Below are 56,195 nucleotides of genomic sequence, written 5' to 3' on the forward strand. Positions count from 1 at the left end.
CAGAGTTACCTGGAATACCAGGGCGGCAAGCTCGCGGCCCGGTTCGACCCGGGAACCTATGTCACCCTGTCGGATGCGCTGTCCACCCACGACGTGGGCCGGGACCGGGGCGGGGTGGCCGCTGCGCTGCGCAGTTGTCCGGTGCCCGTGATCGTCGGCGGGATCACCTCCGACCGGCTGTACCCGATCCGTCTGCAGCAGGAGCTCGCCGAATTGCTGCCCGGCTGTAGCGGTCTGGACGTCGTCGACTCGGCCTACGGCCACGACGGCTTCCTGGTCGAGACGGAGGTGGTCGGCAAGTTGATCCGCCGCACACTGGAGCTGGCACAGCGGTGAACTCGCCCAAGCAGCGTTCCCTGTCCTTCGGCTCAGAAGCCGCGGCATACGAACGCGGCCGGCCGTCGTATCCGCCGGAGGCCATCGACTGGCTGCTTCCCGAGAACGCCCACCGCGTGCTGGACCTGGGCGCCGGTACCGGCAAGCTCACCACCCGGCTGGTCGAGCGCGGCCTCGACGTGATCGCCGTCGACCCCATCCCGGAAATGCTCGAGCTGCTGTCCAATTCACTGCCGGACACCCCGGCGCTGCTGGGCACGGCCGAGGAGATCCCGTTGGCCGACAACAGTGTCGACGCGGTGCTGGTGGCGCAGGCCTGGCACTGGTTCGACCCCGAGCGGGCGGTCAAGGAAGTCAGCCGGGTGCTGCGCCCCGGCGGCCGGCTGGGCCTGGTGTGGAACACCCGTGACGAACGCCTGGGCTGGGTCAAGGATCTGGGCCGCATCATCGGCCCCGAGCACGACCCGTTCAACAACGAGGTGACCCTGGCCGCGCCGTTCGGCGAGGTCGAACGTCACCAGGTGGAGTGGACGAGTTACCTGACGCCCCAGGCGCTCATCGACCTGGTGGCCTCCCGCAGCTACTGCATCACCTCACCCGAGCAGGTGCGGACCCGCACGCTGGACCAGGTCCGCGAACTGCTGACCACCCATCCCGCGCTGGCCAATTCCTCTGGGCTGGCGCTGCCCTACGTCACGGTGTGCGTCGGGGCCACGCTCGCCTGAGCGTCCTCGATGAACTCCCCGATCACCGCGGTGCCGGGCCCGGGCCTGGCGCCCGGTCCGGCGGTGGCGGTCGCCGTATCGGCACGGAGTTCGCCGCCGCACTCGGCACAGACCGTTCGTGCCGTTGTGACACAACCGCATTCGGTGTGGACGAGTAACGCGGGCGGCCCGTCGGCGTCGGCCTGCCACTTGTCACCCCAGGCGAGCAGTGTCGCGATCACCGGGTAGAGATCACGCCCTTTTTCGGTCAGCACGTACTCGTGGCGCGGCGGCGCGCTCTGGTACTGCCGCCGTTCCACGATCCCGTGGCCTTCGAGGTCGTCGAGACGGCCGGCCAGGATGTTCGATGCGATGCCCAGGTCACGACGAAGGTCCTCGAACCGCGTCAACCCGGCGAACAGGTCCCGCAGGATCAACGGGGTCCAGCGTGGTCCGACCACGTCGACGGCCCTCGCGATGGAGCAGGCGATGTCGCCGAACGACTGCTTGGGCATGCCGCCAGGCTAGTCCATTGCAATTAGCAATGGACTAGGGTTAGGTGGATTGCGAATTGCAATCCACTCGGAGGGGTACGGCGATGACAGCGACCACCGACTCGGTCACCGCGTTCTGTGAGGCCACCCGCGCCAACGACATCGACCGGCTGATGACCACGCTGGCGCCGGATGCCGAGCTCATCTCCCCGCTGTCCGGCCGAATGGTCTTCCGCGGACACGACGACCTGCGGGCGCTGTTCACCACGGTGTACGGCGGCCTGAAGGAGCTCGTGTGGCAGCCGGTCATCGGCGAGGGCGCGACCCGCGTCGCCGTCAGCGACGGCCGGGTCGCCGGCACCACCATCACCGACGCGCTCGTCTTCGAACTCGACGCGAACGGTCAGATCCGCCGGCTGCGTCCGCACCTGCGGCCGTGGGCCGCGACCACGATGTTCGCGCTCGCGCTGGGCCCCAAGCTCGCCCGCCACCCCGGCGTCCTGCGCCGCGCGCTCAGGCGCTGAGTTCCGCCAGGTCCGCCTCGGGCCCGAACCAGCGCTCCAAGGCGGCGCGCAGGCGCGCCGGATCAACCTCGGCGAATTCATCTGCGGCCCAGGCGACATAGCCGTCGGGACGGATCAGCAGGGCCGCGGCCGGACCGCCCGCGGACGACAGCGTGACGTCGACTCGGTCACGCCAACCCTGCGCCGCGTCGGCGTGTTTTCCGCCCGACAGGTCGAGCAACACCGGCCGGCCCGAGCGCAGCAACTCGGCGACCCGGCGACCGTCGTCGAGCGTGAAATCGGGAACGAAATATCCGGACAGCCGGTGCGGGTCGCCGACGTCATAGCGGACATCGGCACCGGAGAGCAGCCCGGCGATGTGTGCCGAGCCATCCGGTGTAGCCAGCAGTTCACCGAAAAGCGTACGTAGCGCGGACACTTCAGGGCCGGAGGCCATCAGGGCGGCCTGAGCCATGGAGTGCATCATCACCCGCTGACCCGCCGGCCACCGCTCACCGTGATAGCTGTCGAGCAGGCCGGCCGGTGCCCAACCCTGCACGGCGGCGGCCAGTTTCCAGCCCAGGTTCGCCGCATCCTGCATACCCAGGTTCAGCCCGGGCCCGCCCATGGCCGAGTGCACATGCGCGGCATCGCCCACCAAGAACACATTGCCGGCGCGGTACTGTGCCGCCTGACGGGTGTTCTGGCCGTTGATCCGCCGCAACGCATGGGGACCCGGCCCGTCCGGCGGCTCGATCGGCAGATCGGCGCCCATCACCCGCCTGGCACTGGCCCGCAACTCGTCGATGGTCAGTTCCGGCGCGTCATCGGGCAGCGTGGAACCGTATTCGATGGTCCCGACCATCGACCGCCCCGGCTGGAACTCCGCGTAGATGAGCACACCGCCATCGAAGCGGTTGTGTCCGAACGGAATCCGCCCGATGTCCGGCACGTCGATGCCGCCGAGCCCGGTGCGTAGCTCGTCGGGCAGCCGGACGTGAGCCACCCGGGCCACCACGTCGGTGGTCAGCCCGGGAAACTCGATACCGGCCTTCTTCCTGACCGGGCTGCGGCCACCGTCGGCACCGACGAGGTAGGTGGCCGGAAGCCGGTAGTCGCCCGATGCCGAGGCCACATCCAGGATGACACCGCCGGAAGCTGCTTCGAAGTCGACGAGCTCATGGCCCCAACGGATCTCCACACCCAGGCCCAGCACCCAGTCCACGAGCTGGCGCACGACCCGGGGCTGCTGGATCAGCATGCCGTACATCGGGTTGTCGGCCACGTCGGTGAACGGGACCTGCATCCCCGCGAAGATGTAGCCGTCCATCGGCTCGGGTGGCGCATCCGAGCCACTGAGCGTCTGATACAGGCCACGCAGGTCGAGTACCCGGTTGGCCTGTCCGACAATGCCGTTGGCCTTGAGCTCGGCACTGGGCTCGGACAGTCGCTCAAGCACCAGGGGCCGCACCCCGGCCAGCGCCAACTCGCCGGCCACCAGTAGCCCGTTGGGGCCCGCACCGGAGATGACGACGTCGACCTGATCTTTCACTGGTTACCTCCTGGTTCGGGCAGGCCCGCGGCCACTGCCGCGAACCCCTTGCGCAGCAGCGACGCGAAAGCCACCGGCGGATCGGAATTTCCGTATTCGTCCATCGCGACGTCGCCGACCGCGCGCACGACGGCGGCCACCAGCCGCGGATACATGTCGCGCTGCGGGTCGGTACCGGTGCGCTCGGCGATCGCCGCCACCCACTCGTCGGCCAGTCCGCGGAACGTCGCGTCGCGGATCTCGGGGATCATCAGGAGCTTTCGGACCTCGGCCAGCTGCTGGCGGGTCGGCACCGCGTTCTCATCACCGTAGACATCGGACATGTCGGCGTCCACCGGATTTATCACCGATTCGGCGATGGCGGTCCACAGCGGCTCGTCGGCCGGGCGTGAGCGCAGCATGTCGATGCTGCGCCGCAGGCGCTCCTGCTGCCGGTAGGCCAGCGCATCGTACTTACCGGCGAAGTAGTTGGTGAACGTGCGCAGCGAGACGCCGGCGAGCTTGGCAATGTCCTCGCGGGTGATGTTCTCCAATCCACGCTCGAACGCCAGCGTCAGCGCGGCATCGCTGAGCGCCCTTCGCGTGTCGAGCTTCTTACGTTCGCGCAGCCCCGAAGCCATGTCCCCCACGGTAGCCATAAAATTGCCCATTGAGCAATCTTGCCTCCTGGGCATTTGCTGTGAATCTCGATCGCCGCCGCCGCGAATTGAGTTGAGCCCCCGCGCCGGTTCACCTAACGTGGCGTCCATGTCAGTGACCTACATCCGCTTGCGCATCACCTAGCGGCGGATCTTCACGTTCTCGGAAACATCCGCCGCAGCAGCTTTGTCCCTGCGTCTGCGGAGTATCCGTGCCTTCACTTCATCATGGCCGGCATGAAACCGGCCAGAACTTCCTGTGCGATCGGCGCGTGGTCGCCGATATCGTCGACATCGTCGCGCGCACAACAGGTCCCATCGTCGAGGTCGGCGCCGGAGACGGCGCGCTCACCCTGCCGCTGCAGCGGCTGAACCGGCCGCTGACCGCCATCGAGATCGACCGGCGGCGCGCCACGCGGCTGGCGGAGCGAACCTCGGCCGAGGTGGTCAGCGCCGACTTCCTGCGCTACCGGCTGCCGCGAACACCGCACGTGGTGGTGGGCAACCTGCCCTTCCACCTGACCACCGCGATCCTGCGCCGTCTGCTGCACGCGCCGGGATGGACCGACGCCGTCCTGGTGGTGCAGTGGGAGGTGGCCCGGCGGCGGGCCGCTGTCGGCGGGGCCACCATGATGACCGCGCAGTGGTGGCCGTGGTTCGAATTCGGTTTGGCCAGAAAGATTTCCGCGGAATCGTTTCGGCCACGACCCAGTGTGGACGCCGGGCTGCTCACCATCACGCGCCGCACCGAACCCTTGGTCGACTGGGCCGACCGTCAGCGGTACCAGTCGCTGGTGCACCGGGTGTTCACCGGGCGCGGACGTGGCCTGGGCCAGATCCTGCGTCCGCACGTCGACCGACGATGGTTGGGCGCCAACCGGGTTCACCCGCACGCGCTGCCGCGCGAGCTGACCGCCGGGCAGTGGGCGGCGTTGTTCGATGCCGCAGGCTAGCTGGTGCCGAGCGGGTCGATGGTCCAGGCGATGTAGAGCACCGCCGCGCTCACGGTCGCGGTGGTGGTGAAGTCGATCGTGCGCGAGCGCACGACGAGAAGACCGGCCCGGTCATCGGTCAGCGCCAGCCGCAGCGCCGCCGCCGCACCGACGCCGATCCCGATCACCAGGGCGCCACGGCGCCAGTAGCCCGCCACCACCAAGGCGAACGCCGCGACGAAGATCAGCCCGACCAGAAGGATCGGCCACTGCCCGGCAACCACCTTGCGGACGAACTCCTTTGCCGTCACGCCAGTTTCGACTCTTCGAGCTCGACGACGTTGGTGAGCAGGAACGCCCGGGTCAACGGGCCCACCCCGCCCGGGTTGGGTGACACGTGGCCGGCCACGTCCCAGACGTCGGGGGCGACGTCACCGGTGAGCTTGCCGTCCACCCGACTCACCCCGACGTCGACGATCGCCGCGCCCGGCTTGACCATGTCCGCGGTCACCATGTGCGGCACGCCGACCGCGGCGATGATGATGTCGGCCTGACGGGTCAGCGCGGGCAGGTCCCGGGTGCCGGTGTGGCACAGCGTCACCGTGGCGTTCTCCGAACGCCGGGTGAGCAGCAGGCCCATCGGGCGGCCGACGGTGACACCGCGGCCGATCACCACGACGTGCGCTCCGGCGATCGGCACGTCGAACCGGCGCAGCAGGTGCACGATGCCGCGGGGGGTACAGGGAAGAGGCGCGTCCTTACCGAGCACCAGCCGGCCCAGGTTGGTCGGGTGCAGACCGTCGGCGTCCTTGGCCGGATCGATGCGTTCCAGCGCGGCGTTCTCGTCGAGATGCTTGGGCAGCGGCAGCTGCACGATGTAGCCCGTGCAGTCCGGGTTGGCATTGAGCTCGTCGATCGTCTCGTCGAGCTGGGCCTGGGTGATGTCGGCAGGCAGGTCGCGCCGGATCGAGTTGATCCCGACCTTGGCGCAGTCGGCGTGCTTGCCGCGCACGTAGGCCTGCGACCCGGGGTCGTCGCCGACCAGCACGGTGCCGAGGCCGGGCGTTCGCCCCGCTTCGGCCAGCTTCGCTACACGCTGCTTGAGGTCGACGAAGATCTCGTCGCGCGTGGCCTTACCGTCCAACACAATCGCACCCACAGCTGCCATTGTGTCAGGTGGCGTGGCAAGCTCCATCTATGAACACTCAGCCCAATGTGTTCACTGATGTTTTCAGTGAGGCCAAGCTCGGCCCGGTGACGCTGCGCAACCGCATCATCAAGGCCGCCACCTTCGAAGCGTCCACCCCTGATGCGCTGGTCACCGAGGATTTGATCAACTATCACCGGCTGCCCGCGGCCGGCGGTGTCGGCATGACCACCGTCGCCTATTGCGCGGTCTCCCCCGGCGGCCGCACCGACGGCTGGCAGATCTGGATGCGACCCGAAGCCGTTCCCGGGCTGATCAAGCTGACCGATGCCATCCACGCCGAGGGCGCGGCCATCAGCGCCCAGATCGGCCACGCCGGCCCGGTCGCCAACTCGCGGACCAACAAGGCCACGGCCCTGGCCCCGGTGCGGTTCTTCAACCCGCTGTCGATGCGGTTCGCCAAGAAGGCCTCGATCGACGACATCCGCGGTGTGACCGAAGCGCATGCCAATGCCGCGCGGCTGGCCATCGACGCCGGTTTCGACGCCGTCGAGGTCCACCTCGGCCACAACTACCTGGCCAGTTCGTTCCTGTCCCCGCTGATCAACCGCCGCACCGACGAGTTCGGCGGCTCGCTGGAGAACCGGGCGAAGGTGGCCCGCGGGGTGGTGCGCGCGGTGCGCGACGCCGTCGACAAGCACGGCGACCGGAAGATCGCGGTCATCGCCAAACTCAACATGACTGACGGCATCCGTGGCGGCATCCCGATCGAAGAGTCGCTGCAGACGGCGAAGTGGCTCGAGGAGGACGGTGGCCTGGACGCCATCGAACTCACCGCGGGCAGCTCACTGGTCAATCCCATGTACCTGTTCCGCGGCGGCGCGCCGGTCAAGGAGTTCGCCGCGAACTTCAAACCGCCGATCAGCTGGGGCATCCGGATGAGCGGCAACAAGTTCTTCCGCGAATACCCGTACCACGAGGCGTATCTCATGCGCGACGCGGAGAAGTTCCGCGCCGAGCTGAGCATGCCGATCATCCTCCTCGGCGGTATCACCAACCGCGAGACGATGGACCGGGCGATGGCGGCGGGCTTCGAGTTCGTCGCGATGGGCCGGGCGCTGCTGGCCGAGCCGGACCTGCTCAACCGGATCAAGGCCGAAAGCGTAAAGGGTTCTGTGAAGTCGCTGTGCACGCACTGCAATGAGTGCATGCCCACGATCTACAGCCACACCCACTGCGTGGTGACGGGAGCCCCGGACTCACTCGTGAGCTAATAGCTCCATGGTCGGCAGCCACCCCAGCGACACCATGGTCACCTACCGCTACGTGCGGGTCGGGCTGGTCGCGCTGGTGGTGTTCCTGTTGACGTCACTGGCGTTGACGTGGGCGCACAGCTGCCCGCAGGGATCGATCAGTGCGTTCTTCTACACCCACACCCACGCGGTGTTGCTGGCCTCGCTGTGCGCGATCGGCATCTGCCTGATCGCCTACAAAGGCAGCCGCGTGGGTGAGGACGCCCTGTTGAACTTCTCCGGGTTCATGGCCTTCATCGTGGCCCTGGTGCCCACCGGTCCCGCCGACCTGTGCCGGCCGTGGCTGCCCAGCGTCACCGATCCGTTCGGCGCCGTCCCCAACAACGTCGCCGCGCTGTTCGTCGCCATCGCCGCGGGCACCGGCATGTACCTGGCGCTTCAGCGGTGGCGGCGTCCCCAACCGGCGCCCGTGGCGTCCGAACCCGCCTGCGCCGAGGCCGCCACGCCGTGGAAGACCATCGCCACCGCGCTGCTTCGGGTCGAGAAGTGGCTTCCGGCAGCACTGTTGGGCATCGCCATCGCCGGGGCGCCACTGATGTTGTGGGACTGGTTCGCCGAGCACGCACACGTGATCGCCGCGGTGGCGATGTTCCTGGCGATCACCCTCGTGGCCGTCTACCACGCGTGCTACGCCAGGGCCGCCGTGCGCCGGCACCTGGCCAGGTTCTACGCGACCATCGCCGCGCTCATGCTCGTCACCGTCGTGGCCGGCGTGGTGCTGCTGATCGTCGGATGGCACTTCGGCGTGATCGCCGTCGAGCTCACGCTGACCGTGTTGTTCGCGGTGTTCTGGGCGGTGCAGACCTGGGATGTCTGGGACGCCCAGGATCGCTATCCGTCAGCAGCCGTACCCGCGCTGGCCAACACCCCCACCTAGGACGTGTAGCCGTCGATCTGCAGCGTCTGCCCGTCGCGCCGTAACACCAGCACCGCCCCCGGCACCGGTACGAAACCCTCGACGGAGTCGGCGGGTACCGCCGCGGTCTGGGCGCACGTGCGGGCATCGAACGCGCGCAGTGCGCCGCCGTCCGCTCCGTTGTCGGCGATGACGAAGCCGTCGCCGAACGATACGTAGGCCAGGCCGCTGCCCTGCCCCGGCACTCGCGTCTGATCACCGCGAATCCCCTGGGGGCCTGCACATTTCTGCTTCCCGTCCGGACCGAACAGCACGAGTTGCCTGCCACCGTCGCGACTTGAGAACAGGAAGTTGCCGGACGGCCCGGGCGACGGCTCGCCGGTACCCCGCTGTGGCATCGGGGTCACGGTCTTGTCCGCCACGTTGACGTAGACGATCCCCGGCGGCGCTCCGACCCCTCCGAACTGCACGAAGATGCCGACGGTGTTCGCCGGGGTGGCAACCGCGCCCGCATCGGCCTGGCCTTTGAATGCCTCGTGATCCCATACGGTTTCACCGTTGGCCGGGTTCACCGCGAGCACGCGGATGTCGGTGCCCCGGTCCGTCGAACACTGCAGCACCGACACCAACCATGACGGGGTGTCCACCGTGCGTTGCGGATACAGGCACTCGGCACGGGGTGCAGGCACCGTCCACATCGGGAGACCGGTCCTGGTGTCGAAGCGCACCCACACCCGGTCGTCGCGGTACACCACGAACGGTGCGTTCAGGTTGTAACCGGACTCCTGCGACAGCGCGTACATCATCCGGTTGTCGGCATTCGCCCACAACTGTTCGCCGGTCGTGGCATCGAGCCCGATCAGTTGCTGGTCGAGGAACGCCACCACCGTGGCCCCGTCGTCGAACACCCGCATGCCGCTGACCACCACACCGCCGGGCCCGGTGCGCGCGAAATGCCAGCGTTCTTTTCCGTCGGTGCCGTACGCGGTGATGCGACCGGCCCCGTACACCACGAAACCGGCTCCCGCCGCGGAGATTTCGCGATTGGGCTGATGCCTGTCGCCCTCGAAGGCCTCCGGTACCGACACGGTGAACGTGCGCTGCCCCAATTCGCCGGGCATCGGGGGAACATCGGTAGCCGGCGCCGTCGTCGCATCGACGTAACGCCCGTCGTCACCGGCACGCAAAGCCACCACCGTCACCACCGTGGCAACCACCACCGCGATCGCCGCGCCGATCGCCAGCAACTTCGCCGCGCCGCGCTCCAACCGTGGAAACGCCCTCGCCGCCAACAGGGTCGCCGCCGCCCCGNGACCAGCCGCGCCCAGGCGCCCAGCGCCGCGGCCCACACCAGAAACACCACTGCCGCGCCGGCCAGCACCGTGCCCAGCGTCCGCAGCACACCGAGCACCCGGTCGGCCGTCGTCCGCGACCCTTCAGAACCCATGCCAGCCATGGTCACACGGCGCGACACCGCCGCAACGGCCCGGCCCCGGCCAGAACTACGGATAGAGTTGACCGCGATGAGCCCCGCGCTGACCATTCGTTACGACGGATCGACCCGTACCTTTGCCCCGGGCAACGATGTCGTCATCGGCCGAGACCTCCGCGCCGACGTCCGGATCGCCCACCCGTTGATCTCGCGTGCCCACCTGGTGGTGCGCTTCGACCAAGGCCGGTGGGTCGCGATCGACAACGGCAGCCTCAACGGCATGTACGCCAACGGGCGCCGCGTGCCCTCGGTCGACATCCATGACGGCCAGACGGTCAACATCGGCAACCCCGATGGCCCGCAGCTGACCTTCGAGGTCGGACGCCACCAGGGTTCCGTCGGCCGGACGCCGACCGCGGCAGTACCGATCGGGAACCGGCCGAGCGGCGCCTGGCCCACCCAGGCCGCCCCCGGTCGTCAGCAATACGGTCAGCCACCCGCCGCCCAGCAGGCGGGGTACTCGTCCGGCCCGCAGCCGCGCTACCCGACCGCGCCGACCGGCTACCCGAGCGGACCCCAGGGCGGTTACCCGAGCGGGCCGCAAACCGGATATCCCAGCGGCCCGCAGAGCGGCTACCCCAGCGGCCCGCAGGCCTATCAGTCGCAGCCCGTCCAGTCCCAGCCCGTGCGTAGCGCTCCGAACGCGGCGCAGGCTCAGACCACCATGCGGCCCGCGGCCACCCCGGACCGTGGCACCAGCGAAGCCGGCGGCAACCTCGCGACCAGCATGATGAAAATCCTGCGGCCCGGGCGCACCACCCCGGCGCCCGCAGGTGCGGTGAAGATCGGCCGCAACACCGACAACGACATCGTCATCCCCGACGTGCTGGCCTCGCGTCATCACGCCACGTTGATCCCGCTGCCCGGCGGCACCGAGATCCGCGACGAGCGCAGCATCAACGGCACCTTCGTCAACGGCGCGCGGGTCGACAGCGCCATCCTGCACGACGGTGACGTGGTCACCATCGGCAACGTCGACCTGGTGTTCAGCGGCGGCACCCTGGTGCGCCGCAGCGAGACCCAGGCCGACACCCGCACCGGCGGGCTCGAGGTCCGCGGGCTGACGTGGACCATCGAGGGCAACAAGACACTGCTCGACAACATCTCCGTCGACGCCCGGCCGGGAACCCTGACCGCGGTGATCGGGCCGTCGGGCGCGGGCAAGTCCACGTTCGCCAAACAGGTCGCCGGCTACACCCATCCGACCAGTGGCACCATCACCTTCGAGGGCCACGATGTGCACGCCGAGTACGCGTCGCTGCGCTCCCGGATCGGCATGGTCCCGCAGGACGACGTGGTGCACGGGCAGCTGACCGTCCGCCAGGCGTTGATGTTCGCCGCCGAGCTGCGGCTGCCGCCGGACACCACCAAGGAAGACCGCGAACAGGTCGTCATGCAGGTGCTCGAGGAACTCGAGATGACCAAGCACCTCGACACCCGCGTCGACAAGCTGTCGGGCGGGCAGCGCAAGCGCGCCTCGGTGGCCCTGGAGCTGCTGACCGGCCCGTCGCTGCTGATCCTCGACGAGCCCACCTCGGGTCTGGACCCGGCACTGGACCGCCAGGTGATGACCATGCTGCGTCAGCTGGCCGACGCCGGCCGCGTGGTGCTGGTCGTCACGCACTCGCTGACCTACCTCGACGTGTGCGACCAGGTGCTGCTGCTGGCTCCCGGCGGCAAGACCGCGTTCTGCGGGCCGCCCGACCAGATCGGCCCCGAGCTCGGCACCACCAACTGGGCCGACATCTTCAGCACCGTGGCCAGCGATCCGGCCGAGGCCAACCGCCGCTACCTGGCCCGCACCGGCCCGGCCCCGGCCGCCACGGCGTCGTCGGAACAACCGGGCGACCTCGGTGCGCCGGCCAAGACCAGCCTGCTGCGCCAGTTCTCGACCATCGCGCGAAGACAGATCCGGCTGATCATCTCCGACCGGGGCTACTTCATCTTCCTGGCGCTGTTGCCGTTCATCATGGGTGTGCTGTCGCTGTCGGTGCCCGGCACCGTCGGCTTCGGCGTACCGAACCCGATGGGCGACGCGCCCAACGAACCGGGCCAGATCCTGGTGCTGCTCAACGTCGGCGCGATCTTCATGGGTACCGCGCTGACCATCCGTGACCTGATCGGCGAGCGGGCGATCTTCCGCCGCGAACAGGCCGTCGGCTTGTCCACCACCGCCTACCTGCTGGCCAAGGTGTGCGTGTACTCGGTGTTCGCCATCGTGCAGTCGGCAATCGTCACCGGCATCACCATCGCGGGCAAGGGCTGGGGCGAGGGCGCGGTCGAAAAGGGTGTGTTCCTGCCGAACCGGTCGCTGGAACTGTTCGTGAGCATGGCCGCCACCACCGTCACCGCCGCCATGGTGGGCCTGGCGCTGTCGGCCCTGGCCAAGTCCAACGAGCAGATCATGCCGCTGCTGGTGGTCGCGATCATGAGCCAGCTGGTGTTCTCCGGCGGCATGATCCCGGTGACCGGCCGCGTCGGGCTGGACCAGCTGTCCTGGATCACCCCGGCGCGGTGGGGTTTTGCCGCGTCGGCCTCGACCGTCGACCTGATCCGGCTGGTGCCAGGGCCGCTGACGCCCAAGGACTCGCACTGGGAGCACACCTCGGCAACCTGGCTGTTCGACATGGCCATGCTGGCCGCGCTGTCGGTGTTCTACGTCGGGTTCGTGCGCTGGAAGATCCGCCTCAAGGCCGGCTGAAACTCTGGCGTGACAAAGCAGGTGCGGGACAGCGACGCCGGGGCACCGGAAGCTGGCCGGCGCCGGGAATGCTAGGCGCCGTGGATGTCGAGGCCGTGGGCGGCCGCGTAGGCCAACGCCTGGGTGATGTCGATCTTGGCGGCCCGCAGTTTGGCTGTGGTCCAGAAGGTCGCGTCGACGCGGGCACCACGCAGGTCGGCCTCGTCGAGCTTGGCGTCCTGTACCCGGGCGCCGGTCAGATCGGCCTGCCGCAGGACGGCCTTACGCAGGTCCGCCCCGACCAGGCTGGCCTCGCGTAGCCGGCAATCCGACAGGTCGACGCTGCGCAGATCGCAGCCGCCCAGCACGGCCAGCGTCAGATCGGATTCGACCAGCTTGATGGGTCGCAGCCGGCATTCGGTGAACACCGAACCCAGCAGGCTGCAGTTGGTGAACGAGCTGTGCCACAGCGTGGCCCGGCGGAAGGTGCAGTTGCGGAAGGCCGAGCCGAAATGCTCGGACTCGGACATGTCCACCCCGCTGAAATCGCATTCGGTGAACACCACCCGCTCGGTGCGCAACCGGCTCAGAGCTCCGTCATATTCGTCGGCACGGAAGTCCACGCCGGTGAATTCTCGGTCCGTCCAGACGGTTTCGTGGGCTACCACGCGTCAGCCGGGCAGCGCGGAAAGCGTGCTCAACGAGTACTCGGTGACCGCGATCAGTGCCGCCTTGGCCGAGTTGCGGTCACGGGCGTCCACGGCCACCACCGGGATGTGGTCGGGCAGCGCCAGCGCCTTGCGCACGGCCTGCGTGGGATGTTTTGGCGCGTCGTCGAATTCGTTGACCGCGACGATGAACGGCAGCTTGCGCGCCTCGAAGAAGTCGACCGCGGCGAAGCTGTCCTGCAGGCGGCGCACGTCGACCAGGATGATCGCGCCGATCGCGCCACGCACCAGGTCGTCCCACATGAACCAGAACCGGCGCTGCCCGGGCGTACCGAACAGATACAGCACCAGGTCCTCGTCGAGCGTGATGCGGCCGAAGTCCATCGCGACGGTGGTGGTGCGCTTGTCGGGGGTGCCGTCCAGCGCGTCGACGCCCTCGGAAACGTTGGTCACCAACGCTTCTGTGCGCAGCGGCATGATCTCGGAGACCGCGCCGACGAAGGTGGTCTTCCCTGCGCCGAACCCGCCGGAAATGACGATCTTCGTGGAGGCTGCCCCACGCCGGGGGGCGCCGCCGGCGGAGGCCGAGCGGGGTTCAGAGTGCTCGTAGGCCACGCAGGGTCCTTCCAATCAATTCGCGGCGTTCGTCGAAGCTAGCCGAATCATCAAGGGTGGCTTCCACCCGTAGATAACCCTGCGTCACCAGGTCCCCGATCAGCACGCGCGCCACGCCGAGCGGGAGGGATAAATGTGCGGCAATTTCGGCGACCGAAGGGCTGCCGGTGCACAACTCTACGATCTGTGCGCGCACATCGTGGCCAGTCCAGCGTGGCTCGCGCGTCGTGTCGAGTTTCTGCACCGGCGCCTCCAGCGGAAGGTGCACCCGCGAGTCGGTGCGGCCGGCCGTCAGCGTGTACGGCCGCACCAAACTCGGGCGGTCGGTGGGTTCCGGTTCGTCCACAGTCACCTCGCGAAGGGCAGAAGGGGGCAGGGACTCAGGACGGCTGCGGTGCGCGGCGCGAAGACTGCACCACGGCGCCGACCCGCTCGACCAGGATGGCCATCTCGTAACCGACCTGGCCGATGTCACACGACGGGGCGGTCAGCGTGGCGAGGTTGGAGCCGTCGCCGACCCGCATCAGCAGCAGGTAGCCGTTCTCCATCTCGACCACCGACTGCATGACGTGGCCGCCGTTGAACAGCTGGGAGGCCCCGGTGGCCAGGCTGGCGAGGCCGGAGGCGACCGCGGCGAGCTGGTCGGCCCGCTCGATCGGCATGTGTTCGCTGGCGGCCATCAGCAGTCCGTCCGCCGAGACCAGCACGGCGTGCGACACCCCGGATACCTCGCGGGCGAACTTGGACACCAGCCAGTCCAGGGAATCACGCTGGGTCGGACGGGTCATTCGCTATCGCTTCCTCTGGTCTCTCGGGCATGCGATCGCCCGGCGTGCACGCCGCCGAAAAGATTGCTGGTGCTCGCACGGACAGCCTCAGGATCACGCGGCTTGAACGCCGCGAACATGCCGCTGTCAGGTTCGTCTGCCGATGCTACCGCCTCGAAGCTGTCGTCGTTACGGTGTACTCCACCGTTGCGGTGACGGCCGTTGTTCTCGGCGGGCGCTCCGACGGCGGCGGCCACACCGCCGGGCACCAGGCGGGCGCCCGGCGTGCGCATGGGCAGGCCTTCCTCGGTGTGCTGTTCGACGGGCGCATCCTGTGCCGCGGCGGCGACCGACCAGCCCTTTTCCCACACCGTCTTCCAGTCCAGGTCGGCGCTGCGCACGTGGGTGGTCGGATCCATGTCGAACTCCGACACCATCGACTGGTAGATCGAGTCGCCGTCGGCCTCGTTCGCCGACTGCGCCGCGGCCTCGGCCGGTTCGTCGTGGTCACCGGTGTCGTGGGCCGACCCGTTGAGACCGTTGACACCGCTGTGGCCGTTGAGCCCACTGTGCCCGTTGAGCTCCTCGCCGTGGCCGTTCACGCCGTTCAAACCGTTGAGACCGGCCGCGCCGTTGATCCCGTAGCCGGCGGCCTGCCCGCGGGAGGCGAAGAACGACGACGTGTTGGTGGGCGCCGAACGTCCGGATTCCGCGTCGTCGCCGGCCGCGGCGTCGGCGATCTCTTCCTTGGCGGCGGCGGCACTCTCCTCGGTGTGGACCGGCCACTGCTGCGGCCACTCCCCGACCGGCTCGTCGCTCGGCTGCTCCGCCGGCTGTGCGGCGGCCGGCTCGGGTTGCGGGGCGAGCGTGCCCGGCAGCTCCGAGATGCCACTGGCCCCCGGGTTGCGCTGGGGCAGCAGATCGAACGGCACCTCGGCTCCGTTGAGGTGTGGTTCGTCGAGGCCGGACCCGAAGCCCGACGCATCGGCCGGGTCGGAATCCAGTGACAGCGCCGTGGCGATGCCGGCATGGGCGTCGACGGGTGTGCCGTACGCGGTCTGGTCGACCGGATCGGCGCCGTCGCGGGCCAGCAGCTCGGCCGGAACGTAGACCCCGGCGGTGGTACCCGAGCTCGGTTCCTCTGCGACCGTGCTACGCAGCCGCACCACCAGCCCGTGCTGGGTGGCCAGCCGCCCGACCACGAACAGACCCATGTGCCGGGCGGTGTAGGGATTGACCTCACCGCCCGACTGCAGACGGGTGTTGGCCACCCGCAGATCCGCCTCGGTCATGCCCAGGCCGACGTCGCTCACCTCGATCACCAGTGCGCCGTTGGCCGCATGCACGGCCGACACCCGCACCTGCGAGATCGGGGGCGAGTAACGCAGCGCGTTGTCGAGCAGCTCGGCCAGCAGGTGGATCAGGTCGCCCGCGACGGATCCGGTGATCTCGACGTCGGCCACCGACGCGGTGACCACGCGGGTGTAGTCCTCGACCTCGGAGGCCGCGGCGTTGACCACGGTCGCCAGCGGCACCGGGCGGTTGTGCTCGCGCGCCAGCTTGGAACCGGACAGCACCAGCAGGTTCGCGCCGTTCCGCCGCATCCGGGCGGCCAGGTGATCGAGCCGGAACAGGCTCTCCAACCGCTCCGGGTCGTCCTCGTTGCGCTCCAGCTGATCGATGAGCGTCAACTGCTGGTCGACGAGCGATCGGCTGCGCCGCGACAGCGTCTCGAACATGTCGGAGATCTGAAGCTGCAGCTGGGCCTGTTCCCCGGCGAGGAACACCGCCTGCTCGTGCAGCTCGTCGACGGCATGCGCCACCTGGCCGACCTCTTCGGTGGTCTGCACCGGCACCGGGGTCACCGGGACCAGCTCGCCGCCGGCCCGGACCCGCTCGATCTCCTTGGCCAGATCCTGATGGGCCACCTTGAGCGCGCTGTCGCGCAGGGTCCGCAGTGGGCGCACCAGCGAGCGGGCCACCAACAACACGATGACGAGGGCGCTGATGATCGCGGTCGCCACCAGGATGGCGTCCCGGATCGCGTCGTTGCGCGCGTCGTTGGCCTGGGCCTCGACCGCGGCGGGAATGGCCGAAGTGGCCTTGTCGATGATCTGCCCGGCGATGTTGTTCGTGGCGTCCAGCGATGCCAGCAGCTCCGGGTTGCCGACGAGCGGAACCCCGGGATTGGACATCATCGCCATGCGCTTGACCATCTCGGCGCGCAGCGTCGCGGCCTCCTCGGAGCCGCCGCCGAGCACCTTGGTCAGCGCGGCCACGGTCGAGGGTTCGGTACCGGCCATCGTGATCATCGAGGTCCGCAACACCGGCTCCGGCTGGTCGCCGCCCCGCATCACCAGCATCCGCTGGATGGCCATCTGCCCACGGGCACCGACCGCGCGGGCCAGCGCCTCGACCTGAGCCTGAACCGAGGGCTGGTTGCTGTGCACCGAGCCCGTGATGGCGGCTTCGCCGGTGAGCAGCAGTGGACCGTAATCCAGGATGCGCTGACGCAGATCGATCGACCCGGACATCACCGCATCGACGAGTTCCTGTCCCTTGCCGAGCAGGTTGTCAACCGCCTGACCGACATCTTCGAGCACCTCGGTGGCTTCGACCCGTTGCTGCAGTTCGGTTTTGCGCTCGTTGAACGTGGCCACCGCCGACTGACCGTCACCGCCTTCGGTAGCTGCGATGAGCACGCCCTCCATGGCGGCCAGGTAATCGTCGATCGCCGGGATCACCTCGGCGCGGTCAGCGGCCAGCCGGAGATCCCCGGCGGCGCCGGCACTGGCATAGATCCGCAGGCCACCGAACGTCGCGGCCAGGATCAACGGGATGACGACGATGGCTAGCACCTTGCGGGTGACCGGCCAGTTGGCCGGTGACCAGCGCGACGGACGCTTGGCCGGAGCCGATGGAGTTGGCGAGAATTCGACGAGGGTGCCGTCAGCCTGTTTCAGCTGCGTGAAGGCAGTCATCGGCGCCCAACCGCACTACCGGCGGCGTGGCCGCATTTCACTCGTGGGGCGTGATTCATAGGACTTCCTGCTGTTTCCGCCCACAGCTGGGCGGGCGTCAAACGCCTTGGCAATTGCACGAGTATGACAGCCGCGCGCGAGCGTTTCCACAATTCTTACTGAACAGACAGAGTTCGTGACCGAGCCGTAGCGCAGTTGTGTGGTAATCGAGCAAACAGCGACGTCCTTGCCGAAACGCGTGCCGATTTCGCATGCCGTTTCGGCCGCCGATTCGCGTGCCGCAATTGCATCCCGATTCGCCCGCGGCCTTGCCGCCATACGATCATCGACGAATGTTTCGGGTGATGTTCTTCTCTCCCCGTATCGCACCCAATACCGGTAATGCGATCAGGATGGTGGCCGGCACCGGGTGCGAACTGCACCTGGTCGAACCGCTGGGCTTCGACCTGTCCGAACCCAAGCTGCGCCGGGCCGGGCTGGACTACCACGACCTGGCATCGGTGACGGTGCACGCCGATCTCGCGGCGGCCTGGCGCGTGTTGTTGCCGGCCCGCGTCTACGCGTTCACCGCCCACGCGTCGACCTCGTTCACCGACGTCTCATACCAGCCCGGCGACGTGCTGATGTTCGGCCCGGAACCCACCGGGCTGGACGCGCAGACCCTGGCCGATCCGAATATCACCGCCCAGGTACGCATTCCGATGCTCGCCGGGAGGCGGTCGCTGAATCTGTCGAATGCGGCCGCCGTCGCCGCGTACGAGGCATGGCGGCAACACGGGTTCGCCGGGGGCGTCTAGTTACGCCGCGGGCGTGGGCCGCCATGCGACCCACGCCCGAATCTCACAGAGAGTTCATACCGCGGCTTCACAATTTCATCGGGGGCAACAGGCTCCCCAGAGCTCACCAACTGTCCCAGTGTGAGAACTGTTCGGCCGGAAGCCGCTTGGCCTTCTTGAAGTCGGTGCCCAGGGTGTAGGCGATCGGGAACAGGCCACCCTGGGTGTACTGCTCGAACGGAATGCCCAGCAGCTCGGCGGCCTCCTTCTCGCCGTCACCGAGCAGGTGCAGCGTGGTCCACGCCGACCCGAGCCCACGGGACCGCAGCGCGAGCATGAAGCTCCACACCGCGGGCAGCAGTGAACCCCAGAAGGACGCGCCGATGCCGGCGGGGGCACCGTCCGGACGCCCCTCCAGGCACGGGATCATCAGCACCGGGGCCTTCTCGAAGTTGTCGGTGAGGTACCTGGCCGAGCTCATCACCGCATCGGCCTGCTCATCGCGGATGTCGCCGCGCTCGGGCTTGGGCAGGTCGAGGTACGGGTTGGCGTTGGCCCGGTAGATGTCGGCCAGCGCCTTCTTCTTTGCCGGGTCTTCGACGAAAACCCATTGCCAGCCTTGCGCATTCGACCCGGTGGGCGCCTGTAGCGCCAGGTCGAGGCACTCCGTGATCACCTCACGCGACACCGGCTTTGAGAAGTCGAGACGTTTGCGCACCGAGCGGGTGGTGGTGAGAAGTTCGTCGACGGTCAGGTTCAGAGTCGGTTCGGCTGTCATGCCGCGAGACTCTACAACCGCGGGCCGGAAAACGAGGGAAGCTCCCCAGCAGTTTGCTGGGGAGCTTCCAATCATCGTGAGCCGCAATACAACTCAGCTAACCGATGAACGTTGCTTGCCGCCGCCTGATCGGCGGCGCGAACGGGGTGGATCAGCCGACGTTGTCGGTGACCAGGACCGGATCCCAGCCGTTACCCTGCGATTCTTCGGACGACGCGAAGTCGGCCGGCGCCGGGACGGCGTGGATGCCGTGATCGTCGCCCGGCAACCCACCCAGGGCGGCGATGGTGTCGCGGATCTTCGCGGCCTCGGCGTCGGTGGGCGTTGCGCCCGCCTCGAGTTCGTCGAGCAGACCGTCGCGCAGGCCGGCACCGTTGGCGACTTCCTGAGCCGACAGCTTGGCGTGGATCCGGGTGACGTAGATCTGCTGTCCCAGAGAGGAACCCGGCGCCGCGGCGGCGTGGGCCATCAGCGAGTCATACCGCTGACGAACCCCGCTGAGCGCGACGATGACGGCGGGTGACGGCCGGTTGCTGTTGGCTGCCTCGGTCAGCGCGGCACGCAGCTTGCGCAGGCCGGACAGGACGACGTCGGCGCGCTTGTGGAACTTCTTGTCCTCGGGGAACGGCAGTGCGTCGATGGCGGCGGAGTACATGTGCATCGCCGCTTCCGACAGACTGACGATGACCGCCGAATCACCTTCCAGTGTCGCGTTTTGTCCCATGGGCCCTCAATTCTCCAGCGAGCAGATCGATAACGATGAGCGGCCGGCCGCCCGGGTCCACATCGCCCGGATCACCGCCGCTCGCGGTGAGCACGGGATGACACTAGCGGTTCGTGAGCGGCACGTCATCGCTAGGGGCACTTGAAGAATGACGAAAAACAAGGTATGCGAATGCGGGCGCGACGTACCGGTAGCGCGCCGCGTCACCCATAGCCCTACTCTGAACGCCGGCACGGTGGCAGGCTTGGGCGACAGGAGGTCGACATGGCCGGACTAACTGAATCGACAAGGGCCGCTGAGCCTTCAGGGGCGCCGAGAGCTGCCCAGCCGGACGACGGCAAGGTAGGTGACCCGACCGAGCCGATTCCGGTGGTCGCGCTGAACCGCGCCCCGGCCCCCACCCCGCCCGCGGCCCGCGCCAAGGCCAATCTCGGCTGGATGATCGGCGGCGGCCTCGGAATCCTGGTCGTCGCCTGGTATCTGCTGTTCAGCCCGGGCGAGCCCGGAAGCAAGTCCGAGTGGTTCTTCGGCGCCGTCGTCTTCGTCGTCCTGCTGGCGACGATGTGGCTGGCCCTCACCGTCCAGCGCCAGGCCCGCTACGACGTCGCCCAGGCCGACGAGCGGTTGCGCCGGGAACTGGCCGCCGCCGACGAACGCTCGGCGCTGGAGCTGGCCCTGACCCAGAAGTGGCACCGGGCGGCCATGGAGTCGCAGCAGAAGCTGCACCAGGCCGAGCTGACCGCGCAGCGCGAACTGGCCCGGATCGAACGCAACAATCTGCTCGAGCAACTGCAGAAGCAGGCGATGATCGAGGTATCGCGCGCGGTGGGCGCGCACACCCGGATGCTCGCGACGCTGTGGAGCGAAGGCGCGGCGCAATTGCGCAACCCCGACCGCGACCAGCGGGAGTCCGCGATGAACGTCATCTTCGAGCAGATCGGTCAGGTGGTGAGCGACGTTTCGGTAGAGCTGGACAACGCTCATCTGGTGAGCCAGGACGACCGGCTGCAGGATGCGCTGAACCGGGTCAACGAAGCGGTGCTGATGGCGATTCAGGTCGCCGAGGGGTTCCATGCCGACGTGGTCGAAGGGCGCACCCCGGAAACCAACCCGATACCGGCCGTCCAACGCCTACTGCACGAGCGCGCCACCACCGCACGACGGCTGGCCTGGTCGCTGCTGCGGACCGGGCTCGAGGACAGCACGGCCGGCGGCGACGGCCACCGNGGCTAGCGGGCTTCGCCCGGTCCGGCCGAGCCGTGCTTCGCCCGCAGCGACCGCCTGGCGTGGTCGATCAACCGGGCGGCACTGGCGGTTGACTGCCTGGCGCTGTTCCACACCAATGCCAGCGACCCGCGCAGGTTCAGGCCGGCGATCGGCATGACGTGCAGCCGCGGACCGCGAGCCCGCGCGTAGGGTTCGGGTACCAGCGCGACGCCCAGGCCGCCACTGGCCAGTTCGGCGAGAACGTTCGGATCACTGGCCTCGATACCGACCTGCGGCTCGAGCCCTACGGCGCTGAACGCGGCATCGATGGCACTGCGGGTGCCGATCGTCGACGAGAACGTGATGAGCCGATATCCGCCCAGATCCTCGAGCGACACCGCCTCACGCTCGGACAGCGGATGGTCCGGACTCACCGCGGCGACGATCTGCTCGTCCGCCACCAGCTGCAGCCGAAGGTCGGGGGGCACCGTGGCGGGTGGCGAAATGATCGCCATGTCATGGCGCCCGTCGAGCAAACCGGTGACGAGATCGTCGGTGTTGGCCTCCAGCAAGGAGATCTCGACCATGGGATGTTCGCGGTGAAACTCCGCCAGCATGTCGACCAGATCGAAGGCGAGCGACGACGATGCCGCCAGGCCGACACTGACGTGCCCGCGCAACGCGGCGCTGTACTCATCGGCGACCTGCTTGGCATCGGTCACCGCGGCCAGCGCGGCACGCGCGTGGGTCAGCAAGGCGGTACCGACCTTGGTGAGCCGCACCGGAGAACGTGACCGGTCGAAGAGCCGCTGACCGAGTTCCCGCTCGAGCAACAGGATTTGAGCACTCACACCCGATTGCGCGATGTGCATGCGCGCGGCCGCCTTGGTGAAACTGCCCTCTTCCGCGACGGCCACGAAGTACTCCAGCTGCCGCAACTCCATAACTAAAAATGATAACAGTCAGCATGTTTCGATGTTGGACGCCGCCAAGTGCCCTGAAGCATTGTTAATCGAGTGCACGAGAGCACATCTGACAATTTCGCTTTTTCTGGGAGGCACATATGACGGGACGGACGAAAGCAACCATTATCGGAAGTGTCGCCGTCATAGGTGTAGCGGCGGCAGCCATCGGCACCTGGCTGGTCATCGACGCGCCCGACAGCCAGGCCAAACCAGAGCCGATCACCCTCACCCTTGAGGTGAAGAACGACCATGTGGCCAAGCATGACTTCGGTAAGCCCGGCATGGACGTCGGCGACATGGACATCTTTTCCGACATTCTCTCGGTGAACGGCAAGCAGGTCGGATACGACGGCGGCGCGTGCTTTTTCACCAATGTGACACCGGAAAAGCCGATGACCTATTGCGAGCTGACCATTCAGCTCGATGAAGGCCAGATTTTCGCGCGCAGCCTGACCCCGCACACCCTTGCGCCGTTCACCATGGCGATTACCGGCGGAACCGGCGAGTACGCCGACGCGAGGGGCGAGCTGACCGTATCCGGTGTCGCGACCCCCGATGAAAAGTACGAATTGAAACTGACGAAATGACAACGGCGCGCGCGACGTTCGGTCGGCGGAACTTCTTGATCGGCGGCGGGCTGGCGATCGCCGCCGTGTCGGTGGGATGCTCCGGAAAACAGCCGGAGGGCCTGGACGGGCTCCGCTCGGCGGTGCGTGGCCGTGTCCTGTTGAGCGGCGACCCGGGCTTCGACGCCGCCCGGGCGCCGTGGAACCTGGCGGTCGACCAGTCGGTACGCGCCGTGGTGGACGTTGCCGACACCGACGACGCGGCGGCCCTGATCCGCTTCGCGCGCAATGCCGGTGTGCCGATTGCCGTGCAGCCCAACGGACACGGCGCCTCGAACGAGATGGACGGCACGATCCTGGTCCGGACCGCGGCGCTGAACGAGACCCGAGTGGACACGTCAACCGGCACCGCACGGGTCGGAGCAGGCGTCTCATGGGCTGACGTCCAGGCCCTCGCCAGCCCGGCGGGGCTGACCGGGGTCGCGGGCAGCGCGCCGATCGTAGGCGTCACCGGGTACCTGCTCGGCGGCGGCCTGAGCTGGTTCAGCCGCAAGTATGGCTGGGCAGCGGACAGCGTCACCGCATTCGAGGCCATCACCGCCGACGGCGACCGCGTGACCGCGACGGCCACCAGCGAGACCGACCTGTTCTGGGCCCTGCGCGGCGGTGGCGGTGACTACGCATTCGTCACCTCGGTCGAATTCGCCCTGAAACCGGCGCCGACCCTGTACGGCGGCACCATGACCTGGTCGGCCGACCGGGCAGCGGCAGTGATCTCCGCTTTCCGCGAGGTCACCGCGACAGCTCCCGAAGAACTGACGACCTGGTGCAGTTTCACCCGGTTCCCCGGCGCGCCCGCACTGGTTCGCATCGACACCGCCTACCTCGGAAAGGCCGAGGCGGCCGCCGGACTGCTGCGACCCTTCGACCGCATCGGTGGGATGCTCTCTGACACGCGGCGCGTCCTTCCGGTCGCCGAGCTCGGAAAAATCACCGACGAACCCACGAAACCCGCACCATCGCGCCAAGAAGCCACCCTCGTCAACGGCTTGACCGACCAGTTCATCGAGGCCCTGCTCACTCAGTCGATCGAACCGCTGATCACCGTCCAGATCCGCCACCTCGGCGGCGCGCTGCAACGTTCGTCGGGCACTCCCTCCGGGCCGGTCACCGCTCCCTATCTCGTAAGTTTCCTTGGCATGCAACCGGATCCGGGAAGCGAAGCCGCCTTGATGGCTCGCACCAACGCGTTCCTCGACACATTGGCAGCGGTGAACACCGCCAAAGTCCCGTTCAACTTCCTTACCCCAGAACAGAATGTCGCCGACGTATTCGACGCAGGCACACTCGCAAGGCTGCGCGCGGTCAAACGCGACCGCGATCCCGATGGGGTGTTTCGGAGCAACCACCCGGTCGCCCAGGAGTGAAACCTTTTGTTTCTGAGCACTATCCGCTCGGCCGGACCGCCTGCCGGAACGCCGAGCTGGCGATCAGGATCGACTGCCGGAGATTCTGAACCGTTGTCCGGCCGGCGGTTCGACGCCGGCATCGAGGTTTCCGGGAGGTTCGCATGAATGATCTGGCATTCCGCTCAGCGGGTGAACTCGCGACTGCCATCGCGGCAAAGGAGGTGTCCAGCGTCGAGCTTCTCGATTGCTACCTCACGCGCCTGGAGCAGTTCGATCCGCGGGTCAACGCGATCGTCGCGCGCGACGAGGAGAACGCGAGGGCAGCGGCGCGAGAGGCGGACCGCGCGGTCTCCCGGGGCGAAGCGCTCGGGCCGCTGCACGGCGTCCNCGCGAGAGGCGGACCGCGCGGTCTCCCGGGGCGAAGCGCTCGGGCCGCTGCACGGCGTCCCCGTGACGATCAAGGACAGTCTCGAAGTCGCCGGCATGCGAACCACCGGTGGTTCGCACCGCTGGGGACATCACATTTCGACAACCGACGCCGAGGCCGTCACCAGGCTCAAGCAGGCCGGCGCGATCGTGTTCGGCAAGTCCAATCTGCCTGCGGACGCCCGGGACTGGCAGACCTACAACGAGGTATACGGGACGACGAACAACCCGTGGGACGCGACTCGCGGTCCGGGTGGTTCATCGGGCGGTTCGGCGGCCGCGCTTGCCGCCGGCCTGACCGGGCTCGAACTCGGCGGCGACACCGCGGGCTCGATCCGGGTGCCCGCCCACTTCTGTGGGGTGTACGGACTGCGCCCGTCGTACGGGGTCGTACCGCGGCACGGGAGCGTCTCCGGCCACGCCCCCGGCTCGCTGGCCGAGTTCGACATGGCGGTGCTCGGTCCGTTGGGCAGGCACGCCGACGATCTGGACCTGGGCCTCGACGTCCTTGCCGGACCGGACCGTGACAACAGGGCGGCCTGGCGGTTGGACCTGCCGCCCTCGAGGGCACAACACCTCCGCGAGTTCCGTGTCGCGGCGTGGCTCGACGACTCCTTCTGTCCGGTCGACCGCGAGCTGGTCACCGCCATGGAGTCCGTGCTGACGGCGGTGCGGTCCGCGGGCGCGGTGGTGGAAGAGCGCAAAGGGCCGGTCGGCCTTGAGGAAACGATGGCGCTCTACCGGCCCTTGCTCATGGCCCAAAGCGGGTTGATCGAACCGGACGAGTCCTACGCGGCACTCGTCGAGCTCGCCACGGCGGAACGATCAGAAGGGGCGGAAGCCGGATTCGCCTCGCAGATAACGGTTCGCTTCCGCGATTGGCATGGGCTCGACGAGCGTCGCCAGCAGTCACGCCGTCGCTGGGCCGAGTTCTTCGGCGACTTCGACGTGCTGCTCTGCCCGGTGAGCCCGACCGCCGCCTTCCCGCACGATCAGCGTCCGGATCCCGGGTGGTCGGTCCGGACCCTTCAGGTCGACGGTGAGCAACGTCCGTACCGGGAGATGCTCACCTGGGTGGCGCCGGCGTCGCTCAACCATCTGCCGGCCGCGGTCGCGCCGATCGGAGCGACCCGCGATGGTCTCCCGATCGGCATTCAGGTGATTGCCCCGTACCTGCACGACCGCACCGCCATCCGATTCGTGCGGTGTCTGTCCGAGGTGCTCGGTGGTTTTCGGCGCCCACCCGGATTCTGAAGCGCGACAAAGCCGGTCCTGGGCGGGTGCGGGCCCGCCCAGGACCGGCGCTCCGGACTACTCCGCGCCGAGCGTGACGGTGCCGAGGTGGGTGAACTCGGCGCTCACCTGTTGGCCGGGCCGGATGAACACCGCATCCGTCAGCCCGCCGGTCAGCACCGGCCAGCCGGCCCGCAGCACGACGCCACGGCGGCCCAGCGCATTGGCGGCCAACGCGAGGGCTTCGGCCGGATGCCCCTGGACGGCCGCACCCGTGGCGGTGTCCACCACCGCCCCGTCAACCTGCAGCACACACGCTTCCAGAGCCAGATCGAGATCGGCCGGCCGTTGTACTCGGCCACCGATCACGAACCGTGCCGAGGAGGCATTGTCGGCGACGACATCGGGCAGGGTGAACTTGAAGTCGGTGTACCGGCTGTCGATCACCTCAAGCCCCGCATACACCGCATCGACCGATTCCATCGCCTGGGCGGCGGTGATCCCCGGTCCGCTCAGCTCCCTGCCGAGGACGAAGACGATCTCGGGTTCGACCCGGGGGTGGATCAGCTCGGAGGTGTCCAGCGGCACTCCGATCGGCAGGCTCATCGCATCGGTCAGCCAGGCGGTCAGCGGCGAATCCACCCCCATCCGTAGCTGTTTCGCCCGTGAGGTGAGCCCCAGTTTCACCCCGACGATGTGCTGCCCGGCCGCCACCTTGCGGGCGATCAACTCGGCCTGCACGTCGTAGGCCGTGCTCAGGTCGAGACCCGGCCAGTCGGCGGTGATCGGGCCGCGGTCGGTCCGGCTGGTCTCCGCATCGAGCAACACACCCGCGGCCGTCGAGACACTCCACTGCGTTGCGCTGGTCACGTCAGCACCTCCTCCGGACGAGCCGCGGCAAGCGACAACGCCACGTCGATGATCATGTCTTCCTGCCCTCCCACATAGCCGAGCCGGCCGACCCTGCTGAGAATCTCGTGGGCGGGAACACCGTACTGTTCGGCCGCACGCTCGGCATGGAACAGAAACGAGTTGTACACGCCGTACCTGCCCTGAACGATCGAATTCCGGTCGCACACAGGCAGCCTCGGGATCATCGGTCGCGCGATCTCCTCCGCGACCGCGAGGATGGCGTCCGCGTCGACCCCGGTCGGCACGTTCATCCTCTCGAACGCGGTGACCAGAATCTCGATGGGCGCATTGCCTGCACCGGCACCGAGCGCACACAGCGTTCCGTCGATCTGCCGCGCTCCGGCACGGTATCCGGCGATCGAGTTGGCCACTCCCAGAGAGAGATTCTGGTGTGCGTGCACGCCCACCTGTGCATCGGCGCCGAGTTCGGCGACCAACGCCGCGACCCGGTCCGCGAGGTCGTCGGGCATCAGCGCACCCGCGGAGTCCACGACGTACACACACTGGCACCCGGCATCTGCCATGATTCGCGCTTGACGCGCGAGCTGTTCGGGCGATGCGCGGTGCGAGAGCATGAGGAAACCGACTGTCTCCATCCCGAGTTCGCGCGCGGCGCCGAAATGCTGAATGGACACATCCGCCTCGGTGCAGTGGGTGGCGATGCGGGCGATCGACGCGCCCGCGTCACACGCTGCGCGGAGATGACGCACCGTGCCCAGCCCCGGCAGCAGCAGCACGGCGATCCGGGCCCTGGTCACCGTCTCGGCCGCGGCGCGGATCAACTCGAGCTCATCGGTGCCGCTGAAGCCGTAGTTGAACGACGAGCCGTCGAGCCCGTCTCCGTGGGTGACCTCGATGACCTCGACACCGGCAGCGTCCAAACCTGCGGCCACCGCCCGGACCTGCGCCACCGAGAACTGATGCTTCACCGCATGACTGCCGTCACGAAGGGTGGTGTCGGTCAACCGAACCGGTGCGTTCATCGAGCTCCTACCTTCGAATCACCCTGACGGGCAGCGGAAATGAGTTCACCGACCTGCATGGCAGCTGCGGTCATGATGTCGAGATTGCCCGCCCACGGCGGCAGATAATCACCGTTGCCCCGGACTTCGAGGAAGATCGACACCCGCATGTTCTGGCGCCAGGCGTCCTGCGGATCCTCGAACTGAGGGTCGGCAACCAACCGATAGCCGGGGACGTACCGCTGCACCGCTGCCACCATCTGGTGCACCGATTCGGTGATGGCGTCGCGATCCGAGTCCGGCGGTATCGCACAGAACACCGTGTCCCGCATGATCAACGGCGGCTCCACCGGATTGAGGATGATGATCGCCTTGCCGCGGCGGGCGCCTCCGACGCTCTGCAGCGCGCCCGCCGTGGTCTCGGTGAACTCGTCGATGTTGGCCCGGGTGCCCGGCCCGGCCGAGCGTGACGATATGGAGGCGACGATCTCCGCGTACGGGACGTCGACCACCCTGGAAACGGCGCGCACCATCGGAATGGTCGCCTGGCCCCCGCAGGTGATCATGTTGACGTTCTCGGCATCGAGGTTGAGGTCAAGGTTGACCACCGGGCACAGCAGCGGGCCCACCGCCGCCGGGGTCAGATCGATGGCCGTGATCCCGGCTTCCGCATATCGCGGCGCGTTGGCGATGTGCGCGGCCGCCGAGGTTGCCTCGAACACCAGATCGGGAAGTTCGTCCCGGCCGAGCAGCCAGTCGACTCCGCCGGCCGAGGCCTCGACCCCGAGTTCTCGCGCCAGCGCGAGCCCGTCGGACGCCGGGTCCACCCCCACCATGTACCGAACGTCGATGTTCTCGGCCCGCTGGAGTTTGAGCAGCAGGTCGGCGCCGATGTTTCCGGGGCCGACGATCGCGGCAGTGGTCATTGTCATCCTTCTCCATCAGCAGCGAAACATGCGGTTACCGAGCCGATTCCGCTGAACGAGGCGGTGACGGTCGATCCTCCGGCGACCGGCACCGCGGTGGTCAGCGAACCGGGCAGGATCACCGAACCCGCCGCCAGGGTCACACCGAGTGGCCCCAGGGTGTTCGCCAGCCAGACGAGGGCGTTGATCGGGGAACCCAGCACCGCGGCGCCTGCTCCGGTGGTGACGGCCTGGCCGCCAGAGGACAGCACGCAGCCGGTCAGCCGTAGGTCGATGCCGCTCAGGGCAACCGGCCTCGATCCCAGTACCACACCGCCCGACGAGGCGTTGTCGGCAATGGTGTCCGGCAACGTGATTCGCCAGTCGCGGATCCGGGAATCGATGATCTCCAATGCGGGCAACACGTACCCGACTGCGCGCAGTGCATCCACGACCGTGACACCGGGGCCGGACAGATCCCGATCCAAGACGAACGCGATCTCCGGTTCGACTTTTGGGCTGATGAAAGCGGCGGTATCGATCGGCATCGACTCCAGATGAAACATGTCGCCGAACAGGTGGCCGTAGTCCGGCTGATCGACGCCGAGTTGACGCTGCATCGCCGCCGACGTCAGGCCCACCTTGTGGCCTCTGATCACCCTGCCCTGGCTGACCCAGTGGTCGACCTGCTGCAGCTGCAGCTCATACGCCCGCGCGACGGTGAGTTGGGGCTCGTTCTCGCTCGGCGGATCGACCGGTATCCGGGTGTCGTAGGCGTCCAGTAACGCCTTTGCGATCGGTGAACTGTGTTCAGGCATCTGCTGGGATATCTCCTTACTCGGCCGGCCTGTCACGCCGGGATCGCCGTGCAGTTCGGCGTCGTCGGTAGGCCGTTGAATCGGTCTGCAAGCCACTGCATCCCCTGCTCTCCGTCGACGAAGTAGGGCAGCAGGTTGTTGATCGCCAACTTATTGAGGAACGGCGGCTGCTCGTTGGTCCAGAACTGGACGTCCGCGCCTTTCGCGCACCAGTCCAGCGCCAGCTGGCGTGCGCCGCCCCACGGTATGAAGGGGTCGAACCGGTTCGAATCGATGAACACCGGTGCCGTGGGTTTCAGCGTGCCGATCCGCTGCTCGTTCAGGACGGTTCGCAACGGCTCGGAGTTGATCAACTCGGCGACGTCGGCGGTGAAATACTGCTGGTAGTGCCGGAATCCGAACCTCATCACGGTCTCGCCGACGCATTCGTTCTGGGTCCGGGACAGCAGGTTCACCCCCTTGTCCGTCAACACACCGGTCAGCCCGGGAACCAGCTCGGGGTACGCCGCCCCGACGCCGTTGAGCAGATAGCCCAGCCCGCCGGCGAAGATGCTGCCGTCGGCGAACGGTGGTACCAGGGCGAGGTCGGCGGCGGGCGCACCGGCCCAGGCTCCGACGACCTTGAGCTCGGGGGCATACCGTGGCGCCAGTTCCACCGCCGACGCCGACGCGGTCCCGCCTTGGCCGTATCCCCAGAACGCCACCGGGCCACCAGGTTCGAGTGAGGTCTCCGGCAGGGCGAACGCCGCCCGGGCCGCGTCGATGAGGGCGTGACCGGCATTGAGCCGCATGAACGACGGCGGGACACCTGGTGTGCCGACCCCTTGATAGTCGGTGACCACGACGGCGAATCCCCGCGCGACCATCGTCGCGACGAACATCTCCTCGTACCCGAAGGTGAGGTCCAATCCCCCGCCGTAGTGAATGCCCTGATTGAACAACCTCGACGGAGCGCACTGATCGCCGATTCCATAGACGCCGGTGGCGAATGCGACCAGGGGGCGCGGGCCGCCGCCGGGCCACGGGTTGTCCGGTTCGAAGTAGGTACCGGTGACCGCGACCTGGCCGCCGCGATTGTCGGTGCTGCGGTACATGATCCGGGTTCCGGTCGCGACGTAGGCCCCGAGCTGTCCGGAGGGCTCCAGCACCAGGCGAGAAGGTTCGGAACGGATCAACTGCCCGGGCGCGCCGTCACCCAGCGGGTCCGGTGGGGTGTAGAACGCCTCGTACTGGCTTTCGTCGGCGTACGCGATCGGCAGGGCGGGGTTCGCCGACCACCCGAGGAGGCACAGCACCGCCGCCGCCATGACTTTCCTCGATGAAACTCTGGGGCGGGCCGAACATGGCCGAACAGCACGATGACACAGCGCCATCGGGTCTCCTCTTCGTTGAGTGTCCTGCAGAGCGCCGGCCGGACGGCCACGCCTGAATCAAGACAGCACCCGGTGGTGCTGACGCCGTGTCTGCCGCAACGATGGAACCGCCGAGTGCGAACCTCAGCCGGTGGTCGCGGCCAATCCGCTGGTGACCGAGGGCGCGGCCAGACTCCGCATACACACCTCACGACCGACGGTGCGCAACTGGAAACCCACCCGGTCCTCGGGCTCCTCCCCGTACGAGATACGGGTGGTGGCCGAGTTGATCGCCGCGCCAAGGGGAGTCGGCCAGCCGCGCAGGGCATGCACGATGCTGCGCAGTGTCTGCAGCGTGGTGACCGCCGCCTGCCAACCGTATGCGGTCGTGACGCAGCCGACCGACCGGCCGGACAGGTACGGGCTCGCGTCCTCGCGCAAGTCCTCGATGTAGTCGAGTGCGTTCTTGACCAGCCCCGAGACGGACCCGTGGTACCCGGGCGAGGCGATGATCACCCCGTCGGCACGCCGCAGACATTCGACCAACCGCACCGCCTCGTCGACGTTCTCCGACTCCGGGTCGTACATCGGCAGCCGCGCGAGGTCATCCCCGCCGAACAGCTCGGTGCGCGCGCCGGCGGCCCTTGCCTCGTCCAGGGCGATCCGCAGCGCCGACTCCGTCGACGAGCCGCGCCGCAGTGTTCCGCCGAGCCCGACGATGTACGGTTGTGTCGCGGATTCCATCGTGGTACTCACACCATCCTCATCAATCCGTCATGCCCCCAGGCGAAACCTGGTTTGAGCGTGTAGTTCTCGGGTGTCCAGGTCTGCGGATCGACAGTCCGCGAGCCCCAGCCGTATTCGAAATGCCAGCCGGACGGGTTGCGGAAGTAGAACGAGAACACCCGGTCGTTGTGATGGCGGCCAGTCGACGTACTGGTGATCCCCCGATCCAGACACACGTCGTAGCTGTGACCGACATCGTCCATGGTGACCGTCTCGAACATCACGTGCTGAATGCGCCGCGGTGCCCCGGGAATGTTCATGAACGCCAGCGAGTGATGCCGGGAATTGCAGTGCAGGAACACGGCGAACGGATCGGAGTTGGGCAGGTGGGCGAAGTCGGTGACCCCGAATTCCAATACCCGGCAGTAGAACTCGGCGGCGCCGTAGAGGTCGGCGGTGTAGAGCACGACGTGGCCCATCCCGAGTTCGCCGGTGTTGAAGCCCGCGAGGTCCCTGGTCGGCCGGAACGGCGGCCGGAACACCCGCTCGTGCCCCAGCACGAGTTCCATTCTCACCTGCGAGTACGGACAGGTGAAGTGGACGAAGTCCATGACGCGACGGTCGGCCGCCTCGTCGGGCTTGCCCGCCGTCACGGGTACGCCGGCCTCCTCCAGACGCGCGGCGGCCGATTCGAGCGCTTCCCTCGATGCCATGTCCCAGCCGATGTATGCGACATCCTCGTCGTGACCGGTTCGCACCCCGATCCGGTGATGGCGATCGTCGGCGCGCACGTACAGCAGCTTGTCGTCGCTGTCGCCGGACACCTCCATTCCCAGCACATCGGATGCGTACTTCTTCCACGCCGGGACGTCACTCGACGTCCCGACCACATAACTCAATTGGGTGACTACAGCCATGGATGATCCTTCGGGAACGCTGTGGGCAAGACTCAGAAGACGGTTAGCTTGGGGTCGCGCTCCAGACCGAGCACCATGCGGCCGTAGTGCTGGTAGTTGGCCCGGGTGAACGACACGTGGCTCGCCATCATGTGGATGTCGCGCCACTTCTGCTGCATGGGACTACTGTCCCGAAAGCCGGACGTTCCGCTGAGTTTGAACAACCGATCGACCGCGTCGGTCAGCAGTTCGGCCACTCGGTCGTAGTCCCGCAGCGTGGCGGCCCGGTCCGCGAGTTCCATACGCCCGGACACCCGCGCATCCGCGAGCACCCGCTCGACGGCCAGCTGAGCCAGCTCCAGGTCGGCCGCCGTGCGGGCGATCGCTTCCTGCACGACTTCGGATGCCGCGGTGGCGCTCCGACCGCGCGCCCACTCGACAAAGTGGTCGTAGGCATCCAGAGCGGTGCCCACCATCGGGCCCAGGAACGTCAACCCGGCGTGCAGCGCCAGGGGCTGCCGGTAGAGCGGGCCTCGGTTCACTTCGCTTCCCGGACCGTCGCCGGCGACCAGAGAGGCTGCGGCAAGAGCGAATTCATCCGGAACGAACACATCGTCGATGACGATCGTCTTGCTCCCGGTCCCCCGCATGCCTGCCGCGTACCAGTCGTCGTCGATCGAATACTCACCCGGCCCGATCAGGAAGTGGTGATTCGCCGCGCGATCACTCTCCTTGATCAGCCCGCTGACGATCACCCACGAGGAATGGTCGACCCCGCTGGCGAAGCCATGCCTGCCGGTCAGCCGATAACCTCCGTCGACCTTGCGCACCGTGGCCGCGGGCGCCAGCGATGCCGCGATACAGGTGTCGGGACCGTCCGACCACACCGCCTCCTGCGCGGCCTGCTGGAAAAACCCGACCATGTGTGCGTCATGGGGCAGCAACGCCGCACACCAGGCCGTGGACGCGCAGGCCCGGCCGAGCTCGACAGCGACCTCGTACATGGTGTCGAGCGTCAACTCGTCACCACCGAACCGTCGCGGTGCGAGCATGCGGCCGCCCAGCCCGGCGTCGATGATCTCGGTGATCGACTCGGACGGCACGCGCCGCAGATCCTCGGTGCGGGTGGACCGCTCGCGGATCGCCGGCGCCAGGGCCCGGGCGCGCTCGACCAGAGCGGCGTGCAACTCGGCTTCCGAAGGTACTTGAAGTTCGGTGGCTACCATGGTTTTTCGTATCCTCTCAGCGGATCAGAACAGGACGCTCAGGTTCTTCGACTGCACGACGTTCTGATCGAGCAGAATGGTCCGGCGGGCGATCTTGAAGCCCGTGTCCACCACCCGCAACACATCGCGACGCTCTCCTGCCCAGATATCGGTTTCGGATTCGAGCCGATTGCGGTGGACGAGGAAGTTGGACCAGACGTCGTACTCGACGGCATCACCGGAGACCTCGGACCGTGGCTGCACGATCACGTTCGTCACCAGATGCCGGCACCGGGACGGCGGGTCTTCTGCCCAGTGCGTGCCGGAGTGCATCTGGTTCACTCGCATCTGCAGTGACGAGTAGTCGTCGTAGAAATGCGCCATCTCGATACCCTCGGGAACCTCGTCCTGCCCGCGTTGGCGGCGAAGCCGGTTCCGGCGCACCGGCATCCAGTAGAGGATGTCCTCATCGAACAACTCCAGCCAGCTGGCCCATTGCCAATGGTCGAGCAACTGCGCCTCGCGGTAGAGGAACTGTTCGACACGGTGTTGCAGCAGAACCTGCTCGAGCTCACCGACCTCGGTGGGTTGCACCATCTCTCCGACGCTCATCGGGCACCCGCCACATCGCTCATGGCGGCCGCGGGCACCGCGACACTGCGCTCCTCGGGTGGGATGACCGGCCAGGACTCGGTCGTCATGAACTCCAGCCAGCGTCGGTAGAAACCGCGTTGTCCGGCCTCGCCGAAGAACGAATCGTGGTATTCACCGGGGAAGTCCGGGTTCTCCCGCTCGCTGCCCAGCCCCATCTCGTAGTTCCATGCCATTTTCCGGGCCTGGTAGCCCTGCTCGAGCACGCCGCCGATCATTCCCCAGTTCTCGCCGTCGTCGGTCTCGACGACACCGGCCGCACCCTCGGTGAACGATGCGGAAATCTGTTGGGCCCGACGGGCTTCCTCAGGGGCGTTTTTCTCGACGACGGTGAACGACCAGATCTCGAACTTCGTCGGCCCTTTCGGATGCCACACGCGGATGTTGGCCGAGCCGGGTAGGCCGGCGAAGTTCGGGAACGCGTTGAAGTTGGCCACCATGTCGGCGCGATCGCCCACCCGCTCCCGCGCGATCCGCCGCTTGTTCTCGTTGTACTGCCCCAGCGGGTCGTCGGAGAACCGGGTGTGCCGCTCGAACAGGAAGCTCTCCCCGTGGCCTTCGCGCAGCGACACATGTGCGCCGTCCTTCGCGTCGAACCCGGGCCCGAAGGCCAGCAGCGAGGACAAGTGGCTGGTCGTCGCGTGGTAGGTGTCGCCGGCGAACTGCTCGGCGGCCAGCTTCCAGTTGGCGTTGATCGTCCACTTGATGGCGCCGGGCAGGATTTCGATCCCGCCCTCGGCATGGTCGACCCAGCCGTCGATGTAGAACTTCAGCGCGCCGAGGTACTCGTCGAGCGGTGGCGCCGCCGGGTCGAAGTTGCCGAAGATCAGTCCTTTGTAACTCGCGATCTGAGCGACCTGTACCAGGCCGTTGTCGCCGAGGGACAGCTTGTTGTCGTACGCGTCGTCGAGGTTCGGAACACCGACCAACTCGCCCGCACTGTCGTAGGTCCAACCGTGGTAGGTACACATGAACGACCGTGCATTTCCCTCCTCGGCCCGGCAGACCCGCATGCCCCGGTGCCGGCATACGTTCAGGAACGCCTTCACGCTGCCGTCGGGCTGCCGCGTCACGAGCACGGGATCTCCGCCCATGTAGGTGGCGAAGAAGTCGTGCGGCTTGGGGATCATGCTGTCGTGGGCGAGGAAGAGCCAGGATCGCCCGAAGATGCGCTCCTGCTCCAACCGGTAGATCTCGTCGCTGACGAAGATCTCGGGCCCGATCTTGCCTTCCTCCCAATTCACCAACGAGCGCAGATAGCCGGCATCAATGGCCACGATCATTTCCCTTCAGTTCACATTCGAGGACTGTTGTTGAGCTAATCAGCATGCGAAATGCCAGTCGATGCAACCGTTCTGGACGCCGGAACGTCACTCAGCCGGTTACCTCCACGTAAACCACGTCATCGATCACCTGGACCGAATAGGTCGCGAGCGGTTGGACCGCGGGCGGCGCGGTGACCGCGCCGGTGCGCACACAGAACTTGGCGAAATGCCAGCCACATTCGACCTGGCCGTTCTCGATGAAGCCCTCGTCGGCCAGCGACGACCTGTCGTGTGTACACCAGTCGGCGGTCGCGTAGAACGAGCCGTCGATGTTGTACACCGCGATCGGTGGATCGACATCGACCCGTTTCACGTTGCCCGGCGCCAGGTCTCCGACCGGACACACCCGGACCAGGTGTTCGGACTCTGCCATTGCCGTCATTGCCGATTCCTCCCTCACTGTTGCCCCGCGGGTGTCGCGACGTCGTCGATCGAGCGCAGATCGACGGCCGGGTCGGACAGCAAGGCCGGCTCCGGCCTGGCCCGCCGGTCGATCAGGCTCATCGCCATCCGGACCTCCCGCCGCCGGTTCACCCCGACGGCTCCGACCAACACACTGTCCCGCAGGTGAAATGCCGTGAATTGCATGGATTCCGGGCTGCCGCGCCATACGACGTGATCTTCCGGATGCAGCCGCCCGGCCACCTGGATGTTCGTCTGGCCCTGGTCCGACCAGAACCACGGCAGGTCGCGGTAGGGTTCCCGCCGTCCCACCATCGAACGCGCGGCGGCGATTCCCTGATTCTGTGCGTTCTGCCAGTGTTCCAACCGGATTCGTCCGGAGTCGTGGCTGCATGGGGAGCTCGCCACGTCACCCGCGGCATACACACCGGGCACCGAGGTCTCACAGAACTCGTCGACCACGATGCCGTTGTCGACATCGATACCGGAATTGACCGCCACATCCACCGCCGGCGCCACGCCGACCCCGACGACCACCAGGTCAGCATCGATGTGCGTCCCGTCGTCCATCGTGACCCGCCGTACCCGATGGTCGCCTTCGACGGCGGTCACCTTGGCACCGGTCACCATGCGCACGCCCTGTTCGACGTGGAAACGCACCAGGCACTGGGCGATTCGCTCCGGCAGCACCCGGCCGAGCACCGCATCGCTTCGTTCGAGCACGGTCACCTGGTTGCCGAGCTGCAGCGCCGATGCGGCCAGTTCGATGCCGATCAGCCCGCCCCCGAGAATCACCACGTCAGCACCGGCGCGCATCCGGTCACGGATCGCGATCGCGTCGTCGACCGTCCGCAGGAAGTGCACGCCGTCGAGGTCGAGTCCCGGGATCTCCGGACGACGCGGGGTCGTACCGGTACACAGCAACACCTTGTCGGCCTGGATCGACACTCCGTCGTGCAACTCGACCCGGCGGCCGTGCGTGTCGATCCGCCGCGCCCGGGCGCCGAGTAGGAGTTCGATGTCGTTGCGGGAATAGAAGTCCGACTTGTGGAGCAACGTGTCGCCCGGGTCCTTCGAGCCGAGGATCACCTCTTTCGACAGCGGCGGCCGATCGTAGGGCAGGTGGTACTCGGCACCGACCAGGATGATGCGGCCATCGAATCCCTCGTTGCGCATTGCCTCTACCGCACGCGCCCCGGCCAGACTCGCGCCGACGACCACGTAGGTCTCCGTCATCGGGGTGCTCCCGTCGGCGAAGACGGCTTCGGTGCATCAGTCACGGTGATGCCCCCACAAACTGGTGGCGTCGTAACTCGACACCCGCCACGTGGAGTCGTCGACCAACCGCCCGTCGTAGCCGTACTCGATCTCCGAGCCGGACGGATTCTTCATGAAGAACGAGATGGCCAGATCGTTGGTGTGCCGGCCCAGGGTTTCGGTGAGCTGAACCCCACCGGCGTGGACCGCGTCGAGCGTCCGCCCGACATCGTCGATGTCGGTGACCTCGAGCATGAAGTGCCCCAGGGCCGGCGCCAGGTTGTCGTTCTCGACGAACGCGAGACTGTGATGACGGGGGTTCACGTGCGCGAAATGGACTTTACGGCCGTGGAATTCGATGGTGTCACTGAGCCGAAAGCCAAGCACGTCCAGGTAGAACCGCTTCGCGGCGGCGAGGTCGGTGACGAAGAAGAACACGTGCCCCATCCCGAGGTCACCGGTCACGAAGCGGATACCTCTCGGCGAGACGAAGGGCCGCTTCGGCACCCGGGCACCGTAGAAGAACTCCAGCCGGTGACCATCGGGATCGGTACACCGGATCACGTCCTCCACGTGACGTTCGGCGGCACAGTCCGGGTCGTGGTGTATCTCCACACCCGCGTCCTGCAGCCGCCGGGCCAACCGGTCCAGTGCCGCACCGTTCGGCACTTCCCAGCCGACGTAGGCCGCTCCGCCGGTATCGGCCTGGTGAATCGCCAGACGCCAGCCGCGCTCGTCACCGCGCAGCAGGACCGTCTGGTCATCGCATTGCTCGTGCGCCGAGACGTCCTGCAGGCCCAGAATCTCGGTCCCGTATGTGCGCCAGGCATCCAGATCGGCGGCAGTTAGACCCAGATACCCCAGTGCGACAACTTCATTCATGAATTTACCTTCCCGGCCTGCCCGCGACAGTCGCGCGATGCGGCCTCGGATATGCAGCTTTCGTGAACGCACCGACCACCGGCAACGGCACCGATCCGTCCACCGGAACGCCGAGAACGTTCACGAGGAGAGGAATGCCCCTACGGCGCGGACGAAGTCGCGCGGGCGTTCGTAGGGCGGCCAATGCCCGCATTTGTTCAACACCACCAGATCTGCCGACGGCAGATGGCTCAGCAACTGCAGAGCCCCCTCCAACGGCACCATGCGGTCATGTCGTCCATGAATCACCAGCGTCGGTGCCACCACCGCCGCCAATGCGGCCAGGTTGCTGCGCGCCACGATGGTCGAGCGGGACCACGCTTCGGCGTGGTGCGGTTCATCGAGCCGCCACCGGTAGATCTGTTCGATGAGATCGTCACCGATCAGCCCGGGATCGAAGACGAGACTGCGGAGCAGCCTCGCAATACGTTCGCGGTCGGGTGGCAACGATTGGCATTCGTCGAACAGGCGTCCGACCTCGGTGGGTGCCGTCGCGAGCAGGTACGGATCACCGCCGGTCGAGGCGGTACACCCGCCGACGATCAACCGTTCCACGCGCCCCGGTGCGGCGAGCGCCAAACCGATCGCCACGGTCCCCCCGGTGGAGACACCGACAGCGGTGACCGTATCCAGCCCGAGTCGGTCCAGAATCCCGAGAGTGTTTCGCACATAGAGGTCGTGCACCGGCTCGTGGAACTCTCGCGGTCCGCTGCGCCCGAAGTTCGGGTAGTCCACGAGGATGCACCGATGACGCGCAGCCAGCTCACCGAGGGTGCGGTGGTAGGTGAGCCAGGCCGTCGTGCCGGGCAGCGGACCGAACGCCTGCGGCATGACCAGCGGCGGGCCGGCACCGACATCGTGATAGTGGACCGGATGCCCGTCGATCTCCACTGTTTGGCTACTGCTCTGCTCCGAGAACATCCGAGTGGTGGCCGTCAACTGATCGCCCCTCCGCCGATCCGCAGGTCGTCTCCCTGGTGCTCGGCCGAGACCGAAAGTGCCAGTCGTACCTGATGTTCGAGAACTTCGACCGGGACGGACGGCAGCGGTGGTGTACTCGCGGTCGATCGGGCAGGTGTCACGGGCAGGTGCACCATCCCGACCCGCGCGCCCGGGACGCGACACAGATGCCGGGCCAGGTAGAACACCTGGTTGCACAGGTAGGTCCCGGCCGTGTTGGAGACGTAGCCGGCCAGCCCCGCACGCCGCCAACCGTCCACGATCGCCTTGACCGGCAACGTGCTCAGATAGGCGGCCGGACCGCCGTCGACCACCGGTTCGTCGATCGGAACCCGCTGCGCGGTATCGGGAATCGGAAAGTCCCGCACATTGACCGCGACGCGTTCCACCGCGGGCGCCGTGCGGCCGGGTGCGACGCCCGTCAGCACCACGACCGCAGGCTGGAGTGACTCGATTGCCTCGGCCAACACGTCGTGCACCAGTTCGGTGTCCACCGGCAGCACGCGGGCGGCTACGTCCAGGCCTGCGATCTGCTGTCCGTCCAACCGTTGCGCGATCAGACCGCTGGGATTGTCGCTCTCGGTTGCGTATGCGCCGAATCCGGTGACGAGCGCTCGGGTCATGCCGCGGATCCGAGCGCGCAACGCGCCTGGAATGCCTCGAATTCGGTGACGAAGTTCGCCGCGCGCTCCAACATGATCGATGACTGGGTCAGGCCCGGAGCGATGAACAACTGGGTGTCGGGTGCCTGCTTGTGCCAGATGAACGCGTCGTCCACCGGGTGGATAGCATCATCGAGGTCACCGCGGCAGATCAGGGTGGGGACGTCGATGTCCGCCAGATGCGGTCGCAGGGTGAAGTACTCCTGGAACTGTTCGGTGCTCCGGGTCTCGGCGTAGAACCGGACGGCATCGCGCCAGTCGTCCCCGTGCAGATCATTCCACTCGCGGGCCTGAGCACTCTCCGGGTCCACGGCCGTGAAAACCGAATTGAGCGAAGCGTTTCCGCTCTTGCTCAATCCGATGATCGGCGCGTCCACGGTCAAGGTCGTGATCCGTGCCCGGTTGTCGAGCACCATCCGCCCGGCGATCCGCGAGCCGAGTGACACACCAGCGAGATGGACGCGGTCCAGGCCGAGTGAGTCCAGCAGGCGCCAGAGGTCGGCCACCCACACCTGCGGGCGTTCCAACGGCGCTACCCGCGCACTGCGTCCCAATCCGCGCAGATCCGGCACGATCACCCGGTACTTGGCCGCGAGTTGGGGAATCAGGTCGCCGAACCATCGCCCCGACGCCGCGGCGCCGTGCACCAGTAGCAGTGGTTCTCCGCTCCCGTGATCCTCGTAGTAGAGATCAACGCCATCGACCGTCAATGTCGCCATGCACCGTTTCCCTTCTGTGTTTCGAACAGGCATCGGCACAGCAGGTTTCCGCCTGGTTCGGGGATGGGCAACGGCACCGTTCCGCAGGGTGGCATGCCGCCCGCCAGCGTTCCACGGTTCAGACCGCGCACATTCCCCTCGATCGCGACCAACCGTCACGGTGAACGCCCGGCACACCGACGATTCAGGAGCACCCGCAGGTGAACATCGAACTCAGCACCACAATCCAGCCGACTGTCGACTCCATTGCCGGAAGGCTGCTGAGCGCGCAGGCCAAGAAGCAACGGATGCCGTCACTTTCGGCGGAATGCCGCGATCTGAACTTCGATCTCGCCTATCGGATTCAGGACGAGGCCTTGAGCCAGCGGATCGAGCGCGGCGAGCACGTCGTCGGTATCAAGGTGCAGTCCCGGTCCTCGGTGACACCGCTGACCGGGTGGCTGACCGACGCGATGGCACTGCGTACAAGCGATCACCTGCCCACAGAGTTGCTCGTCGATCCCGGTGTCGAACCGGTGATCGCGTTCGTCATGGGCCGGCGGCTCTGCGGTCCCGGGGTCACCGCGGCGGCCGCGCTGGCGGCGGTCGACCTCGTGTTCGCGGGCCTGGAAGTCACCGACAGCCGCTACTCGGACCGCCGGTGCACTGCGCCTGACCTGGTCGCCGACAACCTGTCCTCGTCGTATTACCTCACCGGACCGGTCGGGTTCGCCCCCGCCGGCCTGGACCTGTCGCGGGAAGAGGCCGGTATCACCGTCGCCGGGACGGCCACCGTGTCTCGTTTCGATGCGGTGGCCAGAAGCCATCCGGCCGAGGCACTCGCGGCGGCGGCGAACTGTCTTGCCCGGCGCGGTCACGCGATCGAGGTGGGCTGGACGGTACTCGTCGGGACGGCACCGGTACCGCTGCCCGTCGGCTTCCCGGTCACCGCTCGGTTCTCGTCGCTGAGGTCCGTCACCCTGGCCTGCTGACCGCGCGGCACCGGCCCAGCTCACGGTGGGTTCACCGGGCCGTAGCGAGCCGTTAGGTAGGTGTCTTTCGGTAATTCCCCCGATGTGACCCGCGCCACTGCTGGCATACCGTCGGGCCCCAGGCCGAATGCGCCGGTGCCGCACATCCGGGCCACTCACCGCCGAACTGAAGCCCCAGGAGGCAACGATGACAACGATCAGCCCGACCGTGGTATCCCCACCGACCCGCTCACTGCATCGGACACCCGCCGTGCAATTGGTAGCCGACCGTCCGCTGGATCCGGACTCATCGACCTCGGTCGCCAAGGCTCTCGCGCTGCTGAGTTGTTTCACGCCGAATCGCCCGGCCATGGGGGTCTCGGAGATCGCGCGTCAGGCACAGCTGCCCAAATCGACAGCGCACCGCCTGCTGGCCGTCCTCGTCGACTGGGACATGGTGACCAAACGCGGCACCGAATACTCCCCTGGACCACGGCTCAACGAGCTGGGCGCGCTCGGCAGCCAACCGGACAACCACGAATTGCGCCGCGTCGCACTGCCACATCTGCTCGACCTTTACGAGATCACCCATGAAACAGTGAATCTCGGCATCCTGACCGGCCAGGACGTCCTGTACATCGACAAGATCCACGGCCACAACGGGGTGAACTCGCCTGCCTGCGTCGGGGGGCGGCTGCGCGCCGCGAACACCGCGATCGGAAAGGCGCTGCTCGCATTCAGCGACCAGAAGGTCATCGCCCGCGTCTCGGCGAACCTTCGGCCCGCCACGTCGTTGAGTGTCTCCTCGGCCGCGCAACTCGATCGCGACCTGGCCGCCATCCGGCGTTGCGGGGTGGCGTACGACCGCCAGGAGAGCCAACCTGGCCTGACCTGTATCGCGGCTCCCATCCGGAGCTGGTCAGGCGCCATCGTCGCGGCGGTCTCGATCTCGGGTCCGGTACATCGATTCCGGCCCGCCGACGCGGCACCGGCCGTCCGGACGGCAGCCGCCGGCATCGCGCGACACGTCCAGGAAGCCGCCTGGCGTCGCGCCACGCGGTGACTTCCCCTCGAAAACCCCTGTGCTCCAACGCTCTGCCCACCCATCAGGTCTCGACCGAGGCCAGTCGACAGTCAGGACACCCATGCCACAACTCACCTTCACACTGAGCGATGACGAGACGGTCACCGTCGACGTCAACACTCTGCTCAACGCCGGATACGCGGGTCGCAGCCAAGCCGACGTGACCGCCCACATCGACGAGCTCGCCGAGTTGGGTGTGCCCGCTCCCACCCGCATCCCGTGCATCTACCCCATCGCCTCCTACCTGGCGATGCAGACCGACGAGATCGACGTCCAGCACGAGCTCACCTCGGGCGAGGCGGAATGGGCGCTGGTCGTGGCCGGCACCGGACCCGGCGATCTGCTGCTCACCGCTGCGTGTGACCACACCGACCGGCGTCTCGAACAACATGGGGTGGCCTGGAGCAAACAGGCCGCGCCCGATGTGCTGGCCCGCCGGGCCTGGCGTCTGGCCACCATCGCCGACCGGCTCGACGAGTTCACCCTGACCGGCACCGTCGAAACCGAGTCCGGCATCGAGGTCATCCAGCAGGGCACCCTGACCGAACTGCTGTCGCCGCTGTTCTGGGTCGAGGAGCTGCGCTCGCGCGACCTGCTCAACCCGGGCACCGTGCTGATGTCCGGAACCATCCCGATGCGCCCCGACGTCAACCAGTTCAGTACCGGATGGGGTGTGGAACTGCGCGATCCCGTCGCAGACGAGGCGATCTCACTGTCCTACTCGGTGCGGCAGACGCCCCCGGCAGTCGATTGAGGAGACCGTGACTGTCCGACGCTTCCCAGCCGACGTGCCACAAGGAGCCGCCATGCGCACGATCACCGATCCCTGGTCACCACTACGCCTCACGTCCGGGGCAACCCTGCGAAACCGATTCATGCTCGCGCCGATGACCACCAACTCGTCGGACCCGCAGGGGCGCGTGACCGACGACGAGTTGCGGTACCTGGGCCGCCGCGGAGCCACCGAGTTCGGCGCCGCCGTGACGTCGTGCGCATATGTCCACGAGGACGGCCGGTCCTGGGAGGGCATCGGGGCTTCGACGGATGAGCACCTGGAAAGCCTGCGGGCCGTCGCGCAAGCGATCGGCCGCGGCGGTGCGCTGACCCTGCTGCAACTCTACGACGGCGGGCGCATCGCGTTGCCAGGCCTGGTCGGCCCCAGCGGGATCCGCGGTCCGTCGCCGATTCCGTCCGCGCGTCCCGATGCCCGCACTCCCCGCGAACTACACAGCGGCGAGATCGATGACCTCATAACGGCATTCGGGAGGGCCGCCGCGCTCGGTGTGCAGGCCGGGTTCGACGGCATCGAGATACACGGGGCCAACCACTATCTGATCCACCAGTTCTTCTCGCCGCGAGCCAATCGACGCGACGACGAGTGGGGCGGTGATGCGGCCCGACGGGCACGCTTCCCACTCGCGGTCGCCGAAGCGGTCCGGTCAGCGGTCGGCCCCGCTGTGACAGTCGGATTCCGGGTAACGCCGTTCGAGTCCGAGGCCGGCGGCTACACCCTCGACGACTCGGCGCTGCTCTGCGACCAGCTCGCCGAGACCGGGGTTGACTATGTCCACATCTCCATGGACGACTTCCGCAAGAACTCGCCGCAACCAGAAGATCGTGACTGGACCAAGAGTCGCGAAGCCGTCGAGTCCCGCAATCCGATCGCCGCGATCGCCGCCGCGGTCGCGGGCCGCAGTGCCGTCGTGGCCAGCGGTGGAATCCGAGGGCTCGACGATGCCACCGAGGCGCTCGGCGCCGGTGCCGATCTCGTCGCGGTCGGCCGCGCCGCCCTGATCGACCCGGAATGGGTCGACAAGATGAAAGCTGGTCAACACCAGAGCGTTCGGACGCATCTGCCGGCCGACAGCCATGACATCGAGACCGCGCTGACGATCCCAGGGCAGATGGTGAAGTACCTGTTGAGCCGACCGGGGTGGATCCCGCGTATCGAAGGAGACGACCGAACATGACCGCCACCCCGCTTCGTATCGCGGCATGCCAGATCACCTCGGTGGCCGACCCCGCCGTCAACCTCGCCATCATGGAATCCTGGGTGCGGCGCGCCGCCGATGGCGGTGCGCGGGTCGTCGTGTTTCCCGAGGCCACCATGGCGCACTTCGGCACCCCACTCGCCGCGGTGGCCCAGTCCATCGACGGTCCGTGGGCCACCGCGGTCGCCGAGCTCGCCGATGCGCACTCGGTCCTCATCGCGGCCGGCATGTTCACCCCCGACGGCAACCGCGTGCGAAACACCGTGCTGCTCAGCGGGCTCGGACACCACATCGGATACCACAAGATCCATCTGTACGACGCGTTCGGCTACCGCGAATCGGATACGGTCGCGCCGGGAACCGAGCCGGTGACCGTCACCGTCGACGACGTGGTGCTCGGTGTCGCCACGTGTTACGACGTCCGCTTTCCCGCACTCTTTCAGCAGCTGGCCATCGCAGGCGCCACGGCGATACTGCTGCCCGCGTCATGGGGGGCGGGCCCGGGCAAGGCCGAGCAGTGGGATGTACTGGTGCGCGCCCGCGCCCTCGATTCGGGATCGTGGATCGTCGGCTGCGATCAGGCCGACCCGAAAGCCTCAGACGTGCAGGTGGATTCGGCAGCCCCGACCGGCGTCGGTTGCTCGTTGATCGCCGATCCGCTGGGCCGGGTGACGGCCACCCTGGCCGCGGCGCCGGGGCTGATCTTCGCCGATGTCGATCCCGCGGCTGCGACACACGCCCGCGGTATCACCGGTGTACTCACCAATCGAACGAAGTTCTGAGGCTCAGCGCGGCGGCTGACCGGCCGCGTAGAGCACCGCGACCTGGGTCCGGGACCGCACCCCGAGTTTGGCGAAGATGTGCTCGACATGACTCTCGACGGTGCGCAGCGACAACACGAGCGCCTGAGCGATCTGCTTGTTGGTCATGCCTTCGGCCACCATGCCCGCCACCTCGGCCTCCCGGCGGCTCAGACTCGCCAGAGGCCGGTCCGGCAGAGCAGGCGCGGCAGGTGCCGGCTCAGGATCGCCCATGGCCTCACCGACGGCCTTGTCGACGCTCAGCGCGCGACCTTCGCCCAGCAGCGCCTCGAACTCATTGTCGCCCAACGCGGCCCGCAACTCCGCTGAGATCTCGTCATTCCAGTTCGGCAGTTCGAACCCGCCGGGATAGTTGCCGATGGGTTCCCAGGCACGTTGCGCCGCGCCGAGCAACCGTGCCGCCCGTCGCGGTTGGTCTTGTCTGGCGGCCAGCCATGCGCTCAGTTCGATGACCACGGCGGTGCCCAGGGAGTCGTGGAAGCGGGTCTTGCCGGCCAACGCCTCTCGCAGTTGTCGTTGCGCGAGATCCAACTCGCCCAACATCCAGTTGGCCAGGCCCAAGAACGTCAAAATCCATGACCGCAGCCAGCGTTCGTCCCGCAGATCGCATTCCGCCAAACATCGGCCCAGCACCTCCACCGCCTGTTGCGGGTCGCGCCGCCGGCAGTGCAGCCAGCCGACCTGCTCCTGAGCGAGCACGTGGTGCAGGCTCGGCCCCCCGGCTTCTTCCAGCACCGATCCTTCCCGGATCAGCTCGGTGCCCAGGGTGGTGTTGCCGAGATTGTGTTCGGCCACTCCCCTGAAATGCGTGGCGTGCGCCAGATTGACCGTGTCGCCGAGGGATTCGGCAAGCGACTGGCTCTCCCGCAGCATCTGCAGCGCAACGACGGTCTTGCCCTCCGCGATCGCGATGTACCCGTTCGCCCACAGCGCGGCCGCTCGCTCGGAGCTCGGCGAGGCATCGGCTGCCAGCGCACGGTCCAGCCAGTGCCTGCCTTCGCGAAGCTGGCCACAACCCAGCCAGTACCAGAACAGGTCTGCCGCCATCTGCAACGCGGCCCGTCCGCCATCCGGATCATCGAGCACCGCGCCGAGGACGGCGCGGACATTGACCTGTTCGTTTCTCATCCGCCCGACCAGGTCGAGCTGGTCGGGTCCGAACCAGTGGCTCTCGAATTCGTGTGCCAGCCGGCAATAGTAGGCGCGGTACCTCTCGCGCACGGCCGCTTCTTCACCACGGCAGCGCAGTTGCTCCCTGCCGTACTCGGCGACGGTCTCCAGCAACCGGTAGCCCTGGTGCCCCTCGGCGACGTGGCGCGCCACGATCGACTTGTCGACCAGTGCGGACAAGTGCCCGGCGATATCCTCTCGCGGAAGCACGTCGTCACTACAGATGCACTCCGCGGCGCTCAGCATGATCCATCCCGAGAACACCGAAAGACGTTCCCACAACCGCCGTTCCGGTTCGGAGCACAGCTCGTAGCTCCATTCCAGCGCGGCCCGCAACGAGTGGTGCCGTGGCGCGGCCGAGCGGTCGCCGACGTTGAGAAGATCGTGACGATGGTCGAGCCGGTCGAGCAACGCCGCCGGCGTGAGCGCGCGCATCCGAACCGCGGCCAGTTCGATCGCCAGCGGCAAGCCGTCCAGACGGGAACACAGTTCCACGATGTCCGAGCAGTTCTCGGCGGTGATCCGGAAGTCCGGGTCCACCGCGACCGCACGCTCGCCGAACAACTGGACCGCCTCGGTCGGAGCGGTGTCCCGATCGCCGTCGCTGCGGTGGACGGCGAGCGGCGGAACGAGGAAGACATGCTCCCCGCTGACCCGCAGCGCTTCGCGGCTGGTGACCAGGATGCGCAGCGTCGGGCAGGCCGACAGCAAATTTCGCGCGAGCACCGCGCACTGGTCGAGGAGGTGCTCGCAGTTATCGAGAATCAGCAGCAGATCGCGCGCCCGCAGATACTCGGTGAGCGCCCATACGACATCCTGGTGTCGCACCGCGAGCCCCAGCGACTCCGCGACCGCAAGCGGGACCAGCCCGGGATCGGTGACGCCGGCGAGCTCCGCCAAGGCCACCCCGTCGGCGAAGGCCCGCTGCGACTTGCGGGCCACCTGCGTGGCCAGACGGGTTTTCCCGACCCCACCGATTCCGATCAACGTGACCAACCGCGAGGACCCCAGCAGCCGGCGCACCTCGGCCGCCTCGGCCCGGCGCCCGACGAGGCTCGTCAGGTCGGCGGGCAGCAGGTGGCGCGGCCCCGAAGGCGGCGTGTTGTCCATGGACTGACCTCGCGCATAGGTGGTGCATTCGGTTGAAAACCATAGCCAACAATGCGTACTTCGCCACGCGAATCGAAGCTGGCAAACGGAGATTCGGAAAATTCCGGCGATGTTCCACGGTCCGGACCACGCCACTTGGGGCCGCTCCCGTTGCGCTCGTAGGTTACCCGGCATTCGTCGACAACCGTCCCCACTCAAGGAGAACCAACATTGATCGAGCAGCTACGCAATGGCGATTCGGCGGTTCGGCCCGCATCAATGGACCCGATATCGGAGTTTCTCCAAACCGCCGCATCCGACCTCGCCGGCGGCGTGATATCGCCACGCATCTTCAATGACCCTGAGCTCTACGAACGGGAAATGGCACGCATTTTCGCCCGCTGCTGGTGCTTCGTCGCGCACGAGTCGGAGATCCCCGAACCGGGCGACTATGTGCTCCGCTACATCGGGCAGGACCAATTCATCGTCGTCCGGGACGAAGACGGGTTGATCCACGTCCTGTTCAACAAGTGCACGCACCGCGGCAGCACGGTGTGCCGCGTCGAGAAGGGCAACAGCTCCCATTTCCGATGCCCTTATCACTCATGGGTTTTCAAGAATACGGGCGAATGGAGCGGGGCGCCCTACCGGAAGAAGGCATACAAGAAGCTCGATGCCGGCAGCTGGGGGCTCGCCGCGGCCCCGCACGTGGATTCGGTGCACGGTCTGGTGTTCGCCGCGCTCGATCCGGACGCTCCCACGCTCGACGAGTACCTCGGCGACATGCGTTGGTACCTCGACGTCCTGCTCGGCCTGAACGACTCGGGAATGACGACCATCGGCGAACCGCACCGCTGGCGGGTACCGGCCAACTGGAAGTCGGGCGCGGAGAACTTCATGGCCGACGCCTACCACGTGCCCTCACTACACCGCTCTGCCGAGGACGTCGGCATGTTCCCCCGGATCGAGACCGGAGGCGCGGGCCCGCAGGGTGTGTCCAGGCATGTGTACTTCGAACACGGCCACGGCATGATCGTCAACAACGGCTTCCTTCCCCCGCCGTGGCACACCTCCGGATACCCGCCGGAGGTCGCCGAGACCTTCCAGCTGGAGCGGTTGACGCCCTTGCAGCGCCAGTTCGTCGAGAACCACTCGGCCACAACGTTCCTCATCTTCCCGAACTTCGGTCTGGTCCGCGTGCCCGCGGCACCGCATCCAGATGCGCCACCCATGGTGTTCACCCACCTACGCCAGTGGCAGCCGGTCGGTCCCGATGGCATCGTCAACTGGAACTGGACCCTCGGCTGGAAGTCCGCACCCGCCGGGTTGAACGAGGACGCCTACATCGCCGGACTGAGCATGCACGGCCCGGCCGGCATCCTCGAGCAGGACGACACCGTGGTGTGGGGCGGCGCACCGCAAGCCGGCAAATCCGTGTTCGCCCGGAAGTGCGGCATGCGTTTCAATTTTCAGCTCGGTCTCGACGGCATGAGCGACTATGCCGAGGACACGGACTGGCAGTACCCCGGTATTGCCACGACCACCGCGCTCGGCGAGGCACCGCAGCGGGCCTTCTACCGCCGCTGGCTTCGCGAGATGACGCCTGCCGCAGAAGAACTGACCGAGAAGGGAGCACGCTCGTGAGCATCGATGCCCCGGTCGGCCTGACCCGCGATGTCACCGCCGACTGTGCCCGGTTTCTGTACCTGGAGGCCGAGCGGCTGGACCACCACGAGTTCGACCTGTGGCTCAGCGGCCTCACCGACGATCTCGAGTACCTGATGCCCATCCGGGTGACCCGAGGGCCGGACGCTCGCAACCTGGAGTTCTCCCCGACCGGATTCCACATGAAGGACACCCTCGCGTCGATGAAGATGCGGGTGGCGCGGCTGTATACCGAGCACGCGTACGCCGAGGATCCGCCGTCGCGTACTCAGCGTCTCATCACCAATGTGCGAGTCGACCCATTAGGTGACGACGAGTACAACGTGCGCAGCAATTTCCTCTGCTACCGGGCACAGGGCGATCTGGCGGACTACGACATCCTGGTCGGCGAGCGTTTCGATGTGCTGCGCGACACCGCCGACGGATGGCGCCTGGCCCGGCGCACAGTTCACCTGGCCCACACCACCTTGTTGACGGCGAACCTGGGGATCTTCTTGTGACAATGCGTCTCAGTAACGAATTCGCCGACGTCGTCCTTGAGGTCGTCAGCACCGGAAACGGAGAGCGCCTGCAGATCTCGTCACCCCGGCGCGGCACCACCATCCGGCTGGACCCGGTCGAGCTGGAGGCGCTGACCTGGCAGACCACCGATACCTTCACCCGGATGCTGGAGGGGTCGATCGGCCCGTGCCGGCCCGAGATCGGCGTCGAAGAGCCAGATTTCGTCACGTCAGACGATCGGGCATCGCTATGACCGATGGCTGGCTGGCGGGAAAGACAGTGGTGGTCACCGGCGGCGGCACCGGAATCGGCCGGGCGGTCGTCGACCGGTTCGTGGCCGAAGGCGCACGGGTTTCGGTGCTCGACCGCGACGGCGATGCGGTCACCGAACTCCGTGCGCAACATAACGTGTGGGCCACCGAGGGTGATGTGCGACGGTACGGCGATCACCAGCGATGTGTCGCAGAGACGGTGCGCGAGTTCGGTGGCGTCGATGTGCTCGTCACGGTCGCGGGCATCTTCGACTACTTCGCATCACTGGAAAGCCTGCAGGAGGACAGCCTCGATGCGGCGTTCAGCGAGATGTTCGACGTGAACGTCAAAGGGACGCTGCTGGCGGTGAAAGCCGCGTTGCCCGAACTCAGGAAGGCGCACGGCAATGTCGTCCTGACCATCTCCAACGCCGGTTATCTGCCGGGCGGCGGCGGCCCGCTCTACACCGGATCGAAGTTCGCCGTGCGTGGCCTGCTGGCGCAGCTGTCCTTCGAGCTGGCGCCGGATATCCGGGTGAACGCCGTGGCACCGGGCGGTACCGTCACCGCGCTGCGCGGCCTGGAGGCGACAGCCACCGGAGAACAGCGTCTGACCGACATGCCGGACCTGCCGACGCTGATCCGCCGCACCAACCCACTGCAGGTCGCGTCCGAACCCGCCGACCACGCCTGGGCCTATGTGTACCTCGCCTGCAAGGAACGCACGAAGTCGGTCACCGGCTGCGTGATCAACTCCGACGGCGGCCTGCACAGCCGCGGCCTGGTTCCGCTTGGCGGGGAACTGATCTCCTGAATCGGCTCTCCCGGTGTGCGCCCGGAGACGCGCTCTGATAGAGTCGGGTTTCCGCGCGTACGCCGCGGCCTCGAGTCGGTGTCACCGACCGCTATCGCGCGAATCCCCCTCATTTATCTCGCCTTTCATACGTGGCCGGATGCTGTCATCCGTGCCCGGTGGCAGAGATGCGCTCAGCGCACACCAATTGCGGTACACCACAGGAGAATCAGAAGTTGGCTCACTATCTTGTCAATGACCCCGAAGCCGTTGCCGAGGTGCTCGCCCAGTACCCCAGGATGAAGGAGGCGATCGTCACCCGCGACCACGCGGCACTGGTGGATCTGCACGATGCCGAGTTTCTGGGCACCGAGCTTCCCGGGCACCTGATCACGGCCGAAGAGCACATCCAGACCACGATGAACTCACGCGACCTTGAGATGGAGTACTTCGATCTGCAGGTCAAGACATTCGGCGATATCGCACTCTGCTGGGGCAAACAATCGCTGAAGGGAACACTGGACGGGACCGACCCTGGCACCTCACCGGCCGTCGCCGACAAGGTCAGCGACGGCGTGTTCTGGTCGATGCTGGTTGTCTGGCGACGTACCAACGGCCGTTGGCGCCTGCTGTCCTATCAGGTGACGCCCTTGTCCGAGGTCCCGCCGGCATCGGGCCCGCGCTAGATTTGGCCGAGATGGACATTCACCAGTTGCAGTGCTTCGTCGCGGTGGCCGAGGAGGGCACCTTCACCGCGGCCGGATTGCGGCTGCATCTCGCGCAATCCGGGGTCAGCGCGCACATCAAGGCGCTCGAACGTGAGGTCGGGCAGCAACTGTTCGAGCGACATCCGCGCGCGGCCAAGCTGACCGCCGCCGGTGAGGCCCTCCTACCCCATGTGCGTGCGGCGATGGATGCGCTCGCGTCCGGACGCGCCGCGGTCGACGGCCTCACCGGTCTGTTGCACGGTCGGGTGGCCATCGGGACCATCACGTCGATCTCACCCCGTAGTGTCGACCTGCCACAGCTGTTGGCCTCATTTCATCGCAGGCACCCCGGTGTCGACCTGTCCCTGATCGAGGATGCCGCCTCCATGCTCACGCAGCGCATCACCGACGGACGGCTTGATGTGGCGTTCACGAGCCTCACCGATGCGACGACGCGTGGCATGCAGGTTCGTGAACTGCATCGGGAGGCGGTGATCGCCGTATTGCCGCCGTCGTCTGCGCTCGCCCGTCACGACGAGGTATCGCTCGGCGAGCTGGCCGAGCATCCGTTGATCGCGCTACCGGAGGGTTCGGGGTTGCGGTGGCAACTCGACCGGGCCCTCGAGCGCGCGGCAGTGCGGGCGCGGATAGCCTTCGAGGCCAGTGACCCCGATGTGCTGGTGGCCCTGGTCGAGCAGGGGCTCGGCGCCGGCTTGGTACCGGAATCGGCACTGGCACAAAGCGATCGCCTGGTCGGGGTACGGGTGTCCGATCTGCCGCCCGGCCGGCTCGGGATCATCTGGCGCGATCGTCCGACGGTGAACCCCGCCGCGCAGGCGTTCGTCGAACATGCGACGACCATGTCGGCTCGTACTCGGCGCCGACAGCCTAGGTGAGGTCGTAGTCGGCCCGGGCCGGCCGATCCCGCCGGGCCGCACCCAGTCCGCGCCACCTTTTCGCTTGCGGGGCGTCCAGCCCGAACTGATCGAGAATCCGCACCACGACATGATCGACGATGTCGGCGATCGATTGCGGATGGTTGTAGAAGGCCGGCATCGGCGGCACGATCCGCGCGCCCATCCTGCTCAACGCCAGCATGTTCTCCAGATGGATGGTGTTGAGCGGGGTTTCCCGCGGCACCAGCACCAGCTGCCGCCCTTCCTTGAGCACCACATCGGCGGCCCGGCAGATGAGATTGTCCGCCATCCCATAGCGGATGGCGGACAGCGTCCTCATGCTGCACGGCACGATGATCATCCCGGCGGTGTGGAACGAACCGGACGAGATCGCCGCACCCTGCTCACCGAGCTTGTACGTCACATCCGCCAAGGCGACGACTTCGGACACCGTGCGGTCCGTCTCCACCTCGATGTTCGATTTACCCCAGGTGCTCATCACCAAATGGGTTTCCACATCCGGCATCTCGCGTAGCGTCTCCAGTAGGCGCACCGCGAACGGTGCGCCGCTGGCGCCGCTGATCGCGACGATGATGCGCATCGGCGATTCGGGCATCATGCCTGCTCGTATCCCGCACGCAGTCGCGCGAAGAGGTCGAGAGTCCTCGGCCAGTCCTCCCGTTCCGCCAGATCTGCGGACGTGTGGAAAGACATCGGCTGCAACGGTATTCCGAGGTCGTCGCGCTTGTGGTCGACCACGGTGAAGATGCAACCGAGCAGCCCGCGGTCGGCCAGCGACCCGGTCATGCGCAGCTTCAGGTGATGACAGGTCGTGCCGTCGATTGCGATGAGGCCGGCGGTCCCCGTACGTCGAAGGTTGGCCCTGGTCCGCGGACTCGCCACCACTGCGAACAGCACCGCCTCGTCGGCGCTGGGTTCCAGCTCGGTGCGAGACAGCAGCGCGCTGTGCGGATAGCCGCCGGTGTCGACGGTCAGGAATGCGAACGCCTGCTCCTGCACATCCACAGCCGGGAAACCGCGTAGCAACTCGGAAACCTCACCGGGCACCTTCGGCATCATCGCTTTTCCACCTTTCTCGACCCGGTCAGAGCGGCAGTGTCGCCTTCCACCGATCGCGGATCTCGGCCCGGTACGGTTCGTCGAACCGGTTCGCCCGTGGGTAGGAGTCCTTCCACGCGAACGGCTTACACGCGTCGATCAGCACGATTCCCATCGACATGTCGCCGGCTTCCCGCTTGGCGGGCGACAATCGCGGGTCGATCGCGGTCGTGGGCGTCCGCAACACGTGGATCGATTCGGCCGGATCGACGCGGGTGAACAGCGCCCACAGCACGTGGTTGATGTCGGTGATGTCGATGTCCTCATCCACGACCACGAAGTAGCGATCCACACCTCCGGTGCGCTTGCGGCCCGCGGCGGCGAGCAGCGCATGCATGGCATCGCCCGCGCCCGTCTGCTCGATCGAGATCACCATCATGAGCTGACGCGCGTATGCCCAGACGCCCTTGATGTTCTGCACACCGGAGGCCTCCAGATGATCCCAGGTGACCGAGGCCGAGTACAGCGGCACCGCCTGATCGCCTGCGGGCACGGTAGGGATCATCGGCGGTGCGCCAAGGATGATCGGCGAATCCCGGTGCAGGATGCGCTGCACGCGCACGACGGTCTCGTCGCCGGCGTGGGTGAAGTAGCCGGTCCACTCCCCGAACGGGCCTTCGTGCACCGACTCCTCTTCCACCGGCGGCATCTCGCCCTCGAAGACGATCTCGGCGTTGGCCGGAATCGGCAGGCCGGTGCCGGGCGCGGAGATGACCTCGACGCCGACGCCGCGTAGGCCACCCGCGACGTCGTACTCGCACACCCCCGATGGGGCGGCGATGGCGGCGGCGGTGGTCAGAATCGGATCGCAACCGACGACCACCGCGATCGGGCAGGCCGTGCCCCGATCCCAGTACTTCTTGGCGATCGCGAGCGCGTGCCGGTTCCCGAGCATCCACAGCGACAGCCGGTCCTTGCCCTGCACGCATCCCCGATAGGTGCCGACGTTGACCCAACCGGTGTCCGGATCACGCGTGATGACCATGCACGCGGTTCCGATGTAGCGGCCGCCGTCTCCGTCGTGCCACCGCGGCGTCGGGAACAGCTCCAGGTCGACGTCATCGCCCTCGAGCACGTTCTCCAGGACCGCGCCATCGGAAACCTCGACGGGCGGAATGGGTTCGATGCGCTTGCCGAGGTCCTTCCAAGCGCGGATGATGTCCATCGCCGGGGTGTCGGCGGGCAGGCCCAGGGCGACCGCACAGCGCGACACGGTCCCCATGAAGTTGGTGAAAACGCGATATCCCGTCGGGTATCCGGGGATGTCGTCGAAAAGCAGCGCCGGACCCTCTTTCTCGGCCGACAACTCCGTGATGCAACCGATTTCGAGATCCCAGTTGGCGCCCTTGATCGTCTGCACCTCATCGGCACCGAGCTTCTCGGTCAGCGTGTCGATGTAATGCCGCAGGTCGCGGAAAACCGCCATGTCTCAACCCCTTGCATCCGAATGTGTTTCGCGCATCGAGCCGTCGGACGGCCCGGTACTTCCACCTTGCGGCGACAACACCCATATGTCCAATAGATAGTTCGGATATCCAGCATCCGATCGACAGATGCCAGTCGTTCCGGCTGCCGGACCGGCGGCATTGCTGCAGCCCACCAGCAATTCATACGGTCATCACCGGAAAGCCGATGACCCGAAACCACAGCGGGCCACGACGAAGTCGCATCACCACCATTGGAGGACACGGAATGGCGGCACGAACCGGCAAGGAGTACATCTCGGGGTTGCGTGACGGACGCGAGGTATGGATCGGCGGTCAACGCGTCTCCGATGTAACGGAATTCGAACCGTTCGCGGGTGCGGTGCAGTCAGTGGCGGGCCTGTACGACCTGCAGCACGACCACGCCGATGACTGCCTGTTCACGCATCCGGAGACGGGCGAACCGACCAACATCAGCCATCTCATCCCCCGCTCACGAGAGGATATCGCGCGCCGTGGAACGGCTTTGGCGCACGCGGCCCGGTATTCGGTCGGATTGCTCGGCCGGTCGCCCGACTACGTCAACGTCTCCCTTGCCGGCCATGCCGGGCGGTCCGACGTCTGGTCACGCAACGGAAACGAAGAGGGCGCGGCCAATCTCGTGCGATTCCAGGCCGATCTGGCCCGCGACGATCTCGCGCTGACCCATGCGATCATCCGGCCGACCGTCGACAAGGGCATCGGCGACCTCGCCGCCGCCGACGGCCAGATGGCGCTGCACAAGGTCGCCGACACCGCGGACGGCATCGTGGTACGCGGCGCGATGGTGCTCAGCACCCTCGCCCCGTTCTCGGACGAGGTCGCGGTCTACCCGGGCCAGCCGCTGCCCAAAGACGCACACAAGTACGCGATCGCATTCTCCGCACCCATCGCCTCCCCCGGGCTCAGGCTCCTGTGCCGTGATGCGTTCTCGACCGACATGGCCCATTTCGACGCGCCCTTCTCGGGACGCTTCGACGAGCAGGATGCCTTCCTGATCTTCGACGATGTCGAAATCCCGCGCAGCCGGGTGTTCATCGACGGCAACACCGAGGTGTGGAACGCGGCCATGATGAACGGTTGGACCGCCAACATCATGCAGCAGACCACGATTCGCGCCGAGGCCAAGCTGCGCTTCGCCTACGAGCTGGTCAGCAGGTTCTGCAAGTCGATCAATGCGTCAGACCCGCGTACCAAGGAGTTGCTCGGCGAACTGTGGACGTACGCCGAGATGACCCGCGCGCTGCTGGTGGCCGCGGAG

At 67.1% G+C, this 56,195-nt stretch carries 57 protein-coding genes (2 of these 57 only partly in view); 23 read left to right on the forward strand and 34 right to left on the reverse strand.

Annotation, left to right across the window (positions count from 1 at the left end; translation table 11 throughout):
• Together metX and BN4332_RS30870 are read left to right on the forward strand one after the other, a co-directional pair.
• On the forward strand, positions 1-336 hold the final stretch of the coding sequence (gene metX / locus BN4332_RS30865; RefSeq protein WP_066903822.1) for a homoserine O-acetyltransferase MetX. 795 nt of this gene lie to the left of the window's left edge; only the last 336 of its 1,131 coding nucleotides appear in the window; its start codon lies beyond the left edge, outside the window; it ends in the stop codon at positions 334-336.
• Complete coding sequence (locus BN4332_RS30870) at positions 333-1,061, forward strand: class I SAM-dependent methyltransferase (protein ID WP_066903824.1); 729 nt, start codon at positions 333-335, stop codon at positions 1,059-1,061. Before metX ends, BN4332_RS30870 begins: the two co-directional genes overlap by 4 nt.
• Here the strand turns inward: BN4332_RS30870 and BN4332_RS30875 are convergent.
• Positions 1,025-1,555: a winged helix-turn-helix transcriptional regulator gene (locus BN4332_RS30875; protein WP_066903826.1), complete on the reverse strand. Its 531-nt coding sequence runs from the start codon at positions 1,553-1,555 to the stop codon at positions 1,025-1,027. The genes BN4332_RS30870 and BN4332_RS30875 overlap by 37 nt on opposite strands.
• A gap of 83 nt (positions 1,556-1,638) precedes the next feature.
• On the opposite strand from BN4332_RS30875, the gene BN4332_RS30880 reads away from it, so the two are divergent.
• Entirely contained in the window at positions 1,639-2,058 is a 420-nt protein-coding gene (locus tag BN4332_RS30880) for a nuclear transport factor 2 family protein (protein WP_074133241.1), read from the forward strand.
• Here the strand turns inward: BN4332_RS30880 and BN4332_RS30885 are convergent.
• Entirely contained in the window at positions 2,048-3,589 is a 1,542-nt protein-coding gene (locus BN4332_RS30885; RefSeq protein ID WP_066903828.1) for an FAD-dependent monooxygenase, read from the reverse strand. The two genes, BN4332_RS30880 and BN4332_RS30885, sit on opposite strands and share 11 nt — an antisense overlap.
• The gene (locus BN4332_RS30890) at positions 3,586-4,209 is read right to left on the reverse strand and encodes a TetR/AcrR family transcriptional regulator (protein WP_066903830.1); all 624 of its coding nucleotides are present in this window, start codon (positions 4,207-4,209) and stop codon (positions 3,586-3,588) included. The genes BN4332_RS30885 and BN4332_RS30890 overlap by 4 nt, the downstream gene beginning before the upstream one ends.
• Before the next feature lie 230 nt (positions 4,210-4,439).
• On the opposite strand from BN4332_RS30890, the gene erm reads away from it, so the two are divergent.
• Complete coding sequence (gene erm, locus BN4332_RS30895) at positions 4,440-5,180, forward strand: 23S ribosomal RNA methyltransferase Erm (protein WP_066903832.1); 741 nt, start codon at positions 4,440-4,442, stop codon at positions 5,178-5,180.
• Here the strand turns inward: erm and BN4332_RS30900 are convergent.
• Together BN4332_RS30900 and BN4332_RS30905 are read right to left on the reverse strand one after the other, a co-directional pair.
• Positions 5,177-5,470 (reverse strand): DUF3017 domain-containing protein, encoded by a 294-nt coding sequence (locus BN4332_RS30900; protein WP_066903834.1) that lies wholly within the window; start codon positions 5,468-5,470, stop codon positions 5,177-5,179. The two genes, erm and BN4332_RS30900, sit on opposite strands and share 4 nt — an antisense overlap.
• The gene (locus BN4332_RS30905; protein ID WP_066903836.1) at positions 5,467-6,318 is read right to left on the reverse strand and encodes a bifunctional methylenetetrahydrofolate dehydrogenase/methenyltetrahydrofolate cyclohydrolase; all 852 of its coding nucleotides are present in this window, start codon (positions 6,316-6,318) and stop codon (positions 5,467-5,469) included. The genes BN4332_RS30900 and BN4332_RS30905 overlap by 4 nt, the downstream gene beginning before the upstream one ends.
• A gap of 38 nt (positions 6,319-6,356) precedes the next feature.
• On the opposite strand from BN4332_RS30905, the gene BN4332_RS30910 reads away from it, so the two are divergent.
• Complete coding sequence (locus BN4332_RS30910; RefSeq protein ID WP_066903838.1) at positions 6,357-7,580, forward strand: NADH:flavin oxidoreductase; 1,224 nt, start codon at positions 6,357-6,359, stop codon at positions 7,578-7,580.
• 7 nt (positions 7,581-7,587) lie between these two features.
• Positions 7,588-8,496 (forward strand): diphosphate--fructose-6-phosphate 1-phosphotransferase, encoded by a 909-nt coding sequence (locus BN4332_RS30915; protein WP_066903840.1) that lies wholly within the window; start codon positions 7,588-7,590, stop codon positions 8,494-8,496.
• Here the strand turns inward: BN4332_RS30915 and BN4332_RS30920 are convergent.
• Positions 8,493-9,767 carry a BamB-related PQQ repeat family beta-propellar protein gene (locus BN4332_RS30920; protein ID WP_235654340.1) on the reverse strand — a complete coding sequence of 425 codons (1,275 nt, stop codon included), beginning with the start codon at positions 9,765-9,767 and terminating at the stop codon, positions 8,493-8,495. The two genes, BN4332_RS30915 and BN4332_RS30920, sit on opposite strands and share 4 nt — an antisense overlap.
• A gap of 231 nt (positions 9,768-9,998) precedes the next feature.
• Here BN4332_RS30920 and BN4332_RS30925 point away from each other — a divergent pair, with 231 nt between their 5' ends.
• Positions 9,999-12,668 carry an FHA domain-containing protein gene (locus BN4332_RS30925; RefSeq protein WP_066903843.1) on the forward strand — a complete coding sequence of 890 codons (2,670 nt, stop codon included), beginning with the start codon at positions 9,999-10,001 and terminating at the stop codon, positions 12,666-12,668.
• A gap of 71 nt (positions 12,669-12,739) precedes the next feature.
• Here BN4332_RS30925 and BN4332_RS30930 read toward each other — a convergent pair whose 3' ends face one another.
• Genes BN4332_RS30930 through BN4332_RS30950 form a run of 5 tightly spaced genes read right to left on the reverse strand, consistent with a single transcriptional unit; the run spans position 12,740 to position 17,678 of the window.
• The gene (locus BN4332_RS30930; RefSeq protein ID WP_066903846.1) at positions 12,740-13,315 is read right to left on the reverse strand and encodes a pentapeptide repeat-containing protein; all 576 of its coding nucleotides are present in this window, start codon (positions 13,313-13,315) and stop codon (positions 12,740-12,742) included.
• Between the two features lie 3 nt (positions 13,316-13,318).
• A complete protein-coding gene (locus tag BN4332_RS30935) occupies positions 13,319-13,930 on the reverse strand; it encodes a GTP-binding protein (RefSeq protein WP_066903847.1) in 612 nt (203 codons plus the stop codon).
• A complete protein-coding gene (locus BN4332_RS30940) occupies positions 13,911-14,276 on the reverse strand; it encodes a DUF742 domain-containing protein (protein WP_066903849.1) in 366 nt (121 codons plus the stop codon). The genes BN4332_RS30935 and BN4332_RS30940 overlap by 20 nt, the downstream gene beginning before the upstream one ends.
• 34 nt (positions 14,277-14,310) lie before the next feature.
• Positions 14,311-14,718, reverse strand: a complete 408-nt coding sequence (locus BN4332_RS30945) for a roadblock/LC7 domain-containing protein (RefSeq protein ID WP_066903851.1) — start codon at positions 14,716-14,718, stop codon at positions 14,311-14,313.
• Positions 14,715-17,678, reverse strand: a complete 2,964-nt coding sequence (locus BN4332_RS30950) for a HAMP domain-containing sensor histidine kinase (protein WP_074133242.1) — start codon at positions 17,676-17,678, stop codon at positions 14,715-14,717. Before BN4332_RS30950 ends, BN4332_RS30945 begins: the two co-directional genes overlap by 4 nt.
• A gap of 332 nt (positions 17,679-18,010) precedes the next feature.
• Here BN4332_RS30950 and BN4332_RS30955 point away from each other — a divergent pair, with 332 nt between their 5' ends.
• A complete protein-coding gene (locus BN4332_RS30955; protein ID WP_066903853.1) occupies positions 18,011-18,475 on the forward strand; it encodes a tRNA (cytidine(34)-2'-O)-methyltransferase in 465 nt (154 codons plus the stop codon).
• Between the two features lie 103 nt (positions 18,476-18,578).
• Here the strand turns inward: BN4332_RS30955 and BN4332_RS30960 are convergent, their stop codons facing one another.
• From BN4332_RS30960 to BN4332_RS30975, 3 genes are all read right to left on the reverse strand, one after another.
• Positions 18,579-19,232, reverse strand: coding sequence for a nitroreductase family protein (locus tag BN4332_RS30960; RefSeq protein ID WP_066903856.1), 654 nt, complete (start codon positions 19,230-19,232; stop codon positions 18,579-18,581).
• 151 nt (positions 19,233-19,383) lie between these two features.
• Positions 19,384-19,956, reverse strand: a complete 573-nt coding sequence (locus BN4332_RS30965; RefSeq protein WP_066903858.1) for a forkhead-associated protein — start codon at positions 19,954-19,956, stop codon at positions 19,384-19,386.
• Positions 19,957-21,185: 1,229 nt separating this feature from the next.
• Positions 21,186-22,106 (reverse strand): LysR family transcriptional regulator, encoded by a 921-nt coding sequence (locus BN4332_RS30975; protein WP_066903860.1) that lies wholly within the window; start codon positions 22,104-22,106, stop codon positions 21,186-21,188.
• 119 nt (positions 22,107-22,225) lie between these two features.
• Between BN4332_RS30975 and BN4332_RS30980 the strand changes: the two genes are divergently transcribed.
• From BN4332_RS30980 to BN4332_RS30990, 3 genes are all read left to right on the forward strand, one after another.
• Positions 22,226-22,714, forward strand: a complete 489-nt coding sequence (locus BN4332_RS30980) for an allene oxide cyclase barrel-like domain-containing protein (RefSeq protein WP_066903863.1) — start codon at positions 22,226-22,228, stop codon at positions 22,712-22,714.
• On the forward strand, positions 22,711-24,120 hold the full coding sequence (locus BN4332_RS30985; RefSeq protein WP_084459466.1) for an FAD-binding oxidoreductase: 1,410 nt from the start codon (positions 22,711-22,713) through the stop codon (positions 24,118-24,120). The genes BN4332_RS30980 and BN4332_RS30985 overlap by 4 nt, the downstream gene beginning before the upstream one ends.
• Positions 24,121-24,267: 147 nt before the next feature.
• Positions 24,268-25,782: an amidase gene (locus tag BN4332_RS30990; RefSeq protein ID WP_435405219.1), complete on the forward strand. Its 1,515-nt coding sequence runs from the start codon at positions 24,268-24,270 to the stop codon at positions 25,780-25,782.
• Positions 25,783-25,839: 57 nt separating this feature from the next.
• Here the strand turns inward: BN4332_RS30990 and BN4332_RS30995 are convergent, their stop codons facing one another.
• The 16 genes from BN4332_RS30995 to BN4332_RS31070 form a co-directional block, all read right to left on the reverse strand.
• Positions 25,840-26,631 carry a 2-keto-4-pentenoate hydratase gene (locus tag BN4332_RS30995; protein ID WP_066903865.1) on the reverse strand — a complete coding sequence of 264 codons (792 nt, stop codon included), beginning with the start codon at positions 26,629-26,631 and terminating at the stop codon, positions 25,840-25,842.
• Positions 26,628-27,656, reverse strand: coding sequence for a 4-hydroxy-2-oxovalerate aldolase (gene dmpG / locus BN4332_RS31000; protein WP_066903867.1), 1,029 nt, complete (start codon positions 27,654-27,656; stop codon positions 26,628-26,630). Before dmpG ends, BN4332_RS30995 begins: the two co-directional genes overlap by 4 nt.
• The gene (locus BN4332_RS31005) at positions 27,653-28,567 is read right to left on the reverse strand and encodes an acetaldehyde dehydrogenase (acetylating) (protein WP_200820464.1); all 915 of its coding nucleotides are present in this window, start codon (positions 28,565-28,567) and stop codon (positions 27,653-27,655) included. The genes dmpG and BN4332_RS31005 overlap by 4 nt, the downstream gene beginning before the upstream one ends.
• On the reverse strand, positions 28,564-29,358 hold the full coding sequence (locus BN4332_RS31010; RefSeq protein WP_066903869.1) for a 2-keto-4-pentenoate hydratase: 795 nt from the start codon (positions 29,356-29,358) through the stop codon (positions 28,564-28,566). Before BN4332_RS31010 ends, BN4332_RS31005 begins: the two co-directional genes overlap by 4 nt.
• 32 nt (positions 29,359-29,390) lie before the next feature.
• The gene (locus tag BN4332_RS31015) at positions 29,391-30,665 is read right to left on the reverse strand and encodes a lipase family protein (protein ID WP_084459467.1); all 1,275 of its coding nucleotides are present in this window, start codon (positions 30,663-30,665) and stop codon (positions 29,391-29,393) included.
• Between the two features lie 189 nt (positions 30,666-30,854).
• Complete coding sequence (locus BN4332_RS31020; protein WP_064895439.1) at positions 30,855-31,454, reverse strand: NADPH-dependent FMN reductase; 600 nt, start codon at positions 31,452-31,454, stop codon at positions 30,855-30,857.
• An 8-nt stretch (positions 31,455-31,462) separates the two neighbouring features.
• Complete coding sequence (locus BN4332_RS31025; RefSeq protein ID WP_066903873.1) at positions 31,463-32,353, reverse strand: VOC family protein; 891 nt, start codon at positions 32,351-32,353, stop codon at positions 31,463-31,465.
• 32 nt (positions 32,354-32,385) lie between these two features.
• On the reverse strand, positions 32,386-33,558 hold the full coding sequence (locus BN4332_RS31030; RefSeq protein ID WP_064850493.1) for an acyl-CoA dehydrogenase family protein: 1,173 nt from the start codon (positions 33,556-33,558) through the stop codon (positions 32,386-32,388).
• A 24-nt stretch (positions 33,559-33,582) separates the two neighbouring features.
• Entirely contained in the window at positions 33,583-34,149 is a 567-nt protein-coding gene (locus BN4332_RS31035) for an aromatic-ring-hydroxylating dioxygenase subunit beta (protein WP_054601590.1), read from the reverse strand.
• Positions 34,146-35,471 (reverse strand): aromatic ring-hydroxylating oxygenase subunit alpha, encoded by a 1,326-nt coding sequence (locus BN4332_RS31040; RefSeq protein ID WP_066903875.1) that lies wholly within the window; start codon positions 35,469-35,471, stop codon positions 34,146-34,148. The genes BN4332_RS31035 and BN4332_RS31040 overlap by 4 nt, the downstream gene beginning before the upstream one ends.
• A gap of 91 nt (positions 35,472-35,562) precedes the next feature.
• Positions 35,563-35,895, reverse strand: a complete 333-nt coding sequence (locus BN4332_RS31045; RefSeq protein WP_066903877.1) for a non-heme iron oxygenase ferredoxin subunit — start codon at positions 35,893-35,895, stop codon at positions 35,563-35,565.
• A 14-nt stretch (positions 35,896-35,909) separates the two neighbouring features.
• A complete protein-coding gene (locus BN4332_RS31050; RefSeq protein WP_066903879.1) occupies positions 35,910-37,151 on the reverse strand; it encodes an NAD(P)/FAD-dependent oxidoreductase in 1,242 nt (413 codons plus the stop codon).
• A gap of 36 nt (positions 37,152-37,187) precedes the next feature.
• Positions 37,188-38,054 (reverse strand): VOC family protein, encoded by an 867-nt coding sequence (locus BN4332_RS31055; RefSeq protein ID WP_054601588.1) that lies wholly within the window; start codon positions 38,052-38,054, stop codon positions 37,188-37,190.
• Positions 38,055-38,174: 120 nt separating this feature from the next.
• Positions 38,175-39,032: an alpha/beta fold hydrolase gene (locus BN4332_RS31060; protein WP_235654342.1), complete on the reverse strand. Its 858-nt coding sequence runs from the start codon at positions 39,030-39,032 to the stop codon at positions 38,175-38,177.
• Positions 39,029-39,676: a pyroglutamyl-peptidase I gene (locus BN4332_RS31065; RefSeq protein WP_066903955.1), complete on the reverse strand. Its 648-nt coding sequence runs from the start codon at positions 39,674-39,676 to the stop codon at positions 39,029-39,031. Before BN4332_RS31065 ends, BN4332_RS31060 begins: the two co-directional genes overlap by 4 nt.
• A complete protein-coding gene (locus BN4332_RS31070) occupies positions 39,673-40,434 on the reverse strand; it encodes an alpha/beta fold hydrolase (RefSeq protein WP_054601586.1) in 762 nt (253 codons plus the stop codon). The genes BN4332_RS31065 and BN4332_RS31070 overlap by 4 nt, the downstream gene beginning before the upstream one ends.
• 200 nt (positions 40,435-40,634) lie before the next feature.
• Between BN4332_RS31070 and BN4332_RS31075 the strand changes: the two genes are divergently transcribed.
• The 5 genes from BN4332_RS31075 (at position 40,635) to BN4332_RS31095 (ending at position 45,241) form a co-directional block, all read left to right on the forward strand.
• A complete protein-coding gene (locus tag BN4332_RS31075; protein ID WP_235654343.1) occupies positions 40,635-41,405 on the forward strand; it encodes a 2-keto-4-pentenoate hydratase in 771 nt (256 codons plus the stop codon).
• A gap of 187 nt (positions 41,406-41,592) precedes the next feature.
• Positions 41,593-42,447 (forward strand): IclR family transcriptional regulator, encoded by an 855-nt coding sequence (locus BN4332_RS31080; RefSeq protein WP_234790079.1) that lies wholly within the window; start codon positions 41,593-41,595, stop codon positions 42,445-42,447.
• 82 nt (positions 42,448-42,529) lie between these two features.
• Positions 42,530-43,222 (forward strand): DUF2848 domain-containing protein, encoded by a 693-nt coding sequence (locus BN4332_RS31085; protein WP_066903885.1) that lies wholly within the window; start codon positions 42,530-42,532, stop codon positions 43,220-43,222.
• A gap of 52 nt (positions 43,223-43,274) precedes the next feature.
• The gene (locus BN4332_RS31090) at positions 43,275-44,438 is read left to right on the forward strand and encodes an oxidoreductase (RefSeq protein WP_066903887.1); all 1,164 of its coding nucleotides are present in this window, start codon (positions 43,275-43,277) and stop codon (positions 44,436-44,438) included.
• The gene (locus tag BN4332_RS31095; RefSeq protein WP_066903889.1) at positions 44,435-45,241 is read left to right on the forward strand and encodes a carbon-nitrogen hydrolase family protein; all 807 of its coding nucleotides are present in this window, start codon (positions 44,435-44,437) and stop codon (positions 45,239-45,241) included. The genes BN4332_RS31090 and BN4332_RS31095 overlap by 4 nt, the downstream gene beginning before the upstream one ends.
• A 3-nt stretch (positions 45,242-45,244) precedes the next feature.
• Here the strand turns inward: BN4332_RS31095 and BN4332_RS31100 are convergent, their stop codons facing one another.
• The gene (locus BN4332_RS31100) at positions 45,245-47,560 is read right to left on the reverse strand and encodes an ATP-binding protein (protein WP_066903890.1); all 2,316 of its coding nucleotides are present in this window, start codon (positions 47,558-47,560) and stop codon (positions 45,245-45,247) included.
• 360 nt (positions 47,561-47,920) lie between these two features.
• Here BN4332_RS31100 and BN4332_RS31105 point away from each other — a divergent pair, with 360 nt between their 5' ends.
• From BN4332_RS31105 to BN4332_RS31130, 6 genes are all read left to right on the forward strand, one after another.
• Complete coding sequence (locus BN4332_RS31105; protein WP_235654344.1) at positions 47,921-49,183, forward strand: Rieske 2Fe-2S domain-containing protein; 1,263 nt, start codon at positions 47,921-47,923, stop codon at positions 49,181-49,183.
• Complete coding sequence (locus tag BN4332_RS31110; RefSeq protein WP_066903894.1) at positions 49,180-49,704, forward strand: aromatic-ring-hydroxylating dioxygenase subunit beta; 525 nt, start codon at positions 49,180-49,182, stop codon at positions 49,702-49,704. Before BN4332_RS31105 ends, BN4332_RS31110 begins: the two co-directional genes overlap by 4 nt.
• A gap of 2 nt (positions 49,705-49,706) precedes the next feature.
• On the forward strand, positions 49,707-49,958 hold the full coding sequence (locus BN4332_RS31115; protein ID WP_066903896.1) for a dihydrodiol dehydrogenase: 252 nt from the start codon (positions 49,707-49,709) through the stop codon (positions 49,956-49,958).
• On the forward strand, positions 49,955-50,770 hold the full coding sequence (hcaB, locus tag BN4332_RS31120) for a 3-(cis-5,6-dihydroxycyclohexa-1,3-dien-1-yl)propanoate dehydrogenase (protein ID WP_066903898.1): 816 nt from the start codon (positions 49,955-49,957) through the stop codon (positions 50,768-50,770). The genes BN4332_RS31115 and hcaB overlap by 4 nt, the downstream gene beginning before the upstream one ends.
• 215 nt (positions 50,771-50,985) lie before the next feature.
• Positions 50,986-51,435: a nuclear transport factor 2 family protein gene (locus BN4332_RS31125; RefSeq protein WP_235625294.1), complete on the forward strand. Its 450-nt coding sequence runs from the start codon at positions 50,986-50,988 to the stop codon at positions 51,433-51,435.
• 11 nt (positions 51,436-51,446) lie between these two features.
• Positions 51,447-52,352: a LysR family transcriptional regulator gene (locus tag BN4332_RS31130; protein WP_066903961.1), complete on the forward strand. Its 906-nt coding sequence runs from the start codon at positions 51,447-51,449 to the stop codon at positions 52,350-52,352.
• Here the strand turns inward: BN4332_RS31130 and BN4332_RS31135 are convergent.
• The 3 genes from BN4332_RS31135 to BN4332_RS31145 are packed head-to-tail and all read right to left on the reverse strand — an operon-like array spanning position 52,345 to position 54,879.
• Positions 52,345-52,968, reverse strand: a complete 624-nt coding sequence (locus tag BN4332_RS31135; protein ID WP_084459473.1) for a non-oxidative hydroxyarylic acid decarboxylases subunit B — start codon at positions 52,966-52,968, stop codon at positions 52,345-52,347. The genes BN4332_RS31130 and BN4332_RS31135 overlap by 8 nt on opposite strands.
• Complete coding sequence (locus BN4332_RS31140; RefSeq protein WP_084459469.1) at positions 52,968-53,432, reverse strand: hypothetical protein; 465 nt, start codon at positions 53,430-53,432, stop codon at positions 52,968-52,970. The genes BN4332_RS31135 and BN4332_RS31140 overlap by 1 nt, the downstream gene beginning before the upstream one ends.
• Positions 53,433-53,457: 25 nt before the next feature.
• Complete coding sequence (locus tag BN4332_RS31145; protein ID WP_066903966.1) at positions 53,458-54,879, reverse strand: UbiD family decarboxylase; 1,422 nt, start codon at positions 54,877-54,879, stop codon at positions 53,458-53,460.
• A 284-nt stretch (positions 54,880-55,163) separates the two neighbouring features.
• Here BN4332_RS31145 and BN4332_RS31150 point away from each other — a divergent pair, with 284 nt between their 5' ends.
• Positions 55,164-56,195: the 5' portion of a 4-hydroxyphenylacetate 3-hydroxylase family protein gene (locus BN4332_RS31150; RefSeq protein WP_066903902.1), read on the forward strand. It continues 444 nt past the right edge of the window; the window shows 1,032 of its 1,476 coding nt (coding positions 1-1,032); it begins with the start codon at positions 55,164-55,166; its stop codon lies off the right edge, out of view.

Origin of the sequence: Mycolicibacterium houstonense, from assembly GCF_900078665.2 — a bacterium.
Lineage (GTDB): Bacteria > Actinomycetota > Actinomycetes > Mycobacteriales > Mycobacteriaceae > Mycobacterium > Mycobacterium houstonense.

Coding starts and splice junctions, on each gene's coding strand:
- BN4332_RS30875 (WP_066903826.1), bottom strand. CDS start 1,555: ATGCCCAAGCAGTCGTTCGGCGACATCGCCTGCTCCATCGCGAGGGCC.
- BN4332_RS30880 (WP_074133241.1), top strand. CDS start 1,639: ATGACAGCGACCACCGACTCGGTCACCGCGTTCTGTGAGGCCACCCGC.
- BN4332_RS30890 (WP_066903830.1), bottom strand. CDS start 4,209: ATGGCTTCGGGGCTGCGCGAACGTAAGAAGCTCGACACGCGAAGGGCG.
- BN4332_RS30910 (WP_066903838.1), top strand. CDS start 6,357: ATGAACACTCAGCCCAATGTGTTCACTGATGTTTTCAGTGAGGCCAAG.
- BN4332_RS30915 (WP_066903840.1), top strand. CDS start 7,588: ATGGTCGGCAGCCACCCCAGCGACACCATGGTCACCTACCGCTACGTG.
- BN4332_RS30925 (WP_066903843.1), top strand. CDS start 9,999: ATGAGCCCCGCGCTGACCATTCGTTACGACGGATCGACCCGTACCTTT.
- BN4332_RS30945 (WP_066903851.1), bottom strand. CDS start 14,718: ATGACCCGTCCGACCCAGCGTGATTCCCTGGACTGGCTGGTGTCCAAG.
- BN4332_RS30950 (WP_074133242.1), bottom strand. CDS start 17,678: ATGACTGCCTTCACGCAGCTGAAACAGGCTGACGGCACCCTCGTCGAA.
- BN4332_RS30955 (WP_066903853.1), top strand. CDS start 18,011: ATGTTTCGGGTGATGTTCTTCTCTCCCCGTATCGCACCCAATACCGGT.
- BN4332_RS30960 (WP_066903856.1), bottom strand. CDS start 19,232: ATGACAGCCGAACCGACTCTGAACCTGACCGTCGACGAACTTCTCACC.
- BN4332_RS30965 (WP_066903858.1), bottom strand. CDS start 19,956: ATGGGACAAAACGCGACACTGGAAGGTGATTCGGCGGTCATCGTCAGT.
- BN4332_RS30975 (WP_066903860.1), bottom strand. CDS start 22,106: ATGGAGTTGCGGCAGCTGGAGTACTTCGTGGCCGTCGCGGAAGAGGGC.
- BN4332_RS30980 (WP_066903863.1), top strand. CDS start 22,226: ATGACGGGACGGACGAAAGCAACCATTATCGGAAGTGTCGCCGTCATA.
- BN4332_RS30985 (WP_084459466.1), top strand. CDS start 22,711: ATGACAACGGCGCGCGCGACGTTCGGTCGGCGGAACTTCTTGATCGGC.
- dmpG (WP_066903867.1), bottom strand. CDS start 27,656: ATGAACGCACCGGTTCGGTTGACCGACACCACCCTTCGTGACGGCAGT.
- BN4332_RS31005 (WP_200820464.1), bottom strand. CDS start 28,567: ATGACAATGACCACTGCCGCGATCGTCGGCCCCGGAAACATCGGCGCC.
- BN4332_RS31010 (WP_066903869.1), bottom strand. CDS start 29,358: ATGCCTGAACACAGTTCACCGATCGCAAAGGCGTTACTGGACGCCTAC.
- BN4332_RS31015 (WP_084459467.1), bottom strand. CDS start 30,665: ATGGCGGCGGCGGTGCTGTGCCTCCTCGGGTGGTCGGCGAACCCCGCC.
- BN4332_RS31020 (WP_064895439.1), bottom strand. CDS start 31,454: ATGGAATCCGCGACACAACCGTACATCGTCGGGCTCGGCGGAACACTG.
- BN4332_RS31025 (WP_066903873.1), bottom strand. CDS start 32,353: ATGGCTGTAGTCACCCAATTGAGTTATGTGGTCGGGACGTCGAGTGAC.
- BN4332_RS31030 (WP_064850493.1), bottom strand. CDS start 33,558: ATGGTAGCCACCGAACTTCAAGTACCTTCGGAAGCCGAGTTGCACGCC.
- BN4332_RS31035 (WP_054601590.1), bottom strand. CDS start 34,149: ATGAGCGTCGGAGAGATGGTGCAACCCACCGAGGTCGGTGAGCTCGAG.
- BN4332_RS31040 (WP_066903875.1), bottom strand. CDS start 35,471: ATGATCGTGGCCATTGATGCCGGCTATCTGCGCTCGTTGGTGAATTGG.
- BN4332_RS31045 (WP_066903877.1), bottom strand. CDS start 35,895: ATGACGGCAATGGCAGAGTCCGAACACCTGGTCCGGGTGTGTCCGGTC.
- BN4332_RS31050 (WP_066903879.1), bottom strand. CDS start 37,151: ATGACGGAGACCTACGTGGTCGTCGGCGCGAGTCTGGCCGGGGCGCGT.
- BN4332_RS31055 (WP_054601588.1), bottom strand. CDS start 38,054: ATGAATGAAGTTGTCGCACTGGGGTATCTGGGTCTAACTGCCGCCGAT.
- BN4332_RS31065 (WP_066903955.1), bottom strand. CDS start 39,676: ATGACCCGAGCGCTCGTCACCGGATTCGGCGCATACGCAACCGAGAGC.
- BN4332_RS31070 (WP_054601586.1), bottom strand. CDS start 40,434: ATGGCGACATTGACGGTCGATGGCGTTGATCTCTACTACGAGGATCAC.
- BN4332_RS31080 (WP_234790079.1), top strand. CDS start 41,593: ATGACAACGATCAGCCCGACCGTGGTATCCCCACCGACCCGCTCACTG.
- BN4332_RS31085 (WP_066903885.1), top strand. CDS start 42,530: ATGCCACAACTCACCTTCACACTGAGCGATGACGAGACGGTCACCGTC.
- BN4332_RS31090 (WP_066903887.1), top strand. CDS start 43,275: ATGCGCACGATCACCGATCCCTGGTCACCACTACGCCTCACGTCCGGG.
- BN4332_RS31095 (WP_066903889.1), top strand. CDS start 44,435: ATGACCGCCACCCCGCTTCGTATCGCGGCATGCCAGATCACCTCGGTG.
- BN4332_RS31100 (WP_066903890.1), bottom strand. CDS start 47,560: ATGGACAACACGCCGCCTTCGGGGCCGCGCCACCTGCTGCCCGCCGAC.
- BN4332_RS31105 (WP_235654344.1), top strand. CDS start 47,921: ATGGCACGCATTTTCGCCCGCTGCTGGTGCTTCGTCGCGCACGAGTCG.
- BN4332_RS31115 (WP_066903896.1), top strand. CDS start 49,707: ATGCGTCTCAGTAACGAATTCGCCGACGTCGTCCTTGAGGTCGTCAGC.
- hcaB (WP_066903898.1), top strand. CDS start 49,955: ATGACCGATGGCTGGCTGGCGGGAAAGACAGTGGTGGTCACCGGCGGC.
- BN4332_RS31130 (WP_066903961.1), top strand. CDS start 51,447: ATGGACATTCACCAGTTGCAGTGCTTCGTCGCGGTGGCCGAGGAGGGC.
- BN4332_RS31135 (WP_084459473.1), bottom strand. CDS start 52,968: ATGCCCGAATCGCCGATGCGCATCATCGTCGCGATCAGCGGCGCCAGC.
- BN4332_RS31140 (WP_084459469.1), bottom strand. CDS start 53,432: ATGATGCCGAAGGTGCCCGGTGAGGTTTCCGAGTTGCTACGCGGTTTC.